Origin of the sequence: Pseudomonas sp. PIC25 (genome assembly GCF_002286785.1) — a bacterium.
Lineage (GTDB): Bacteria > Pseudomonadota > Gammaproteobacteria > Pseudomonadales > Pseudomonadaceae > Pseudomonas_M.
Map to the genome: position 1 here is coordinate 1 of NZ_MUJY01000168.1, position 55834 is coordinate 55834.

At 65.3% G+C, this 55834-nt stretch carries 52 protein-coding genes (1 of these 52 cut by a window edge); 30 read left to right on the forward strand and 22 right to left on the reverse strand.

Annotation, left to right across the window (positions count from 1 at the left end; genetic code table 11):
* Nucleotides 1-226: 226 nt before the first annotated feature.
* The 3 genes from BZL41_RS21085 to ggt form a co-directional block, all read right to left on the reverse strand.
* Entirely contained in the window at nt 227-1000 is a 774-nt protein-coding gene (locus BZL41_RS21085) for an outer membrane protein OmpK (RefSeq protein ID WP_095601083.1), read from the reverse strand.
* Nucleotides 1001-1091: 91 nt separating this feature from the next.
* A complete protein-coding gene (locus BZL41_RS21090; protein WP_095601084.1) occupies nt 1092-2564 on the reverse strand; it encodes a uracil-xanthine permease family protein in 1473 nt (490 codons plus the stop codon).
* Between the two features lie 249 nt (nt 2565-2813).
* Nucleotides 2814-4610, reverse strand: coding sequence for a gamma-glutamyltransferase (ggt, locus tag BZL41_RS21095; protein ID WP_095601085.1), 1797 nt, complete (start codon nt 4608-4610; stop codon nt 2814-2816).
* 179 nt (nt 4611-4789) lie between these two features.
* On the opposite strand from ggt, the gene BZL41_RS21100 reads away from it, so the two are divergent.
* Complete coding sequence (locus BZL41_RS21100) at nt 4790-5224, forward strand: DNA methylase (RefSeq protein ID WP_095601086.1); 435 nt, start codon at nt 4790-4792, stop codon at nt 5222-5224.
* A gap of 265 nt (nt 5225-5489) precedes the next feature.
* On the opposite strand, the gene BZL41_RS21105 is transcribed toward BZL41_RS21100, so the two are convergent.
* A complete protein-coding gene (locus BZL41_RS21105; protein ID WP_095601087.1) occupies nt 5490-8600 on the reverse strand; it encodes a transglycosylase domain-containing protein in 3111 nt (1036 codons plus the stop codon).
* A gap of 471 nt (nt 8601-9071) precedes the next feature.
* Here BZL41_RS21105 and BZL41_RS21110 point away from each other — a divergent pair, with 471 nt between their 5' ends.
* A complete protein-coding gene (locus BZL41_RS21110; protein ID WP_084334433.1) occupies nt 9072-9425 on the forward strand; it encodes a hypothetical protein in 354 nt (117 codons plus the stop codon).
* Between the two features lie 12 nt (nt 9426-9437).
* Here the strand turns inward: BZL41_RS21110 and BZL41_RS21115 are convergent, their stop codons facing one another.
* The gene (locus BZL41_RS21115; protein ID WP_095601088.1) at nt 9438-10595 is read right to left on the reverse strand and encodes an OpgC domain-containing protein; all 1158 of its coding nucleotides are present in this window, start codon (nt 10593-10595) and stop codon (nt 9438-9440) included.
* 109 nt (nt 10596-10704) lie between these two features.
* Between BZL41_RS21115 and BZL41_RS21120 the strand changes: the two genes are divergently transcribed.
* From BZL41_RS21120 to BZL41_RS21135, 4 genes are all read left to right on the forward strand, one after another.
* On the forward strand, nt 10705-11133 hold the full coding sequence (locus tag BZL41_RS21120; RefSeq protein ID WP_095601089.1) for a VOC family protein: 429 nt from the start codon (nt 10705-10707) through the stop codon (nt 11131-11133).
* Nucleotides 11130-11558, forward strand: coding sequence for a VOC family protein (locus tag BZL41_RS21125; RefSeq protein ID WP_095601090.1), 429 nt, complete (start codon nt 11130-11132; stop codon nt 11556-11558). Before BZL41_RS21120 ends, BZL41_RS21125 begins: the two co-directional genes overlap by 4 nt.
* Nucleotides 11559-11649: 91 nt before the next feature.
* Nucleotides 11650-12474 (forward strand): aldo/keto reductase, encoded by an 825-nt coding sequence (locus BZL41_RS21130; protein WP_095601091.1) that lies wholly within the window; start codon nt 11650-11652, stop codon nt 12472-12474.
* A 90-nt stretch (nt 12475-12564) separates the two neighbouring features.
* Nucleotides 12565-13548 carry an SDR family oxidoreductase gene (locus BZL41_RS21135; protein WP_095601092.1) on the forward strand — a complete coding sequence of 328 codons (984 nt, stop codon included), beginning with the start codon at nt 12565-12567 and terminating at the stop codon, nt 13546-13548.
* Between the two features lie 21 nt (nt 13549-13569).
* On the opposite strand, the gene BZL41_RS21140 is transcribed toward BZL41_RS21135, so the two are convergent.
* The 3 genes from BZL41_RS21140 to metR all read right to left on the reverse strand — a co-directional run bounded on the left by BZL41_RS21140 (nt 13570) and on the right by metR (nt 16926).
* Nucleotides 13570-14046, reverse strand: coding sequence for a hypothetical protein (locus BZL41_RS21140; RefSeq protein WP_095601093.1), 477 nt, complete (start codon nt 14044-14046; stop codon nt 13570-13572).
* The gene (locus tag BZL41_RS21145) at nt 14043-15914 is read right to left on the reverse strand and encodes a hypothetical protein (RefSeq protein WP_143518138.1); all 1872 of its coding nucleotides are present in this window, start codon (nt 15912-15914) and stop codon (nt 14043-14045) included. Before BZL41_RS21145 ends, BZL41_RS21140 begins: the two co-directional genes overlap by 4 nt.
* 91 nt (nt 15915-16005) lie before the next feature.
* Nucleotides 16006-16926, reverse strand: a complete 921-nt coding sequence (gene metR / locus BZL41_RS21150) for a transcriptional regulator MetR (RefSeq protein WP_095601095.1) — start codon at nt 16924-16926, stop codon at nt 16006-16008.
* 288 nt (nt 16927-17214) lie between these two features.
* Between metR and metE the strand changes: the two genes are divergently transcribed.
* Together metE and BZL41_RS21160 are read left to right on the forward strand one after the other, a co-directional pair.
* Nucleotides 17215-19515, forward strand: coding sequence for a 5-methyltetrahydropteroyltriglutamate--homocysteine S-methyltransferase (gene metE / locus BZL41_RS21155; protein WP_095601096.1), 2301 nt, complete (start codon nt 17215-17217; stop codon nt 19513-19515).
* Between the two features lie 149 nt (nt 19516-19664).
* Nucleotides 19665-20654: an alpha/beta fold hydrolase gene (locus BZL41_RS21160; protein WP_095601178.1), complete on the forward strand. Its 990-nt coding sequence runs from the start codon at nt 19665-19667 to the stop codon at nt 20652-20654.
* Nucleotides 20655-20719: 65 nt separating this feature from the next.
* On the opposite strand, the gene glpD is transcribed toward BZL41_RS21160, so the two are convergent.
* Nucleotides 20720-22249, reverse strand: coding sequence for a glycerol-3-phosphate dehydrogenase (gene glpD, locus BZL41_RS21165; RefSeq protein WP_095601097.1), 1530 nt, complete (start codon nt 22247-22249; stop codon nt 20720-20722).
* A 372-nt stretch (nt 22250-22621) separates the two neighbouring features.
* Nucleotides 22622-23380 carry a DeoR family transcriptional regulator gene (locus BZL41_RS21170; protein ID WP_095601098.1) on the reverse strand — a complete coding sequence of 253 codons (759 nt, stop codon included), beginning with the start codon at nt 23378-23380 and terminating at the stop codon, nt 22622-22624.
* Nucleotides 23381-23479: 99 nt separating this feature from the next.
* Between BZL41_RS21170 and ybaK the strand changes: the two genes are divergently transcribed.
* Together ybaK and glpK are read left to right on the forward strand one after the other, a co-directional pair.
* On the forward strand, nt 23480-23950 hold the full coding sequence (gene ybaK, locus BZL41_RS21175; RefSeq protein ID WP_095601099.1) for a Cys-tRNA(Pro) deacylase: 471 nt from the start codon (nt 23480-23482) through the stop codon (nt 23948-23950).
* Nucleotides 23951-23984: 34 nt separating this feature from the next.
* Nucleotides 23985-25472 (forward strand): glycerol kinase GlpK, encoded by a 1488-nt coding sequence (gene glpK / locus BZL41_RS21180; RefSeq protein WP_095601100.1) that lies wholly within the window; start codon nt 23985-23987, stop codon nt 25470-25472.
* A gap of 63 nt (nt 25473-25535) precedes the next feature.
* On the opposite strand, the gene BZL41_RS21185 is transcribed toward glpK, so the two are convergent.
* Nucleotides 25536-25853, reverse strand: a complete 318-nt coding sequence (locus BZL41_RS21185; protein ID WP_095601101.1) for an Mpo1-like protein — start codon at nt 25851-25853, stop codon at nt 25536-25538.
* Between the two features lie 134 nt (nt 25854-25987).
* Here BZL41_RS21185 and BZL41_RS21190 point away from each other — a divergent pair, with 134 nt between their 5' ends.
* Nucleotides 25988-26989 carry an AraC family transcriptional regulator gene (locus tag BZL41_RS21190; protein WP_095601102.1) on the forward strand — a complete coding sequence of 334 codons (1002 nt, stop codon included), beginning with the start codon at nt 25988-25990 and terminating at the stop codon, nt 26987-26989.
* Nucleotides 26990-27005: 16 nt separating this feature from the next.
* Here BZL41_RS21190 and BZL41_RS21195 read toward each other — a convergent pair whose 3' ends face one another.
* Entirely contained in the window at nt 27006-28457 is a 1452-nt protein-coding gene (locus BZL41_RS21195) for a TrkH family potassium uptake protein (RefSeq protein ID WP_095601103.1), read from the reverse strand.
* Nucleotides 28458-28604: 147 nt separating this feature from the next.
* Here BZL41_RS21195 and BZL41_RS21200 point away from each other — a divergent pair, with 147 nt between their 5' ends.
* On the forward strand, nt 28605-28976 hold the full coding sequence (locus BZL41_RS21200) for a YkgJ family cysteine cluster protein (RefSeq protein WP_095601104.1): 372 nt from the start codon (nt 28605-28607) through the stop codon (nt 28974-28976).
* 74 nt (nt 28977-29050) lie between these two features.
* A complete protein-coding gene (locus tag BZL41_RS21205) occupies nt 29051-29614 on the forward strand; it encodes an NAD(P)H nitroreductase (RefSeq protein ID WP_095601105.1) in 564 nt (187 codons plus the stop codon).
* A 52-nt stretch (nt 29615-29666) separates the two neighbouring features.
* Here the strand turns inward: BZL41_RS21205 and BZL41_RS21210 are convergent, their stop codons facing one another.
* The 6 genes from BZL41_RS21210 to BZL41_RS21235 form a co-directional block, all read right to left on the reverse strand.
* Nucleotides 29667-30995 (reverse strand): sensor histidine kinase KdpD, encoded by a 1329-nt coding sequence (locus BZL41_RS21210; protein WP_095601106.1) that lies wholly within the window; start codon nt 30993-30995, stop codon nt 29667-29669.
* 90 nt (nt 30996-31085) lie between these two features.
* Entirely contained in the window at nt 31086-31517 is a 432-nt protein-coding gene (locus BZL41_RS21215) for a Spy/CpxP family protein refolding chaperone (RefSeq protein WP_095601107.1), read from the reverse strand.
* Nucleotides 31518-31669: 152 nt separating this feature from the next.
* Nucleotides 31670-32347, reverse strand: coding sequence for a response regulator transcription factor (locus tag BZL41_RS21220; protein WP_095601108.1), 678 nt, complete (start codon nt 32345-32347; stop codon nt 31670-31672).
* A gap of 4 nt (nt 32348-32351) precedes the next feature.
* Complete coding sequence (locus BZL41_RS21225; protein WP_095601109.1) at nt 32352-32762, reverse strand: translation initiation factor 2; 411 nt, start codon at nt 32760-32762, stop codon at nt 32352-32354.
* Between the two features lie 41 nt (nt 32763-32803).
* On the reverse strand, nt 32804-33103 hold the full coding sequence (locus BZL41_RS21230; RefSeq protein ID WP_095601110.1) for a YciI family protein: 300 nt from the start codon (nt 33101-33103) through the stop codon (nt 32804-32806).
* Nucleotide 33104: 1 nt separating this feature from the next.
* Entirely contained in the window at nt 33105-33704 is a 600-nt protein-coding gene (locus BZL41_RS21235) for a septation protein A (protein WP_168191047.1), read from the reverse strand.
* 67 nt (nt 33705-33771) lie between these two features.
* Here BZL41_RS21235 and BZL41_RS21240 point away from each other — a divergent pair, with 67 nt between their 5' ends.
* The gene (locus tag BZL41_RS21240; protein ID WP_084334388.1) at nt 33772-34635 is read left to right on the forward strand and encodes a PHP domain-containing protein; all 864 of its coding nucleotides are present in this window, start codon (nt 33772-33774) and stop codon (nt 34633-34635) included.
* 13 nt (nt 34636-34648) lie between these two features.
* Nucleotides 34649-35278: an L-threonylcarbamoyladenylate synthase gene (locus tag BZL41_RS21245; protein ID WP_095601179.1), complete on the forward strand. Its 630-nt coding sequence runs from the start codon at nt 34649-34651 to the stop codon at nt 35276-35278.
* A 61-nt stretch (nt 35279-35339) separates the two neighbouring features.
* On the opposite strand, the gene BZL41_RS21250 is transcribed toward BZL41_RS21245, so the two are convergent.
* Complete coding sequence (locus BZL41_RS21250; protein ID WP_095601112.1) at nt 35340-35696, reverse strand: PA2779 family protein; 357 nt, start codon at nt 35694-35696, stop codon at nt 35340-35342.
* Between the two features lie 282 nt (nt 35697-35978).
* Here BZL41_RS21250 and BZL41_RS21255 point away from each other — a divergent pair, with 282 nt between their 5' ends.
* From BZL41_RS21255 to scpB, 3 genes are all read left to right on the forward strand, one after another.
* Complete coding sequence (locus BZL41_RS21255) at nt 35979-37193, forward strand: tryptophan--tRNA ligase (protein WP_095601113.1); 1215 nt, start codon at nt 35979-35981, stop codon at nt 37191-37193.
* A 359-nt stretch (nt 37194-37552) separates the two neighbouring features.
* Nucleotides 37553-38251: a ScpA family protein gene (locus tag BZL41_RS21260; protein WP_168191051.1), complete on the forward strand. Its 699-nt coding sequence runs from the start codon at nt 37553-37555 to the stop codon at nt 38249-38251.
* Nucleotides 38252-38296: 45 nt separating this feature from the next.
* Nucleotides 38297-39112 (forward strand): SMC-Scp complex subunit ScpB, encoded by an 816-nt coding sequence (gene scpB, locus BZL41_RS21265; RefSeq protein WP_095601114.1) that lies wholly within the window; start codon nt 38297-38299, stop codon nt 39110-39112.
* A 201-nt stretch (nt 39113-39313) separates the two neighbouring features.
* Here scpB and BZL41_RS21270 read toward each other — a convergent pair whose 3' ends face one another.
* Both BZL41_RS21270 and gap read right to left on the reverse strand, forming a co-directional pair.
* A complete protein-coding gene (locus BZL41_RS21270) occupies nt 39314-39796 on the reverse strand; it encodes a methylglyoxal synthase (protein WP_095601115.1) in 483 nt (160 codons plus the stop codon).
* A 22-nt stretch (nt 39797-39818) separates the two neighbouring features.
* A complete protein-coding gene (gene gap, locus BZL41_RS21275) occupies nt 39819-40823 on the reverse strand; it encodes a type I glyceraldehyde-3-phosphate dehydrogenase (RefSeq protein ID WP_095601116.1) in 1005 nt (334 codons plus the stop codon).
* A 133-nt stretch (nt 40824-40956) separates the two neighbouring features.
* Here gap and edd point away from each other — a divergent pair, with 133 nt between their 5' ends.
* From edd to BZL41_RS21325, 10 genes are all read left to right on the forward strand, one after another.
* The gene (edd, locus tag BZL41_RS21280) at nt 40957-42786 is read left to right on the forward strand and encodes a phosphogluconate dehydratase (protein WP_095601117.1); all 1830 of its coding nucleotides are present in this window, start codon (nt 40957-40959) and stop codon (nt 42784-42786) included.
* Nucleotides 42783-43760: a glucokinase gene (locus BZL41_RS21285; RefSeq protein ID WP_095601118.1), complete on the forward strand. Its 978-nt coding sequence runs from the start codon at nt 42783-42785 to the stop codon at nt 43758-43760. The genes edd and BZL41_RS21285 overlap by 4 nt, the downstream gene beginning before the upstream one ends.
* Before the next feature lie 188 nt (nt 43761-43948).
* Nucleotides 43949-44686 carry a response regulator gene (locus tag BZL41_RS21290; protein WP_095601119.1) on the forward strand — a complete coding sequence of 246 codons (738 nt, stop codon included), beginning with the start codon at nt 43949-43951 and terminating at the stop codon, nt 44684-44686.
* A gap of 50 nt (nt 44687-44736) precedes the next feature.
* Nucleotides 44737-46155, forward strand: a complete 1419-nt coding sequence (locus BZL41_RS21295) for an ATP-binding protein (protein ID WP_168191052.1) — start codon at nt 44737-44739, stop codon at nt 46153-46155.
* Nucleotides 46156-46368: 213 nt separating this feature from the next.
* Nucleotides 46369-47622 carry an ABC transporter substrate-binding protein gene (locus tag BZL41_RS21300; RefSeq protein WP_095601121.1) on the forward strand — a complete coding sequence of 418 codons (1254 nt, stop codon included), beginning with the start codon at nt 46369-46371 and terminating at the stop codon, nt 47620-47622.
* Nucleotides 47623-47774: 152 nt separating this feature from the next.
* Nucleotides 47775-48683 carry a carbohydrate ABC transporter permease gene (locus tag BZL41_RS21305; RefSeq protein ID WP_095601122.1) on the forward strand — a complete coding sequence of 303 codons (909 nt, stop codon included), beginning with the start codon at nt 47775-47777 and terminating at the stop codon, nt 48681-48683.
* Entirely contained in the window at nt 48676-49521 is an 846-nt protein-coding gene (locus BZL41_RS21310) for a carbohydrate ABC transporter permease (protein ID WP_095601123.1), read from the forward strand. Before BZL41_RS21305 ends, BZL41_RS21310 begins: the two co-directional genes overlap by 8 nt.
* Before the next feature lie 11 nt (nt 49522-49532).
* Nucleotides 49533-50681, forward strand: coding sequence for an ABC transporter ATP-binding protein (locus BZL41_RS21315; protein ID WP_095601124.1), 1149 nt, complete (start codon nt 49533-49535; stop codon nt 50679-50681).
* Between the two features lie 115 nt (nt 50682-50796).
* Nucleotides 50797-52020 (forward strand): carbohydrate porin, encoded by a 1224-nt coding sequence (locus tag BZL41_RS21320; protein WP_095601125.1) that lies wholly within the window; start codon nt 50797-50799, stop codon nt 52018-52020.
* Nucleotides 52021-52135: 115 nt separating this feature from the next.
* A complete protein-coding gene (locus tag BZL41_RS21325; RefSeq protein WP_095601126.1) occupies nt 52136-53032 on the forward strand; it encodes a D-hexose-6-phosphate mutarotase in 897 nt (298 codons plus the stop codon).
* Between the two features lie 34 nt (nt 53033-53066).
* On the opposite strand, the gene BZL41_RS21330 is transcribed toward BZL41_RS21325, so the two are convergent.
* Entirely contained in the window at nt 53067-53936 is an 870-nt protein-coding gene (locus BZL41_RS21330) for a MurR/RpiR family transcriptional regulator (RefSeq protein ID WP_095601127.1), read from the reverse strand.
* Nucleotides 53937-54113: 177 nt separating this feature from the next.
* Here BZL41_RS21330 and zwf point away from each other — a divergent pair, with 177 nt between their 5' ends.
* Both zwf and pgl read left to right on the forward strand, forming a co-directional pair.
* A complete protein-coding gene (gene zwf, locus BZL41_RS21335; protein ID WP_095601128.1) occupies nt 54114-55583 on the forward strand; it encodes a glucose-6-phosphate dehydrogenase in 1470 nt (489 codons plus the stop codon).
* A protein-coding gene (pgl, locus tag BZL41_RS21340; protein WP_095601129.1) for a 6-phosphogluconolactonase crosses the window boundary here: on the forward strand, nt 55570-55834 show its beginning. The gene runs 452 nt beyond the window's last position; the window shows 265 of its 717 coding nt (coding positions 1-265); the start codon lies at nt 55570-55572; the stop codon falls past the right edge of the window. The genes zwf and pgl overlap by 14 nt, the downstream gene beginning before the upstream one ends.

Below are 55834 nucleotides of genomic sequence, written 5' to 3' on the forward strand. Positions count from 1 at the left end.
ATGCGAGTGGCGAAGGTCGGTGTGGGCCATCGCGAATGAATTCGCTCCCACAGAAATGGCTCGGGGACGTGTAGGAGCCAGCTTGCTGGCGAAGCTTTTGTGCGGGTGGTTTGGGCGAATTCATTCGCCCGACGCGGCCAAGACGGAAAAGAAAAAGGGGATGGCGCTTTCACGCCATCCCCTGCCTTCGGGGCCTGTCCCTACCCGACAGGCGCCGAAAACCCGGTCAGAAGTGCACCTTCAGCAACAGGCTGGCGGTGTTCTGGTCGGTGTCGAAGTAGCGGCTGTCCTCGATGCCGTACTTGTTCTGCCAGTAGTCGTATTCGATCCCCACGTAGGCCTGCTTCGCGCCCCAGTTCAGGGCCTTGCCCAGGTCGTACTTGATCTGCGGGTTGAAGTGCAGGTTGGCGTGGTAGCTGTCGTCGTTGTCCACCACCCAGTCCATGAAGCCGTCGATGACCAAGTCCGAGCGGCCCATAGGGATGGTGTAGGACCATGCCGGGGTGATCTGCCAGACATCGTCGCCGTCGCGGTCGCCATCGGTGGTGCGGCGGTAGACGTTGAGCTTGAAGTAGTCGAAGCCGGGGATCGCCAGGTCGAAGCCCGGTCCGATTAGGTACGACTCGGTGTCGCCCTCGCCGAACTCGTAGGTCATCGCCAGCAGCACGTCCTTCACCGGGCCGAACTCCAGCTTGGCGTCGAAGATCTTGCCGAACGACAGGCGCGGGGAGAATTCGCCATAGTAGGTATTGTCGCCGTTCAGGGCGTCCTTCTCGCCGTTGTAGAAGATCTTGTCGAGGAAGAAGAAGGTGTCGCCGTACTTCCAGCCGTTGGCGTGCTCGAAGGTGAAGGTCTGCTGGATCTGTGGGTTGACGGTGAAGTCCTTGCCGTACAGGTAGGTCAGACTGTTGTCCTGCCAGTGCAGCAGGTCGCCGGCGTTGGCCTGGCCGGCGGCGACGAGGCCGCCGGCGAGCAGCAGGGAAGTGAGGGTGCGGTTCATCGAGTGCTCCTGTCTGTCTTGTTATGGATTGCTCGGGCGCAGCGTGCCGCCGCGCGGGGAGCGCGGAAGGGCACGTGGCGTTGGGATCGGGTCAGGCGTTCGGTTGGGGTCGCTTGCCTTCTTCGAGGCCGAGGCGCAGCAGCGCCTGTTCGGCATCGGAGTACTGCGGAGCGTCGGTACTGGCGCTTTCTTCGGCGGCCTGGGCGTCGTCGGTGGGCAGGAAGAGGTTGAGCAGGATGGCGCTGAAGGCGCCGATGGTGATGGGCGAGCCGAAGATGTTCTTGATCGCCTCGGGCATCTGCGACAGGACTTCCGGCACGCCCGCCACGCCCAGGCCGAGGCCGATGGAGATGGCGACGATCAGCATGTTGCGGCGCTGCAGGCCGGCTTCGGCGAGGATTTTCACCCCGGCCACGGCAACGGTACCGAACATGATCAGGGTGGCGCCGCCGAGCACCGGCTTGGGCATCAGTTGCAGCACCGCGCCGACGATGGGGAACAGGCCGAGCAGCACCAGGATCGCGGCGATGTAGTAGGCCACGTAGCGGCTGGCTACGCCGGTAAGCTGGATGACGCCGTTGTTCTGGCTGAAGGTGGTCATCGGTAGGCTGTTGAACAGCGCGGCCATCGCCGAGTTGCAGCCGTCGGCGAGCACGCCGGACTTGATCCGCCGCAGGTACAGCGGGCCGCTCACCGGCTGACGCGAGATCATCGAGTTGGCGGTGAGGTCGCCGGTGGTTTCCAGCGGCGTGATGAGGAAGATCACCGCGATTGGGATGAACGCGACAAGATCGAAGGAGAAGCCGAACTTGAACGGTTGCGGGATGCTCACCAGGGGCACCTCGGCGAGGCCGGCGAAGTCGATCTTGCCGAGCTGCCAGGCGATCAGCGAGCCCACCAGCAGGCCGATGATCACCGCCGAGAGACGCAGCACCTGCCATTGGAAGCGGTTGAACAGCACGATCACTACCAGCACCACGCCGGCCAGGGCCAGGTTGTCCAGGGCGCCGAGGTCGGGCGCGCCGTAGCCGCCGGCCATGTCGGTCATCGCCACCTTGATCAGCGACAGGCCCATCAGGCAGATGATGGTGCCGGTGACGACGGGGGTGATGACCTTGCGCAGCCTGGTGATGAACTGGCTGAATACGATCTCGATGAAGGCCGCGCAGAAGCACACGCCGAAGATGGTCGCGAGGATGTCTTCCGGGCTGCCGCCGCGGCCCTTGACGATGAAGCCGGCGCTGAGGATGACGCTGAGGAAGCCGAAGCTGGTGCCCTGCAGGCAGAGCAGGCCGGAGCCGATGGGGCCGATGCGCCGGGCCTGGACGAAGGTGCCGAGGCCGGAGACGAACAGCGCCATGCTCACCAGGTAGGGCACGTGCTCGCCGAGGCCGAGCACGCTGCCGACGATCAGGGTGGGGGTGATGATGGCGACGAAGCTGGCCAGCACGTGCTGGAGCGCGGCGAAGATCGCCGGGCCCACGGCGGGGCGGTCGTCGAGCTGGTAGATGAGTTCGTTGTTTGCGGTCGGCGCCTGGGCGCTCCGGTCTGCGGGTGCGGTCATGGGTTCAGCCTGCCAGTTGTTTTTGTTCGGTCATGGGCTTGCGAGCACGCTCGGCTCTCTGCGATCCGGAAAAAGCTGTCCGGTCGGTCAGAATGTGCCGACTATAACAACTTGTGAACTTTGTTTGAAACATTTTTCTTTTGGATTGTGTACAAAAATGACCGTGCAGTCGTTTGATCTGGCGGGGCTGCCAACGGAGGGCGAACGCCGGCGAGCGTGCCGGCGTCCGTGGGGGAAGGGAGCGGTCGTTCAGTCGCCCATCACTACGCCTTCACGCCGTGGATCGGCGCCACCGAACCAGCCTTGCGGGGTGCGCTGGATGGCTTGCAGGCCGCTGGTCATTTCCGTCTCGTTGACTTGATGGCCGCGGGCTTTCAGCGCTTCGACGGTGGCGGCGGGGAAACGCCCGGCTTCCAATAGGGTGGGGCCGTTGAGGCTGCCGAAGTTGGGCAGGTCGATAGCTTTCTGCGCATCCAGCCCCCAGCCGTAGAGGCCGAGCAGGGTCTTGGCGGTGAAGTGAATGATCGCCGCGCCGCCCGGCGAGCCGATGCTGGCGAGCAGCTTGCCGCTGTCGGCGTCGAATACCAGGGTCGGGTTCATGCTGGAGCGCGGCCGCTTGCCCGGCTCGACGCGGTTGGCCACCGGCTTGCCCTGGGCGTCGCGCGGTTCGAAGGCAAAGTCGGTCAGTTCATTGTTCAGCAGGTAGCCGCCCGGCAGGCCCGTGCCACCGTCATTGAGCAGGCGTGAGCCGAAGGCCTGCTCGATGGTGGTGGTCATGGCCAGGGCGTTACCTTGCGCATCGACGATGCTGATGTGGCTGGTGCCGTATTCCGGTTGCTCGGGCTGCGGCGCGAAGGCGATGGGCATCGGGCCGGGGACGCCGGGCTTGGCGGTGCCCATGCTGTTCGAGCCAATCAGGGCGGCGCGTTGTTTCAGGTAGGCGGGTGCCAGCAGGCTGTTCCAGTTGCGTCCCGGTGCCGGCACATAGTCCGGGTCGGCCAGGTATTGCGCGCGGTCGGCATAGGCCAGTCGCGAGGCCTCGCTGTAGCGGTGCAGGAAGTCGGCGCCCGGCAGGCCGTTGGCGAGGGGTTCCAGCGGACCCGACTGCTCCAGCAGGCCAAGGATCTGCATCGCCGTGATGTGGCCAGACGACGGCGGCGGGAAGCCGCAGACGCGATAGTGCTGTTGCCAGAGTGTGCAGATCGCGTCGCGCTGGCGCGGTTCATAGCCGGCCAGGTCGTTCAGGCTGATCCGCCCGGGGTTGGTCGGGTGCTGGCGTACTTGCTCGACCAACGCTTCGGCCACCTTGCCCTGATAGAAGGCATCGCTGCCCCGCTCGGCGATGGCGCGCAGCAACTGGGCCAGGGCCGGATTGCGCAGGCGATAGCCAACGGGCAGCGGCGAGCCGTCCGCTTGGTAGTAGAAGGCGGCGGCCTGCGGGTTCTGCCGCAAGGCCGGATCGGCAGCCAGCAGGGTGTGCAGGCGCGGGCTGACCGGGAAGCCTTCTTCGGCCAGCCGGATCGCCGGTTGGAACAGCTCGGCCCAGGGCCGCTTGCCGTATTGCCGGTGTGCCGCTTCGAGCATCTTCACCGCGCCGGGTACGCCCACCGAGCGCCCACCGACCACTGCCTGCATGAATTCCAGCGGCTTACCGTTGGCGTCGAGGAAGAGTTTTTCGTCGGCTTCGGCGGGTGCCGTTTCACGGCCGTCGAAGGCAGCGAGGCGCTGGCCATCCCAGTGCAGCAGGAAGGCGCCGCCGCCGATGCCGCTGGACTGCGGCTCGACCAGGGTCAGCACCATCTGCACGGCGATAGCTGCATCCAGGGCGCTGCCGCCGGCCTTGAGGACCTGGTAGCCGGCCTCGGTGGCCAGCGGGTTGGCCGCCGCCACGGCGAACCGCTTGGTGGCCCAGCCGGGTTTGGCGGTGTAGCCGCTGGAGGCTTCCGGGGCGGGCGGTGTGTGTTCGGAGAGGGTATCCGAGCTTTTGCAGGCGGTAAGGGCGAGGAAGAGAAGGCCGGAGGCCAGGGCTGCGCGTCCATCGAGCATTGGGCGATTTTCCTTTTGGCGGGTGGTTTTTTCGAGCATAGGCCCGGAGGCCGTTTCGTTGTTGTCCTGGCTAGACCTTGCTGGACGGGGGCGAGTTCATCCCATTATGGCCGGCCCGGCCGAACCTCCTTCGGTGGTGCCCGGTCGGAACCTGGAGACAGGCCCGCTCGGAGGTTCCCATGGCCCACGATATCAACGCCAGCGACCTGGGCATCGACGTTGCCAGCGGCGAGGAACGCGAGCTGTTCAAGTGGCTCCTCGCCAGCTTCCTCTTCGGCAAGCGCATCCAGCAGGAGATAGCCGCCGACGCCTACCGCGCCATCGTCGACAAACATGGCCGCGATACCCCGCGCAAGTTGGGCTCGTGCAGTTGGCAGCAGATCGTCGACATGCTCGGCGAGGGGCATTACGTGCGCTACGACGAATCCACCGCCGACCGCCTGCTCAAGCTCTGCGACAAGCTGGAGAAGGAATACGACGGCAAGGTCAGCCGCATCCACGAACTGAGCGCCGACCGCCGGGAGGTGCAGAAGCGCCTGGAAGCCTTCGAAGGCATCGGGCCGAAGACCGCGGAAATCTTCCTGCGCGAGGTAGGGAAAGTGTGGTTTCGCTGAGACGGGGGCATTGGTAAGGGTGGTTTGGCAGGGGCGGATTTATTCGTCCGACGTAGCCAAGCGGGCGAATGAATTAGCCCTATACGGAGCCGGGTAAGTCTGGGCGTAACCGGGGGGCGCATGGTCTCGGATTGCGCTGGTGCTTATCTGGGCTACGGGCGTGTTTTTCGTAGGAGCCAGCTCTGCTGGCGAAGCTTTTGAGTACGGTTTTTCGCGAGCAGAGCTCGCTCCTACAAGACGCAGAGCATTCATCGCCCATCGGCCCTCACTGCCAACGCGCCTGCACCGGGCCGAGTGGAGCTTGGCAGCGGGTGCCGAGGCCAGGTTCGAGGTAGGGGCTGAGGACCGGGGCCATGCCTTTGAGCACCTGTACCGGCAGGGCCGAGGTGAAGCGGAAGTTTTCCGCCGCCTGGCCCGGGACGAAGGCGGTCAGGGTGCCGAAGTGATCCTGGCCGATGAAGAACACGAAGGTGGCGGTACGGTTCATCGCCCGCGAGCTGAGGATGCGGCCGCCGGGGCCGACGCTTTCGATGCGGTTGTCGCCGGTGCCGGTCTTGCCGCCGACGCTCAGCGGCCGGCCGTCGGGCAGGGCGAAGCTGCCTTGCAGGCGCCGCGCGGTGCCGCCTTCCACCACGGTGGAGAGTACGTCGCGCAGGGCGGCGGCGACTTCCGAGGGGAGCACCCGCTTGCCGCGGTTGGGAACCTGGTTGAAATGGGTCTCGTACGGCGTGCCGGTGGCGAAATGGAGGTTGTCGATGCGCACCGTGGGCAGGCGGATGCCATCGTTCTGGATGATCCCCATCAGCTCGGCCAGGGCCGCCGGACGGTCGCCGGAGCTGCCGATGGCGGTGGCCAGGGACGGGACCAGGTGATCGAACGGATAGCCGACGCGCTGCCAGCGACGATGGATGTCGAGGAAGGCTTCGACCTCCAGCATGGTGCGGATGCGGACGTCCCGGGCGCTGCGGTGGCGGGTTTTGAACAGCCAGCCGTAGACCTCCTGGCGTTCGTCGCGGCTGGCTTCCACGGCGTCGCTGAATTCCGCCTTCGGGTTGTCGATGAGGTAGCCCAGCAGCCAGAGTTCGAGCGGGTGGACGCGGGCGATGTAACCCTGGTCCGGCAGGTTGTAGGCGCCCGGTCCATAGTTGCGGTACAGCTCCTCGATGCGCTTGTCGGTGAGGTTTTCCTGGGGCACCCGGCTGCGCAGGAAGGCGGCGAAGGTGGCCAGGTCGTCGCGCGGACGCAGGTAGCGATGCACGGCTGCGAGACGGACCGGGGTGGCGCGCAGGCCGTCGAGGAAGGTGTCGAGGCGTTCCTGTTCGGCCTTGCCCTTGTATTTGCGCCAGAAGCGCAGGAGGAACACGGTGCCTTCGCGGTCGGCGAAGCGCCGCAGGTATTCCTCGCGGCGCGGGTCCTTGTCGTTCTTCAAGAGTTCCGCGCTGTTGCCCGGCGCCTGGTAGGTGCTGTAGCGGACGATGTCGCGCATCAGGCGGATGAACGGCAGGTTGATCGACTCGCGCAGCGCTTCTTTGAGGGTCGGCAGGCGACCGTTGTCCTCCCGGCGGAAGTTGCCGAAGGTGTGCAGCCCGCCGCCGGTGAAGAAGCGTTCGCCGGGGTTGGCCGAGTAGCGCCGTTCCAGCGCCGCGTCGAGCATCGCCGGGAGGTTGTGGTCGGAACGGGTGGCGAGGTAGTCGAGGGCCCAGCGGGTGATCAGGTCCATGGGTTCGACTTCCACCGCGCGCAGGGCCTTCGGCGATTGGCCGGCGAAGCGATCGTGCAGCTCGGCGACGATTTCCAGGTAGGTGGTGAGCACGCGCAGCTTGGCGGTGGAGCCCAGTTCCAGCTTGCTGCCTTCGTTGATGTCGAAGGGCTGGTCGGTGCTGTCGGTCTGCACCCGGACCCGGTAGCTGTCCGGGGTGCGTTCGAACAGGGTGAAGCTGTAGCGCACGTCCTGGGTTTTCTCCGGCGACAGCAGGCGCTCGCCGAACAGGCCGATCTGTTCGGCGAAGGCGGGGTCGGCGAGCCGGCGCAGGTAGGCGCTGACCGCCTGCTGCAGCTCGCCCTGGAGGGTGCTGGTGGCGCTCAGGTCGAGACGGTCGAGATCGTACAGCGGCATGTTGAGCAGGCCGGACAGGCGGCTGCGGGCGACGCTGATGCCTTTGTTGGTCTCGTTGGCCTGCATCGGCGGCTGCATGGCCCAGTCCCGGTATTCGGCGCGCTGTGCCAGGGCGGCGTCGCGCAGGGCGGGCGGGATCACCCCGGCGTTGGCCAGCAGGCGGATGTGGCTGTCGGTGAGCGCCTCCATCTCGCTGCGCCCTTGGGCCAGGTAAAAGGAGGGGCGGCGCTGGGCGATCATCAGCGAGAGCACCTGGCGCAGCGCCAGGCCGCGCTCGGCGTTGCTGGCGTCCGGGGAGCGTACCGGATCGAGCAGGCGGTTGACCTGGTCGAAGTCGGCGCCGTACCAGATTCGCAAACCCTCGGCCAGGCCATGCACCTCGCCGTGGCCAGGGGCGGCGGAGAGCGGCACGCTGTTGAGGTAGTCGCGCACGATGGTCTGGCTGGCGGCCAGGGTTTCCGGACCCTGGCGATAGGCGCGCACGCTGGCGGAAAACATCTGGCGGAGCTTTTCCCCGGCGGAGTAGGTGAGGCCGTCCGGCGAGTGGCGGTACTTCTCCAGCTGGGTGGCGAGGGTGCTGCCGCCGGCCGACTGGTCCTGCACGTCGAGCAGCTTGCCGACCTGGGAGATTGCCGCCATGGCGAAGCGCGGCCAGTCAACCGCCGGGTTGGACAGGGGGCGTTCGGGGTCGAGCAACTGGCGGTTCTCGATGAACAGCAAGCTGTTGACGATCAGCGGCGGGATGGCGTGGAAGTCGTCGTAGCGCTGCTGCGGGTAGCGGAAGCGGTAGAGCGGCACGCCGCGGCAGTCGTCGATGGACAGGCCGCTCTGGTCCTTTTCCTGGTAGGGCGGGAAGAAACCGCGCTGGGTGTAGCTCATCAACGCCGGCGAAAAGTGCGCCTGGGACTGGATCTGGAAGCCGCGCTGCTGCAGGCGTTCGAGAAACATCGGCAGATAGGCGTAGCCGAGGCGCTTGTCGAAGGGGCCGTCGCGGGGGAACAGGATGGCGTCGCTGGGTCCCGCCTGCACGGCATAGTCCAGCGTCGCGGCATAGCGGCTGAAGCCTCGCGACTGGAAGTGGGAGGTTTGTATTTCGTAGGCGGCGACGATGGCGAGGGCGATCAGGAGCAGCAGGGCCAGGAGCCAGAGCACCAGGCGAAGCTTCGACAGGCGTTTTTGTGGTTTAGGCTGGCAAAGCGCGGGGACATCGCTTTCCGGAATCGCGGAGGGGGAGGTGTCGGATTGCCATATTACGCCCATGATCGCTCGCCCTGGCTGCTAGCTGCGCTGCGTGCGCTTGCTTGAAGCTTAGTCGCTGTTGGTCGTCCGGCTTGGTCTGGACAACCGCCGTGCGTCGGCGCCGCAGGGCTCTGGCGGGGCAAAGTCGGATTTCCGCAGGGGTGTATTCATTCGCCCAAGCCGCCGTGCCTTACCGCACATCCTGGAGCCGGTGGACTCCCGGATTGCGCTGGCGCTTATCCGGGCTACGGAGGCCGGGAGCCATCTCGCGAGATCGTAGAGGGATTCTGGATGTTCAGGTTTTATGCAAGGGGCGTTGGCATTCGGAGCCATCGGTTTTCCCTTTTCTCGAGGACCGTCTATGCCGTTGGACCACCGCGAGCGCCTGAAGTCCGGCCAGCGGGTCTGGATGAAGCGCCGCACAGGATAGCAGCCAACCTGCTTCACTGTTTGCTCAGGGCCTTTTCCACCATCACCTGAGGGAGCAATGCGATGAAGTTCACCCCCGGCCGCAACATGGCCATGAAAGTGCCTCCGCATCAGTGGCAACAGACCGTGGCGTTCTACCGCGATGTGCTGGGCCTGCCGGTACTGGCCGAGCAAGCCGATTCATTGGCGTTCGATTTCGGCGGTGACCGGCGCCTGTGGATCGACCGGGTGGCGAGCATGAGCCAGGCAGAGCTGTGGCTGGAAATCTGCAGCGACGACCCGGTTGCCGCCGCGCGCTGGCTGGAGGAGCGCGGCGTGGTGCGCTGCGATGCCATCGAGCCGCTGCCGGAGGGCTTCGAGGGGTTCTGGATCGCCAACCCGGCGGGCATCGTCCACCTGCTATCCCGCTCCGCCTGAGCGCAGCCGTGGTCAGGCGGGCTTGGCTTGCGCCATGGCCGGCACGCTCTTGCGGGTGGCGGCGAGCCGTTTGTTCAGTTCCAGCCAGGCTGCCAGCGCGGCCATCAGCGCCACGCCGGCCAGGCCACCGGCCACCTGCACCACCAGGCCATTGCCGAGCAGCGTGACCGCGGCATCGGTGAGCGGCGCGAGCAGGACGCCCAGGCAGAACACCTCCAGCGAGTAGCTGCCCATCCGGCACAGTTGCCGCGCCGGCCAGCGCTCGAGCCAGGCGCCGGTCGGCAGGATCACTGCGACGCAATAGGCCAGGGCCAGGAAGTGCAGCAGGCGCAGCGGGGACAGGTTGGTCTTGTCGATCGGGTAGATCCGCTCGGCCAGCCACTGCGGCATCAGCGCGTCATGCAGCGCCGGCCATCTCCAGGACAGCGCCAGCGCCGTACAGAGCACCAGGTACGTTGCGGCGGCGAGGAACAGCGGCTGTTGCCGCAGGCTTCGCGCTGGTAATGGCGTGGGCACCGACGCCTTGCGCTGAGCCTGTACCGCCGCCGCCCCGCCGAGCACGAAGAGCACTTGCCAGGCCAGCGGGTTGAAGAACCACTGGCCGTTCGGCTGCGAGCTGAAGTTCCAGCCGAACAGCGGCGCCAGCAGGTACAGCGCCAGCGACAGCCCCACCGGGTATTCCGGCCGGCGCAGCAGCCAGGGCAGGATCAACGGCAGCGCTGCGAGCAGCACGATGTACAGCGGCAGTGGGTCCATCAGGCTGGGCTTGAAGCGCAGCAGCAGTTCGTCGACCAGGGCTTGTTGCGGGTTGGCGAGGAAGTAGCCGAGGCCCATTTCCTCGACGAAGTCGCGGGTTTCGACGTGGCTGTTGGTGGTGAAGACGATGCCCATCAGCACCGCCAGCAAGAAGATGTGGGCGACGTAGAGTACCCAGGCGCGCCGCAGGATGCGCATGCAGGCGATCCAGTAGCCGTCGCGTCGGAGCAGCTTGCCGTAGGCCAGCACCGAGGCGTAGCCGGCGAGGAAGACGAAAATTTCCGCTGCATCGCTGAGCCCGACGTTGCGCACGGTCAGGTGACCGAGCAGATTCCCCGGGATGTGGTCCCAGAAGATGAAGATCAGCGCAATACCGCGAAAGAAGTCGATGCGGTGATCACGTCCGTTTTGCATGAGCTGTACCCCTGTCGAGGTGCGCCGGAGAAATGAGCGCGCGAAAAAGCGGACTCTGCTGGGTCTATTGACCGCGCGAAAGTCGGGTTAGTGCGAAGGAGCCGGAGCAATGGAGCTACTGATCAACATCGATGTGAACGATCTCCCGGACGCCATCCGTTTCTACGAGCAGGCCCTGGGTTTGCGATTGGGGCGTTTGCTGTTCGAGGGAAGCGTCGCGGAGTTGCTCGGCGCGGCGGCGCCAGTCTACCTGCTGGCCAAGGCCGACGGTACGGCGTGTTGCCCCGGGCAGCGACGCGATTATCGGCGGCACTGGACGCCGGTGCACCTGGATTTCGTCGTCGAGGACCTGGACGCCGCCGTCCACCGTGCGATCGAGGCTGGCGCCCGGCTCGAGGGCGAGGTGCTGTCGCAGCCGTACGGGCGTCTGGCGATATTCGCCGACCCGTTCGGCCATGGTTTCTGCCTCATCGAGTGGCGAGGCGAGGGCTACGCTGAGGTTTCCCGATCTGACAGGCTCGCCCAGGAGGAAACATGACCCGGCTTGCGAAGAACACCCGCAGCACGCTGATTCCCTGCCTGCGCTATCGCAATGCGCCGGCCGCCATCGACTGGTTGCAACGGGCCTTCGGCTTCGAAGCGTTGATGGTGGTGCCGGACGAGCGCGGCGGGATCGCCCATGCCCAGCTTGGATTCGGCAATGGCATGGTGATGCTGGGGTCGGTGGCCGACAGCGAATACGGCCGGCTGATGGCGCAGCCGGACGAGACCGGCGGGGCGGGGACCCAGAGCGTCTACGTGGTGGTCAACAGCGCCGATGCGCTCTATACCCAGGCGAAGGCGGCCGGCGCCGATGTCGTCATCGAGTTGAAGGACGAGGATTACGGCGGGCGCGGTTTCACCTGCCGCGACCCGGAAGGCCACGTGTGGAGCTTCGGTACCTATGATCCGTGGCAGGAATGAATACACAGCATAAGAATCTGTTTTTGTGGGGCCGCCGAGGCCTTGCATGGCTCTAGCTCACGAGATCGTAAACAGATTCTAAGGACACGACATGCAGACCATCGTTTTTCCGGACGGCGCAAAGGTCCCGGCCATTGGCCAGGGCACCTGGCGCATGGGCGAAGACCCCGCCGAGCGCCAGCGCGAAGTGGCGGCGCTGCGCCTGGGCCTCGAGCTGGGGCTGACCCTGATCGATACCGCCGAGATGTACGGCGAAGGTGGTGCTGAAGAAGTGGTCGGCGAGGCCATCCAGGGACGCCGCGAACGGGTGTTCCTGGTCAGCAAGGTCTACCCCCACAATGCCAGCCGCAGCGGTGTGGCGGCGGCCTGCGAGCGCAGCCTGCGGCGGCTCGGCTGCGATTACCTCGATCTCTACCTGTTGCACTGGCGCGGCCAGTATCCCCTGGCGGAAACCGTGGAAGCCTTCGAGCGGCTGCGCGAGCAGGGCAAGATTCGCCGTTGGGGCGTCTCCAATTTCGACCTGAACGACATGGAGGAGCTGGACAACGCCGCCTGTGCCACCAACCAAGTGCTCTACAACCCGGAGCAGAGGGGTATCGAGTTCGACTTGCTGCCCTGGTGCCAGGCACGGCGCATGCCGGTCATAGCCTACTGCCCGCTGGGTCAGGGCGGTGCATTGCTGAAGCATCCCGCCCTGCTGGAGGTGGCCCGGCGCCAAGGGGCCACGCCGGCCCAGGTAGCGCTGGCTTGGGCTCTGCGCCAGTCCGGCGTGCTGGCGATTCCCAAGGCGGTGGAGGTGGAGCACGTGCACCTCAATGCCGGTGCGGCGCAGCTCGCTCTTTCCGCCGAGGAGCTGGCGATCATCGACGCCGCCTTTCCGCCGCCAGCGCGCAAACGGTCCCTGGCGATGGTTTGATTGGTGACCGCACCGCTCGGCGGGGCGGGGGAATGATCCGAAGCATCCAGTGTCAGCCTTACTGATGGGTTTGATGCGGAGGGTGGGACCGTGACCCGTAACACACTGGAAGACGCCCTGGTCGTGATCACCGGGGCTTCGAGCGGTATCGGCCGGGCGGCGGCGCTGGCATTTGCCGAGCGGCACGCCCGCCTGGTGCTGGCGGCGCGCGACAAGGCGGCGCTGGATGAGGTGGTAGCCGAATGCGAGGCGCTCGGGGCGCGGGCGCTGGCGGTACCCACCGACGTCACCGATAGCGAGGCGGTACACCGGCTCGCCGACAGCGCGGCGTCCTTCGGCGACGGCCGCATCGATGTCTGGGTGAACAACGCCGGCATCGGTACCGTCGGCGCCTTCGATGAGACGCCTCTGGTGGCCCACGAACAGGTGGTGCAGACCGATCTGCTCGGCTATCTGCGCGGCGCCCACGCGGTGCTGCCGTACTTCAAGCAGCAGCGCGCCGGCGTGTTGATCAATACCCTGTCCCTCGGCAGTTGGGTGGCGCATCCCTATGCCGCTGCCTATGCGGCCGCCAAGTACGGCCTGCGCGGGTTCACCGAAGCGCTGCGCGGCGAGCTGACCCAATGGCCGCACATCCACATCTGCGATGTCTATCCGGCGGTGATGGATACCCCCGGATTTCGCGATGCCGGCAACTACACCGGCCACAACATCCAGCCGATCCCGCCGGTCTACGATCCGCGCCGCGTCGCCGAGGCCATGGTCAGCCTGGCGCAGCGACCGCGCCGCAGCGTGACGGTGGGCGCCAGCGCGCGGCTGATCCGCCTCGCCCATTTCCTGATGCCGCATTTCGAGTCGCTGATCGGCCGCGCCACCCACTTCGCCCTGGGGAAGGCGGACCGTTCGCCGGCATCGTCCGGCAACCTGTTCCATCCGCCGCTGGGCGAACGCCGGGTGGATGGTGGCTGGCGCAGCCCTCCGCACGGCCAACTCAACCTGCTATTGGCGGGCACCGCGGTGGCGGCGCTGCTCGGCTTCTATCTGGTGCGCCGGGCGACCAACGGGCGGCACTGAGGCATCGGCTGCGGCTCACCGCTACCAGTTCTGCAGCCTCAGATGGGTGTTGAGCTTGAACCGCTCACTGCCATCACCCGTCGCAGTGCCGGCTGGCGGCATTGACTGACCGATCACCGCCCGCACCTGGCCCGCAAAGACCCGCAGGGCCTTGAGAGTGTCGAGGATGTCTAGGGCGTGGTACTGCGCGAAGCGAAAGCGATGAAACACCCTGATCGCGCCGCTCTCCTTGTCGGCGGCCAGGCAGAATGCCGGGTTTGGCTGCCGGCCTTGCAATTCCAGCAGGGCCAGCGCGGTGTTCCGGCGCGGATCGTCGGTGAGCCTGTCGGCGCCGGTCACCAGTTCCGCCCAGCCTTCGCCGCGGTAGCAGAGGAAGATGGCCGGCTCATTGGCGAAGCTGAAGCGATAGGACGTGGCCTGGGTGTCGAAGGATTGAATACCCAGGCGCTCCATGATCTGGGTGACCAGGTTGACGAACTCCTGCTGCGGCTGGCTCATGCCGGACGGCCTCCCTGGCTGTGGGACGGCGCGGTGTGTTCTTGCTCCCGTGCAGGGCTGGCTGGTGCAGTCTCGAAGTCTTCGCTCCGATCCGACAAGTCCCCAGCGGAGGAGGACCACTCTTCATCGCCTTCTGGTTCGAGGGTCGCTGGCGCATCGAAAAACACCTCGGCTTCCTGGGGGGCGCCGTTGTGAGTCGACGATGCCTGTGCAAGCGGGTCATCGGTGATTTCGGTGAAGCGGCCGCTATCGACCACCCCTTGCTCGAGGTCTGCCTGCTCATTCGGCGCGCCTTTCAGGGCGTTGATCAGTTTGACCACCGCGCTGGCTAGCGCTTCGCCTCCGGGGCGGGGCAGTGTGAGGTTGCAGGCAGTGAGGAACACGGTGCCTGCGACCAGCCCCGCCGTGTTGTCGGTGAAATGTGTGACCTTGTTGAGAATGCCGAAGGGCAGCAATAGTGGGGACAGGCCGGAGTAACTGGCGAACTTGCTGGCCGCCTGCTGTGTATTTTCGTTGGGGTTCCTGGCCGTCTTGGCCAGTTCGAAAACGGTCAGGCCGGCATCCATCCCCAGGTCGACCAGGCCGGCGGGCTCATCGTAATAGGTGGCAGCGGAGCTCAGGCAAAGCGCTCCTGCAATGCCCACGAAGGCCATCTTTTGTGCAAGGTCGTCATTCTTGACGTGGGGCTGCGAGGTCCCCTCTTGGCCGGGGTTGAGAATCCCGTGCGCCGTTTTGGCGAGTCGCTCGGTGGCGGAGTCGATCTCGCTGAGTTGCAGGTTGAGGCTGTCGTTCAGCTCCTTGCCGGCTTCCTCGAACTGGTTCCGCCGCTGCTGGAACGCACTGTGCTGGGTATTGACGGCGTCCAGCAGGTCGTTGATGTCCAGGCTCAGCTCGGCAGTCAGCCGGGCCTGTTCCTGCGGTTGCGAAGCGGGCTTCTGGAAAAGGTTCTTGATCTTCTCGCCAATGGCCGCCAGGGGCTTCGTGACCAGATGAGGTGCAGACGACATCACGAACACGGACGCAGTGAACGTGGCCGCCATGGAGTGGAACAGGATGGGGTTGTGTTCCTCGAAAGCCTTGGCTTTTTCATTGAACGCGCTGACGGCATAGGGCAGGTTCGGCGGCAGGTAGGGCACATGCCGTTCCTGGATATGCAGGCCATGGGAGCGATGGTCGGCGGTACGGCTGAGCGCGATCCCCGTCAGCATGCAGAGGGTCTTGGTGTAGCCGGCCACCAGCAGCGCGAAGTACTGGTTGTCCTTGTTCTTGTGTGCGGTCAGGGTTGGCAGCAGCGCCAGACCGACGTTGGCCAGGCTGAACATCATGGTCGCCGCGGTGCGGTAGCCCATGGATTTGTCCTGGGCGACCCGGTCGATCTTGTGCATGAGCCCCTGGGTCACTGCGCTCATTTCCTTGCGCACGGATGCCGGGATGGCCGTATGCTGACAGGCATCGTGCAGGGCCTGCACGCTTTGCTTGAATGCCGGCAGGTGGGCAAGCTGCCGCTCGTTGCCCAGGTATTCGCGGTTGTTGAACTGACTTACGGCAGCGGCCAGGTCCGTCTTCTTGAACAGGAAAAGGAGCCGGTCCTTGAGACCCTTGGAAGCAGGTGCCGAGGGCGTCTGGCCGAGATTCATCGCCTCGATTTCCTGTTGCGAGGCGGGGGCCACATTTATGCTCGCATGAGGTGGCTGCCCCGAGTGGGACGGAGGCGTGCCGGCAACATGGCCCGGTGTCTGTCGTGAGGTGCCGACTTCCACCTGCTCGTCACCCAGGCGCCCCTGGTGGACATGGCTGGTCGATTCGGCGGACGTCTCGGGGCGAAGGATGGCGGTGGAAGCCGTAGTGAGCGAATGAATGGTGTTCATGGAGGAACGACTGAATGGATGGGCCTAGCCTTGTGTGTCTCACACAGGGCTTCGGTTCCCGGTGGCGATCCCCCGAATCGCCAGGCCAGGTTCAGCCCCGCGCTGCGCTGACGCCTTCGAGGGTGGCGAAGGAGGTGTCCTTGGCGGTGAGGAGGAAGTCGCGCATGAACGGCGCGTCCAGCATGTCGGCGCGGATCGCCGCGAATAGCGTGGCGTACAGCGATTTTTCGCCGAGCCGCTTGGCCGTCACGTAGCCCCGCGAGCTGTATTCGTGCAGCGCCCAGTTGGGCAGGCTGCAGACGCCGCGTCCGCTGGCCACCAGTTGCATCATCATCACTGTCAGTTCCGAGGTACGGACCTGCGCCGGCTCGACGTCGGCCGGGTCGAGGAAGCGGGTGAAAATGTCCAGGCGATCGCGTTCGATGGGGTAGGTGATCAGGGTTTCGCCGGCCAGGTCCTCGGGGGCGACGTAGGGCTTGCTGGCCAGCGGATGCTGGTTGGCCACCGCCAGTTGCATCTCGTAGGTGAACAGCGGCACGTAGGTGATGCCGCCCAGCTCCAGCGGGTCGGAAGTCACCACCAGGTCCAGGTCGCCCCGGGCCAGCGCCGGCAGCGGGGCGAAGGAGAAGCCCGAGGCGAGGTCGAGTTCCACTTCCGGCCAGGCATCGCGGAACTGGTCGATGGTCGGCATCAGCCACTGGAAGCAGCTGTGGCATTCGATGGCCATGTGCAGCCGTCCGGCGGTGCCGCCGGCGAGGCGGGCGAGGTCGCGCTCGGCGCTGCGCAGTTGCGGCAGCAGCGCGTCGGCCAGTTGCAGCAGGCGCAGGCCGGCGCTGGTGAAGCGCACCGGCTTGGTCTTGCGCACGAACAACGGCATGCCCAGGCGCTCTTCGAGTTCCTTGAACTGGTGGGACAGGGCCGATTGGGTCAGGTGCAGGCGCTCGGCCGCTTCCACCAGACTGTCGGATTCGCGCAGGGCATGAAGGGTTTTCAGGTGACGTATTTCCAGCATGCCGGGCTCCGGTTGGCCATGAAGAGCGAGACCCGCGCGGCGCGCAGCCTGCGCGTCCGAGTCATAAAAGAGGCTGCATGAGTGGCGCTCATTACCTGGCAAGTGTGGCGCAATGGCCACTGGCCTGTCGAGGCGTGCTGGCAAAGTGATGGACGATGAGTGCGGTGGAGGGGAGCAAGCGAGCTGTTCCATGAGAAAAATTTGATTTGAAAGAGAGAAACTTGAGTTTGTCTCATTCATTTGGTCTCTCGACAATGAGCGCCATTCACGAACACGGAGATCGAACTCATGGCTTTGGCGCACACCCTCGGATTCCCCCGCATCGGCCGCGACCGCGAGCTGAAGAAAGCCCTGGAAGCCTACTGGAAGGGCGAACTGGACGAAGCCGGCCTGCGCGAGACCGGCCGCGCCCTGCGCGCCGCGCATTGGCAGGTACAGCGTGACGCCGGTATCGAGCTGCTGCCGGTGGGTGACTTCGCCTGGTACGACCAGGTGCTCACCCACTCGCTGACCGTCGGCGTGATCCCCGAGCGCTTCCGCCCGGCCGATGGCAAGGCCACCCTGGAGACCCTGTTCGCCATGGCACGTGGCGTGTCCCGTTCCTGCTGCGGCGGCGGTGCCCAGGCGCAGGAAATGACCAAGTGGTTCGATACCAACTACCACTACCTGGTGCCGGAGTTCAGCCGCGATCAACGCTTCCAATTGAGCTGGGAGCAGCTCTTCGAAGAAGTGGCCGAAGCTCAGGCGCTGGGGCACAAGGTCAAGCCGGTGCTGCTCGGCCCGCTCACCTACCTCTGGCTCGGCAAGGCCAAGGGCGAGGCGTTCGACAAGCTGGAACTGCTCGACCGCCTGCTGCCGCTCTACGGCGAAATCCTCGGTCGGCTGGCGGCCCAGGGGGTGGAGTGGGTGCAGATCGACGAGCCGATCCTGGTGCTGGATCTGCCGCAAGCCTGGCGCAGCGCGTTCGAACGCGCCTACCACCTGCTGCAGTACGCGCCGCTGAAGAAACTGGTCGCCACCTACTTCGGCGGCCTGGGCGACAACCTCGGCCTGGCGGTGAGCCTGCCGGTGGATGGCCTGCACATCGATCTGGTACGCGGCCCGGAACAACTGACCGCGGTGGTCGACCGCCTGCCGTCGTACAAGGTGCTGTCCCTCGGTGTGGTGAACGGCCGCAACGTCTGGCGCTGCGATCTGGAGCAGGCGCTGCTACCGTTGCGCCTGGCCGCCGAGCGTTTCGCCGAACGGCTCTGGGTGGCGCCGTCCTGCTCGCTGCTGCACAGCCCGGTGGACCTCGCCCGGGAGGACCAGCTGGACGACGAGCTGCGCAGTTGGCTGGCTTTCGCCGTGCAGAAATGCGCCGAAGTGGCGCTGCTGGCCCGTGCGGTCGACGAGCCGGATGCCGTCGAAGTGCGTGCCGCCCTGGCCTACAACCGTGGCGTGCAGGACAGCCGACGGCAGTCGCCGCGCATCCACAAACCGAACGTACAGGCACGACTGGCGGCGGTAACGCCGGCCGACAGCCGTCGCGCGGCGCCGTTCGCCGAACGTATCGGTAAGCAGCGGGCGCATCTCGACCTGCCGGCGTTCCCCACCACCACCATCGGCTCCTTCCCGCAGACCGCGGCGATCCGCCAGGCGCGCCAGGCCTTCAAGCAGGGCACTCTGGACGAAGCGGGATACCGCGCCGCGATGCAGGCGGAAATCCGCGAGGCGGTGGCCTTCCAGGAGCGCATCGGTCTGGATGTGCTGGTACATGGCGAGGCCGAGCGCAACGACATGGTCGAGTACTTCGCCGAGCAACTGGACGGCTATGCCTTCACCCGCTTCGGCTGGGTGCAGAGCTACGGTTCGCGCTGCGTCAAACCGGCGGTTATCTACGGCGACATCAGCCGTCCGGCGCCGATGACCGTCGAATGGATACGCTATGCCCAGAGCCTGACCGACAAGCCGATGAAAGGCATGCTGACCGGTCCGGTGACCATGCTGATGTGGTCGTTCCCCCGCGACGACGTACCGCGCGACGTACAGGCGCGGCAACTGGCTCTGGCGATTCGCGACGAGGTGCAGGACCTGGAGGCCGCCGGGATACGCATCGTGCAAATCGACGAAGCGGCTTTCCGCGAGGGCCTGCCGTTGCGCCAGGCCGACTGGGGCCCGTACCTGGACTGGGCGGTGGACGCGTTCCGCCTGTGCAGCTCCGGCGTACGTGACGAGACGCAGGTCCACACCCATATGTGCTACAGCGAGTTCAACGACGTGATCGAGGCGATCGCCGCTATGGATGCGGATGTGATCACCATCGAGACCTCGCGCTCGCAGATGGAGCTGCTGGAGGCCTTCGAAGGATTCGCCTACCCCAACGAGATCGGGCCGGGTGTGTATGACATCCACTCGCCGCGTGTGCCGGACAGTGCGGAGATGGTCGCGCTGCTGGAAAAGGCCGCCGAACGCATCCCCGCCGAGCGCCTGTGGGTCAACCCGGATTGCGGCCTGAAGACCCGTGGCTGGGCGGAAACCGAAGCGGCATTGGCCAATATGGTGGCAGCGGCCCGTCAACTGCGGGTACGCAAGGTCGAGGCGGCCTGACGCTTGGAGCACATCGCAGGGGGGACCCCTCCTGCGAGCCTCCGTCTGGGTAATCTTCATTAAACTGTCATGCTTTTGTGGCAGCGCGAGCGAACGGAAGTCATCAGAATCGCGGTCAACTGGGGTTCTGCATTCTGGTGTTTTCGATGATGCGTGTGCTGCTGCTTCTGGCCGCGCTGCTGTGCGGCCTGCCGACCTTGGCGGCTTCTCGTTGCGATGTCCGTGTACCCACCGAAACGGTGAGCCTGGGCGACGTGCGCCTGGCCTACCAGAGCATCGGCCAGGCGACCGATCCGGCCCTGCTGCTGGTTATGGGCTTGGGCGGCCAATTGATCCATTGGCCCGACGAAGTGGTTGCGCGCCTGTGTGAGCAAGGCTTCCGGGTGATCCGTTTCGATAACCGCGACGTTGGCCTTTCCGCCTGGACGCACGGCGCGCCGACCATCAACCTGACCTACGAAGTGCTGCGCTATCGCCTGGGCTTCCCGGTCAGCGCGCCGTACCGCTTGAGCGACATGGCCGGCGATGCCCTGCACCTGATGGACCGCCTGGGTATCCAGCGCTTCCACGTCCTGGGCGCGAGCATGGGCGGGATGATCGCACAGCATATGGCCGATCAGGCACCGGAGCGCCTGCAAAGCCTGACCCTGATCATGACCAGTTCCGGCGCCCAAGGCCTGCCGGCACCGAGCCAGGCGCTGCTGCAACTCCTCGCCCGCCGCGAAGCGCCCAGCCGCGAAGTGGCCATCGAACAGCAGGCCGACCTGCTCGCCGCGCTCGGCAGCCCCGAGGTCAGCGACGACCGGGCTCTGTTGCTGCAACAGGCGGCCCAGGCCTATGACCGGGCGTTCAACCCCGAAGGCGTCCAACGCCAGTTGCTCGCCATCCTCGCCGAACCCAGCCGGGTCGAATTGCTGAACCGGCTGCGCGTGCCGACCCTGGTGGTGCACGGCACCGCCGACCCGCTATTGCCGGTCATGCACGGCGTCCACGTCGCCGCGCACATCAAGGGTGCCGAACTCAAACTGATCCCCGGCCTGGCCCACCGCTTCCAGGAAGCCTTCAAGGAGCCGTTGCTGGCGGCGGTGTTGCCGTATCTGAACGCGCATCGGCAGGCGGTGGGGTTGGCGCGGTTGTAGTTGAGGTGAGGAGTTATGAGTGAGGAGTGCAGTCCCTCACCCCTCACGCTTTACCCCTTACTCCTTCAAGCCGCATCCACCCGCGGATGGTCCGGGCGTTCGCGCAGGTACTGTTCCAGGCGCACCTGTTGCGATGGGGTGAGGAACAGGCCGAGCTTGGTGCGGCGCCAGAGGATGTCGTCGCTCTCCATTGCCCATTCTTCCTGGCACAGGTATTCCACTTCCCGTGCATAGAGCCCGCCGCCCAGGTGTTCGCCGAGGTCGGCGATGCCGTGGGCGCCTTCCAGCAGGCGCCAGGCGCGGCTGCCGTAGGTGCTGGCCCAGCGCAGGGCGAGGCTGTTGGGCAGCCAGCCGAACTGGTTGCACAGGGCGTCGGCCAGCACCGCCGGGCTTTCCAGTTGCTCGCCGCCGGGCAGCGGTGCGCTGGCTGTCCAGCTCGGTTTCATGTTCGGGAAGTACGGAGCGAGCTGGCCCATGGCGGACTCGGCCAGCTTGCGGTAGGTGGTCAGCTTGCCGCCGAACACCGACAGCAGCGGCGCTTCGCCAGGATGGGCGGACAGCGCCAGGGTGTAGTCGCGGGTGATCGCCGAGGGTTCGTCGGATTCGTCGTCGCACAGCGGGCGGACACCGGCGTAGGTGTGCAGGATGTCACCGCGGCCCAACTGCTTTTTGAAGTGGGCGTTGACCACCGACAGCAGGTAGTCGATTTCTTCGTCGCTGATCTTCACCTCGCCCGGATCGCCCTGGTATTCCCGGTCGGTGGTGCCGATCAGGGTGAAGCGATCCAGGTAGGGAATGGCGAAGACGATGCGGCGGTCTTCGTTCTGCAGGATGAAGGCGTGATCGGCGTCGAACAGCTTGGGCACGATGATGTGGCTGCCCTGGATCAGGCGGATGCCATACGGCGACTGCTGCTTGAGGTCGTCCTTGATGAAACGCGCCACCCAGGGGCCGGCGGCGTTCACCAGTGCCTTGGCGTGGATCGAGAAGAGGGTGCCGTCGGCGCGTTCCAGATGCACGTGCCACAGGCCCTTGCTGCGGCGCGCGCGGATGCAGCGGGTGCGGGTGTGTACGTGAGCGCCCTTGTCGCGGGCGGCCATGGCGTTCAGTACCACCAGGCGGGCGTCATCGACCCAGCAGTCGGAATATTCGAAACCGCGGGTAATTTCGGCTTTCAGCGGGCTGCCGGCGCCAAAGCGCAGGGAGCGGGAGCCGGGCAGTTTCTCGCGTTTGCCCAAGTGATCGTAGAGAAACAGGCCGGCGCGGATCATCCAGGCCGGGCGCAGATGCGGGCGATGCGGCAGTACGAAACGCAGCGGCTTGACGATGTGCGGCGCCTTGGCCAGCAGCACTTCGCGTTCGGCGAGGGCTTCGCGCACCAGGCGGAATTCGTAGTGTTCGAGATAGCGCAGCCCACCGTGGATCAGCTTGCTGCTGGCGGAGGAGGTGTGTCGGGCCAGGTCGTCCTTTTCGCAGAGGAACACCGACAGGCCGCGCCCCGCAGCGTCGGCGGCGATACCCGCACCATTGATGCCGCCGCCGATGACGGCGAGATCGTAGACTTCGGAAAGGGGCGGGGTCTGCTTTTGAGTCATGAGCGCGGCACCTTTTAGTCGAAAGTGAACTTTCGAATGTTCATTTTCGAAAAATGCTAGTCGAATGCGCGTAGCTTGACCAGCCCGGAGTGCGGTTTCGCGCCGAACGGCCGTTCAGAGATGGGGTTCCGGTAGGAGCGAATTCATTCGCGATTGGGAGCCCAGCGGCACTCTGTTATCGCGAATGAATTCCCTCCCACAGGATGCAGGCAGGCTCGGATTCGTAGCCCGGATAAGCGAAGCGCAATCCGGGATCGCGTTGTCCCGGATTGCGCCAAGGCTTATCCGGGCTGCAGGGGCGGTGTGAAACTGGATCTTCTAAGGAAAATGAATTCGCCCCTACAGCGTGGGTCCGGTCTTAGAAGAGGTCTATCACACCACGTCGAGGTGAACCTTGTGCTCGGCCAGCAGACGGGTGAGCGGGGCGGGTGGGGCGTGGTCGGTGAAGACATGGTCTACCAAGGTGATGGACCCCAGACGTACCACGGCGTTGCGGCCGAACTTGCTGGAGTCGGCGGCGAGGAAAACCTGCCGGGCGTTCTCGATGATCGCTTGGGAGACGCGCACTTCCTGATAGTCGAAGTCCAGCAGGCTGCCGTCTTCGTCGATACCGCTGATGCCCACCAGGGCGTAGTCCACCTTGAACTGATGGATGAAGTCCACCGCCGCCTGCCCGACGATGCCGCCGTCGCTGCGTACCGTACCGCCAGCCACCAGCACCTCGAAATCCTCCTTGGCGCTGAGCTGGGCGGCCACGTGCAGGTTGTTGGTGATCACCTTCAGGCCCTTGTGGTTGAGCAGGGCGCGGGCGATCGCTTCGGTGGTGGTGCCGATGTTGATGAACAGCGACGCCTGGTTGGGGATCACCGCGGCGATGGCTTCGGCGATGCGCTGCTTTTCGTCGCGCATCTGTCCGGCGCGCATGCCGTAGGCGGTGTTCTGGATGCTCGAGGCTTCGCTCGCCGCGCCGCCATGGGTGCGGCGCAACAGACCCAGTTCGGCCAGTTGGTTGATGTCGCGACGAATGGTCTGGGGAGTGACGGCGAAGGCTTGGGCCAGTTCATCGATGCTGACGTAACCGCGTTCGCGGGCCAGTTCGAGAATATTCTGTTGGCGGGGCGCTAGGCTCATAGAGGCTCCTTGGAGTGGCCGCATTATAGCGAGGAGCTGTCGCCTGGCGACTTTTCGGCTAAGGTACGCGGATTCGCCGTCGGATTTTCACATTCGAACATGACTCCAGCCATCGATCTTCTGAAGAAAGCCCGCGCGGAGCACCGCGTGCATAGCTATACCCATGATCCCAAGGCCGCCTCCTACGGCCTGGAAGCCGCCGAGAAGCTCGGCCTCGACCCGGCCCGGGTGTTCAAGACGCTGCTCGCCGCGACCGAAAAGGGCGAGCTGCTGGTGGCGGTGGTGCCGGTGGCCGGCACGCTCGATCTCAAGGCGCTGGCCCAGGCCGCCGGGGCGAAGAAGGCCGATATGGCCGATCCGAACGCCGCGCAGCGCGCCACCGGTTATCTGGTGGGCGGTATCAGCCCGCTGGGCCAGAAGAAGCGCCTGCGTACCTTCATCGACGAAACCGCCCGGCAGCACCCCACCGTCTTCGTCAGCGCCGGCCGGCGCGGGCTGGAGGTGGAGTTGTCCGCCGAGCTGCTGGCACAGCATACCCAGGCCCGGTTCGCCGCCATCGGGCGCGACTGAGGCTCTCTCTTCCTAGAACAATAAGGACGCTCCCATGGCTCAGCATCTACTCGCCATCGACCAAGGCACCACCAGTAGCCGCGCCATTGTCTTCAGTGCCGAAGGCAGGCCCGTGGCCCGGGCTCAGCAGGAATTCCGCCAGTATTTCCCGAACGACGGCTGGGTCGAGCACGACGGCGAGGAAATCTGGCAATCGACCCTGGATGTCTGCCGCGAGGCGCTGCGCCAGAGCGGGCTGGAAGCCGGGGACATCGCCGCCATCGGCATCACCAATCAGCGCGAGACGACCCTGGTGTGGGACGCACGGACCGGCGAACCGATCCATAACGCCATCGTCTGGCAGGACCGCCGCACCGCCGACTATTGTGCCAAGCTGAAGGCCGAGGGCCACGAGCCGATGGTCAGCGAGCGCAGCGGCCTGCTGATCGACCCGTATTTTTCCGCCACCAAGCTGCGTTGGATCTTGGAGAGTGTGCCGGGCGCACGTGAGCGTGCCGAGCGGGGCGAACTGCGCTTCGGCACCGTCGACAGCTTCTTGCTGTGGCGCCTGACCGGCGGCACGTCGCACAAGACCGACGCCGCCAACGCCTCGCGGACCCTGTTGTTCAACATCCACACCCAGCAATGGGACGAAGAACTGCTGGCACTGTTCGATATCCCCGCCAGCCTGTTGCCGGAGGTGCTCGACTGCGCCGCCGACTTCGGTACCTGCGTGCCCGACCTGCTCGGTGCACCGATTCCGGTGCTGGGCATGGCCGGTGACCAACAGGCCGCGCTGGTCGGTCAGGCGTGCTTCCAGCCGGGCATGGTGAAGAGCACCTACGGCACCGGTTGCTTCATGATCCAGAACACCGGCGACACGCCGGTCACCTCGAAGAACCGCCTGCTGACCACGGTGGGCTACCGCCTGAACGGCAAGGTCACCTACGCGGTGGAGGGCAGCATTTTCGTCGCCGGCGCGGCGGTGCAGTGGCTGCGCGACGGCATCAAATTGATCAGCCATGCCCACGAGACCGAGGCGCTGGCGGTGCAGACCGGCGATGCCTGCGGCGTCTATTTAGTGCCGGCATTCACCGGGTTGGGTGCGCCCTACTGGGATCCGAAAGCGCGCGGCGCCATCTTCGGCCTGACCCGCGACACGGGGATCAAGGAAATCGTCACCGCCGGGCTGCAATCGGTCTGCTACCAGACCCGCGACCTGCTCGAGGCCATGCGCCAGGACGGCGCCGCGGCACCCAGCGCATTGCGGGTGGACGGCGGCATGGTGGTGAACAACTGGGTGATGCAGTTCCTCGCCGATATCCTCGGCGTGCCGGTAGAGCGCCCGGAAGTCACCGAGACGACCGCCCTTGGCGTGGCCTACCTGGCCGGTTTGCAGGCGGGAATCTACCGCGACCTGGAGGAGATTGCCGGCCATTGGCATCGCGAACAGCGCTTCGAGCCGAAGATGGCCGACGAGCAGCGAGCCAAGCTCTATCTGGGCTGGCTGAATGCTGTGCAGCGGGTGCGTAGCGAGGGCTAAGCGTAACGGCATTTGTGGGAGCGAATTCATTCGCGAAGAATGAGCGCCCCCACAAAAGATGGATTAGAAGCGGATGCGGCCGGTGAAGGCGTCCTTGAGCATCACCCAGTCGCCCATGAAGCTGTACAGCGGATACTTGAAGGTGGCGGGGCGGTTCTTCTCGAAGACGAAATGGCCGACCCAGGCGAAGCCATAGCCGGCGAACGGGATGGCCAACAGCCACAGCCACTGTTGGGTGCCAATGGCATAGGCGAGGATGGCCAGCACCAGCAGGCTGCCCACGTAGTGCAGGCGGCGGCAGACAGGGTGGCTGTGCTCCTGCAAGTAGTACGGATAGAAGTCGGCAAAGCGGGTGTAGCGATCGGTGGTTTCGTGGCTCATGGCGTACCTCCTGTCATTGTGGGACGGAGTGTAGGGCGACTGTCTTCCGAAGCCAGTGACATTAGGTGCCAGTTTAGTATCCTTCCCCGCCAGGCCGCGCTCCGTTCGCGCGGAGGACAGAACAAGAAGACGCCATGAGCGAACGTACCACCTCCTCGAGCTGGGCCCTGGGCATCGTCCAGGCGCTGGAAATGGGCGGTGTCGATTGCCGACGCCTGTTCACCGAACTGGACCTCGACTATGCCGCGCTGGAAGATTCCGATGCCCGCTTCCCGCAGGATGGCATGACCCGTCTGTGGCGCCGGGCGGTGGAACTGTCCGGCAACCCGGCGATCGGCCTGAACATGGCCAAGGTGGTGCGACCGGCGTCGTTTCATGTGGTTGGCTACGCCTTGATGTCCAGCCGTACCCTGAAGGAGGGGTTCGCCCGGCTGGTGCGCTACCAGCGGATCATTGCCGAAGGCGCCGACCTGAGCTTCCGTCCGCTTCCCGATGCCTACGCGCTGGTGCTGGCGATCCATGGCGACCGCCTGCCGCCGGCCCGGCAGAGCGCCGAGGCCTCGCTGGCCTATGCGCTGGCCTTCTGCCGCTGGCTCACCGGGCGCCCGATCAGACCGTTGCAGATCGATTTCCAGGGCGGTCCCCCGGAGGATCTACAGCCCTACCAGCAGGTTTTCCAGGCGCCGCTGCGTTTCAACGCGGAACACTACGCACTGCTGTTCGAGCGGGCCGACATGGAAACGCCGCTGCCGACCGCCAACGAGTCGCTGGCGCAGTTGCACGACCGTTTCGCCGGAGAATACCTGGCGCGCTTCTCGGAAAGCCGGGTGACGCATCAGGCGCGGCAGGTGCTCTGCCGCCTGCTACCCCAGGGCGAGCCCAAGCGCGAAGCGGTGGCGCAGACGTTGCATCTATCCCAGAGAACCTTGCAGCGGCGCTTGCAGGAGGAGGGGACGAGCTTCCAGCAATTGCTCGACGACACCCGTCGCGAACTGGCCGGGCAGTATCTGGCCCAGCCGAACCTGACGCTGCTGGAGATCGCTTACCTGCTGGGCTTTGCCGACCCGAGCAACTTCTTCCGCGCCTTCCGCCGTTGGTTCGACGTCACGCCGGGGGAATACCGGGCCCGGCTGTGAGGTGGGAGTCGAAAGATCAGTGGCGCCAGAACGCCGGGGTCATCAGGACCAGCACGGTGATGATTTCCAGGCGGCCGAGCAGCATGCCGGCGGACAGCAGCCATTTGGCGGCATCCGGCAGGCTGGAGAAGTTGCCGGCCGGGCCGACGATCGGGCCGAGGCCGGGGCCCACGTTGCACACCGCGGTGGCGGCTGAGGTCAGGGCGGTCATCATGTCCAGGCCGAGCAGCGCCAGCGCCAGCGCCAGGGCTCCGATGGTGATGGTGAAGAAGAACGAGAAGGTCAGGATCGAGCGGACGATTTCTTCGTCGAGATTGTGCCCGTTGTACTGCTGCTTGATCACCGCCCGCGGGTGCACCAGTTGCTGGAGGTTGGCACGCAGCAGGGCATAGGCGACCTGGAAGCGGAAAATCTTCAAGCCGCCGGATGTGGAGCCGGAGCAGCCGCCGACGAAGGTCAGGTAGAAGAACGCCATGATCGCGAAATCGCCCCAGAGCGTGTAGTCGCCCAAGGCATAGCCGGTGGTGGTGACCACCGAGACCACGTTCAGCGAGACGATGCGCAAGGCATCGAGGAACACGTAGTCCGAGTGCGTCCACAGCCAGATGGCGAAGAGCAGGCAGGTGAGGCCGAGCATGGCCATGAAGCCACGCACCTGCTGATCCTTCACCAGCGCATAGCGGTTGCCGCGCAGGGTGGAGACCATGAGGATGAACGGCAAGCCCCCAAGCAGCATGAAGACGATGGCGACCCAGTGCGCAGCCGGGCTGAAGTTGGCCATGGAGCTGTCGGAGGTGGAATAGCCGCCGGTGGAGATAGTGGTCATCGCGTGGTTGATCGCTTCGAACGGCGTCATGCCACTGAGCCAAAAGAACAAGGTGCAGAGCAGCGTGAGCCCCACATAGACGAACAGGATCGACTTGGCCACCACGTGGGAGCGCGGCAGTGCCTTTTCCGACCAGTCCGAGGATTCGGTTTGGAACAGCCGCATCCCGCCGACGCGCAGCAGCGGCAGGACCGCCACCGCCATGCCGATGAAGCCGATACCGCCCAGCCATTGCAGCATCGAGCGCCACATCAGCAGGCCGGGCGAGGCGTGGTCGAGGCCGCTCAGCACGGTCGAGCCGGTGGTGGTGATGCCGGACATGGTCTCGAAAAAGGCGTCGGTGTAGCTGATGTGGTGGATCAGCACCATCGGCAGGGCGGCGAACATGCAGACCACCAGCCAACTGGCGGTGGTCAGCATGTACATGTCGCGCGGGCGTAGTTGGATGTGTTCCGGGCGGCCCGGAATCACCAGGGCGAGGCCGCCGATGAAGGTGGCCAGGCTGGACCAGAGGAAGGCGTTGAGGTCGTCGGTGCGCTCGAACAGCAGCAGGGTCAGCATGGGAATGACCATGCTGATGGCCAGGGTGATGAGGAAGATGCCGAGAATAAAACCGATGATGCGCAGCGTCGGCAGAGCCATGTGTCGGTCTCGAAGATAAAGGGCGCCATTTTACCCGTGCAGGTAAGGCTGTAAACCTGCGACGGGGTGGGCTTCACAAGTCCACGGCGATGCTTAGAATAGCCCTCCGGTGCCGGCCCATGCCGGTTTTCGAGTACCTCCCCGATCATGTCCACCGATAATCCCTGCTTGACGTGCGGCGCCTGCTGCGCGCACTTCCGTGTGTCTTTCTTCTGGGGCGAGTGTTGTTCCTCGGGAGGCCAGGTTCCCGATGACCTGGTGGTTCAAGTGAGTCCCTACCATGTGGCGATGCGCGGCACGGAGAGCAAGCCGGCGCGTTGCGTCGGGTTGCTCGGCGACGTGGGGGGCGGCGTCCGCTGTACGCTCTATGAACAGCGCTCCAGCACCTGCCGGGAATTCGAGGCGTCGTGGGTCGACGGGGCGCACAACCCCAACTGCGATGCGGCTCGCGCTGCCCATGGCCTGCCGCCCTTGACGCCGCCGCTGCAGCCGGACATGGCGCCAGAACGGGTGGCCTGATTGGCTTCGTCTGAGGACATTCTTGTCGCCAGGCCCTAGACTCCCTTTTTTCTTCAGATTTCCGGAGGTGGCCGATGGAGGCTCTCGATGTTCTGCTCAAGCGTGTTTCCGTGGCTCGGCTGGCCGAGCCCGCGCCAACGGCGGAACAGCGTGAACTCTTGTTCCGCGCGGCCATGCGTGCGCCTGATCATGGTCAGTTGCGGCCCTGGCGTTTCCTGACCATCGAGGGCGATACCCGCGAACGCCTCGGCGAGCTGTTCGCCCGGGTGGTGACGGAGCGGGACGGCGATGGGGTCAAGCCGGAGGCCCTGAACAAGGCCCGCCAGATGCCGTTGCGCGCGCCCCTGGTAGTGGCTGTGGTCGCCCATCTCCAGGCGCATCCGAAAGTCCCCGAACTGGAACAGATGCTGGCGGTTGGCTGTGCGGCCCATGGCATGCTGCTGGCGGCCCATGCACTGGGTATCGGTGCCATGTGGCGTACCGGCGAGCTGGCATATGACCCGCGCGTGGCGTCGGGCCTTGGGCTGGATGCCAACGAGCGGGTGCTCGGCTTCCTGTATCTCGGTACGCCGGTAGGGGATTTGCGCACTCCGCCGGAGCTGGATGCATCGGCGTTCGTGAGCGCCTGGAACGGCTGATTCGGTGCGGGCTTTACCGGTGGGGAATGAATTCGCTCCTGCGGGTGAGGCGTTATTCCCCCTGGACGGGAAGCGAAGGTATCTCCAGTGTCGCGATGAATCCGCCGTCGGGATGATTGGTCAGGTGCAGGCTGCCGCCGTGTCGTTCGGCGGCGCGGCGGGCGATGGCCAGGCCCAGTCCGTGTCCGGGTGCTGTTTGTCCCGGTGCTCGGAAGAAGGGCTCGCCGAGCTGTTGCAGGTGCTCTTCCGCCACTCCCGGTCCATGGTCGCGAACGCTCAATCGGACGTTACCATCCTCTCTCCAGGCTCGTAATTCGATGGGCTGCCCGGCCGGATTGAAGCGCAGGGCGTTGCGCAAGAGGTTATCCAGGGCGCGCTCCAGCATATCCGGCCAACCCTGCAGGTTGAGGCCGCTTTCCACATCGATACGAATATCCTGCTCCGGTGCGCTGAGCTGGGCATCCGCCTTCAGGCTGCCGAGCAGGGCGGCGATATCGATCGGGTGGGCGGCGCCGGGATCGGCATCCAGGCGGGCCAGGGCGAGGATTTCGGCGATCAGTGCCTCGAGGCGGTCGCATTCCTGGGTCAGGCGCGGCCAGAGCTGTTCCCGCTCGTCCGCTGCGGCGCGTTCGGCCAGCGCCAGTGCGATGCGCAGGCGCGCCAGAGGCGAGCGCAGCTCGTGGGAGACGTCGCGCAGCAACTGGCGCTGGCTGCCGATCAGGCTTTGCAGGCGTGCGCCCATGCGGTTGAAGTCGCGGGCCAGGACGCCGAACTCGTCGCGACGATTCGCCAGGCGCGCCAGCGTGTGTTGCTGGTAGGCGGTCTGGCCGAGGTCGTGCACCGCGCCACGCAGCCGGTTCAGCGGGCGGGTGATGGACAGTGTCAGGAACAGACTGAACAGCGCCAGCACCACCAGGGCGATCCCAAGGGCGCTGACTGGCCAGAGCAGGCTGCCTCGGTGCCAGGCGTCCAGCTCGGGATGGGGAATGCGGTAGATGAACAGGTAGGTTTCGCCGCTGGTCGGGCTGCGGTATTCCGCGGTCAGGCGACGCCAGGGCAGGCGGCGGTCATTGTTGCGGGCTTCGAAGGCGGCGGCGCGTGGCGGGAAGGTGCCGCGAACCACCGGCTGGCCATTCTCACCGAGCACTTGGACGTCGATCCGGTAGCGGAACTTGCGTTGTTCGAGGAAGCCCTGTGCGGCCCATTCGCCTTCGCTTTCGTAAAGGCGCGTCCAGTCTTCGGCGATGTCTTTCAGGCCGGGATGGCGGCTGAGAATCCAGGCGTCCTGATTTAGTGCATGGCCAAGCAGGATGGACAGCCCGGCGACCAGGGCGATGGCCAGCCAGAAGCTGGCGAAGATGCGCCAGAACAGTGAACGCACGGAAGCTCCTCGAAGGGAAAAGCCCATCGGGCCGAGGCCGGATGGGCATGGTCGAACGATTGCCGCCCGCAGCGGCGGGCGGCCATGAGTTTACTGCGCTTTCTTGGCGTCGCGTTCGGCTTTCCAGGCTTCGAACTCGGTGCGTTCCGCGCGGCGTGCTTCCATTTCTTTCAGGGATTCGTCGAAGGCCTTCTGTTGCTCGGGCTTGAGCAGGGCGCGCATGGCGTCCTGGTTCTTCTTCCTGGCGACGGCGATTTCATCTTCCATGGCCTTCTTGTCGGCGGCCGGCAGCTTGTCCAGGTAGCGCTGGGTGATGTCATGGCGGCTCTTCATCTGCTCGCCCATGAGTTTGCGGAATTCGCGGTGCTGTTCCTTGGTCAGGTCCAGGTCCTTGAACATCATGGCCGCGCCTTTGCCGTGGCCTCCCGGCATACCGTCGCGGCAGGGGCCGCCTTCGGGCATCGCCAGTGCGATGGCCGGCAGGCTGGCGGCGAACAGAAGGGCGATGAGTGTCTTGCGCATGGGTATCTCCTTGTCTCGATTCCGGCCGGTTGCCGGATGAGCCCAGTCTAGGGACTGCAAGGTCAAGAGCGGTCAGACAAGGGTAAAGGCTTGGTAAAGGCCATGTGAGCGAAAGCCGCGAGCCAGAGCGTCGCGGCTTTCCGACGAAGCGGTCAGACGCTGTAGTAGTAGCCCCGGCTGCGCAGCGCGAGGATGCGCGGGCGACCATCCGGGTGCGGGCCGAGCTTTTTGCGCAGGTTGCTGACATGCATGTCGAGGCTGCGGTCATAGAGGGTCAGCTTGCGGCCGAGCGCCAGTTGCGCCAGCTCCTGTTTGTCCACCGGTTCGCCGGGATGACGCAACAGGGCTTCGAGCAGGCGGCTTTCGGACAGCGTCAGGCTCACTTCGTGGTCGCCGACGGTGGCGACGCCGCGGGCCGGGCTGTACGTCAGGTCGCCCAGCGCCTGCTGGCTGGGTGTGGCGGCGGGCAGGCTGCGGCGCAGCACGGCACGCAGACGGGCGGTCAGCTCGCGTGGGTCGCAGGGCTTGGCCAGGTAGTCGTCGGCACCCAGTTCGAGGCCGAGGATGCGGTCGAGCGGTTCGCCGCGCGCGGACAGCATCAGCACCGGCAGGTCCGGGTAATCGCTGCGCAGTTGCTTGAGCAGGCTCAGGCCGCTGCCATCCGGCAGCATCACGTCGAGCACGACGGCGGAGGGTGTGCGCTCGGCCAGCGCGGCGCGGGCGCTGCTTCCGTCATGGCAGGCACGGACCTGGAAGCCTTCCTGGCTCAGCCAGCTCACCAGCAGCTCGCAAAGCTCCTGGTCATCGTCGATCAGCAGCAGTTCGCTCATAAGGTCAGTTGATCCATTCACGACGGGAACGGCGACGGCCTCGCAGCAGGGCGCCGAGAATCACGCCACCGAGGGCGATACCGCTGCCGATGACGAGCCAGCGCTGCCGTTCGTCGAGCAAGGGGGGCGGTTGCTGGGCCTGGGCTTCTTTCAGTTGCAGGCGCAAACGCTGGTTTTCCTGGCGCAGGCGGGCGAGCTGGCTGCTTTCGCGTTCGCTGATAGTCGCTTCGAGTTCCTGGCGCAGACGCTCGCTTTCGGCCAGGCGCTGTTCGAGTTCGTCGACCAGCGCCTCCGCTGCGGTGGCGGCGGCCAAGGGTGGATTGCTGGCAGCCGGTGCGGGTGGGGTTTCCTCCGCCCAGAGCAACGGGCTGCCAAGCAGTAGAACGAACGAGATTGACAGAGAAGCGTGGCGCATCGGACGGAGCTCCTTATGCCGTGCGGCGGACCGGCTTCCTGTTAAGGAAAGACCTGCTTGAAGGGTTTCACCAGCACATTGGCATAGACGCCGGCTGCCCGGTAGGGATCGGCGTCGGCCCAGTCCTTGGCCGCCTGGAGGGAATCGAACTCGGCGACGATCAGGCTGCCGGTGAAACCGGCGGCGCCCGGGTCGTTGCTGTCCACGGCCGGGTGCGGGCCGGCGAGAACCAGGCGGCCTTCGCTTTTCATTTGCTCCAGGCGCGCGAGATGGGCCGGGCGGGCCGCGAGGCGGTTGTCGAGGGAGTTTTCCACGTCGGTGGCGATGATGGCGTAGAGCATGTCATTCCTTTGTTTCGGCTGTCGGTTTGGGATCGACGTCATGGGCGTGGCGGGCCAGGAAAATGCCCTGGCCGACGAGGAACAGGACGGTCATGCCCAGGCTGCCGAACACCTTGAAGTCGACCCAGATGCTGGGAAAGGTAAAGGCAACGAACAGATTGGCAAAGCCGCAGATCAAAAAGAAAACGACCCAGGCCAGGTTCAGGCGGGTCCAAATATGTGCTGGGAGACCGATCGCATGGCCCATGGCGCGCTGGATCAGCGGTTTGTCGCCGATGAAGTGGCTGGCGGCGAAGGCCAGGGCGAACAGCCAGTTGACCACCGGGGCTTTCCACTTGAGGAAGGTTTCGCTGTGGAAGGCCAGGGTCAGTCCACCGAACAGCAGGCAGGCGACCAAGGTGAGCCATTGGCCCTTTTCCAGCTTGCGCTGCAATACCAGGAGCGTGCCGTAGACCACCACGGAGGCGGCGATCAGGACGGCGGTGGCGCTGAAAATGCCGCCGAGGGTGAAAGCCTGGCCGGCGAACTCTACGGCGCGGGGTTCGAGTTTGTAGACGATGAAGAAGAGGATCAGCGGGATGAAATCGATGAATTGTTTCACAACGGCAGCCAGAAGCGGGATGTAGCGGCATAATAACAAACATCATCCCCCGCGAAAGCCGACCACCATGCAAGTCGATCTGCACTGCCACAGCACCGCTTCAGACGGCGCCCTCGCGCCCGCCGAGGTGGTGGCGCGCGCCCATGCACGGGGCGTCCGCCTGTTGGCGCTGACCGATCACGACACCCTGGAGGGCATCGCCGAGGCGCGTGCCGCTGCGGTGAAGCTGGGTATGCAACTGGTGAACGGCATCGAACTTTCCAGTACCTGGGGTGGAGCGACCATCCACGTGCTCGGCTACGCTTTCTCCGAGGAGGCGCCGGTCTTGCGCCGGGCCATCGCGGACCTTCACGACGGCCGCTGGCAACGCGCCGAGGAAATCGGCCGGCGTCTGGCCGCCAAGGGCATGCCGGGGGCGCTGGAAGGCGCGCGGGCGGTGCAGCAGGAGTTGGGCGACAGCGGTAACGCGCCGGCCCGGCCGCACTTCGCCGAGTTCCTGGTGCGGGCCGGTCACGTGACGGATCGCGCCGAGGCGTTTCGCAAGTGGCTGGGTGCGGGGAAGCTGGGCGACGTCAAGCAGCACTGGCCGACCTTGGAGCAGGCGGTCGGTACCCTGGTGGATGCCGGCGCCTGGATCAGCCTGGCGCATCCCTGGCAGTACGATTTCACCCGCAGCAAGCGGCGCAGGCTGGTCGGCGACTTCATTCGTGCCGGCGGGCATGCGCTGGAAGTGGTGAATGGCATGCAACCGGCGGAACAGGTCGGTGGCCTGGCCATACTGGTTCGCGAGTTCGGCCTGCTGGCGACTGTCGGCAGTGATTTCCATGCGCCGGGCGACTGGTCCGAGCTGGGCATGTACCGCCCGTTGCCGGATGACCTGCCGCCCCTCTGGGAGCGCTTCGATCATGTACGCGCTGCAGCTGCCCTCTGAACAGGAAGGTTCCGTGAGTCAATTTTTCCAGGTCCACCCGGAGAACCCCCAGGCACGCCTGATCAAGCAGGCGGTGGAAATCATCAGGGCCGGCGGGGTGGTCATCTATCCCACGGACTCCTGCTACGCTCTCGGCTGCCATATCGGCGACAAGGCTGCGGTCGAGCGCATCCGCCGGTTGCGCCGGCTGGACGAGAAGCACAATTTCACCCTGGTCTGCCGCGACCTGTCGGAGCTGGGGCTGTTCGCCAAGGTGGACACCAGGGCCTTCCGTCTGCTCAAGGCGCATACGCCGGGGCCCTACACTTTTATCCTCAACGCCACCCGCGAGGTGCCGCGCATGCTGTTGCATCCCAAGCGGCGGACCATCGGCCTGCGCGTACCGGGCGAGCCGATCGCTCAGGCACTGCTGGCGGAGCTGGGCGAGCCGCTGATGAGTGTCAGCCTGATCATGCCGGGCGAAGAGCTGCCGATGAGCGATCCCTATGAAATGCGCCAGTTGCTCGAGCATCAGGTCGACCTGATCATCGATGGTGGCTACGGCGGGGTGGCGGCGTCGACGGTGGTCAACCTGGCGGACGGCGAGCCGGAAGTCTTGCGCACGGGGTGCGGCGATCCTGCGCCTTTCCTGGAAGAGGCCTGAGCGACCGGAGGGGAAATCGACCGCCGCCGCCCGTGGGCGGCGGCGTTGCGGGAGCGGTCCGCTATATCAATATTGCGACCAGGATGGCGACCAGCAGGATGATGATGAAGTCCGTTCCGCTGAGCGCGCCACCGGCGGGCAGGGCATCGATCCGCTTGGCCAGCGTGGCGGCTTCCTCGGCGGTCAGGGCATCGACCCGGTTGCGGGCGACGTTGGCCGGTACGTCCATGTCCTGCAGTTTTTTCTCCACGTCGGCGCGACCGAGGAATTCCTTCACTTTTTCACGATCGGCCTGGGCATCCTGCGTCGCGATCACTTCGTCGGTGGAGATCATCGCGGCTTGCGCCGGGGCGGGCAGCAGGACGGCAAGGCAAGCCAGCGCCAGGACTGCGCCGAAGGTCATGAGAAGGTTTTTCATGGGGTGCTCCCGGGTCCGAGAGGGGACCGATTGGACTGTGCATTCCAGACCGTGCGGGCTCCGTGCGGAGTGGCCGGCGCGCGGTGACGGCTCTGCGCCGGGCTTCCCGGACGGGGCCCCGGTCGGTTCCGAGGACTGCCGTGACCTTGAGCAACTACCGAGACGGCAACTCCCTCTCGTTGGACCCGGCGGGCGCTCCGTCGGTTCCTGTCCGGGGTTTGTCGCCGGGACCCCGCCGGCCGTTATACTTCGCCCCCTGTCCGTCAGCCGAAGGAAACCGGTTTGAGCTTTGTCGACTCGCAACGTCGCGTACTGTCCGGGATGCGCCCCAGTGGCCGCCTGCACCTGGGGCATTACCACGGCGTGCTGAAGAACTGGGTCAGGTTGCAGCATGAGTACGAGTGCTTTTTCTGCATCGTCGACTGGCATGCGCTGACCACCGACTACGACGACGTGGGCCTCATCGCCGATCACGTCATGGACATGGCGGTGGACTGGCTGGCCGCAGGCGTCAGCCCGAGTTCGGCGACCCTGTTCATCCAGTCCCAAGTGCCGGAACATGCCGAGCTGCACCTGCTGCTGTCGATGATCTGTCCGCTGAGCTGGCTGGAGCGGGTGCCGTCCTACAAGGAGCAGCAGGAGAACCTGCAGCACAAGGACTTGGGCACCTACGGTTTTCTCGGCTACCCCTTGCTCCAGGCCGCCGATATCCTGCTTTACCGTGCCGGCCTGGTGCCGGTGGGTGCGGACCAGTTGCCCCATGTCGAATTCGCCCGCGAAGTGGCGCGGCGCTTCAATCATCTCTACGGGCGCGAAGCCAATTTCGAGGAGAAGGCCGAAGCGGCGATCCTCAAGCTGGGCAAGAAGACCGCCAAGCTCTACACCAGCCTGCGCAAGGCCTATCAGGAACAGGGCGACAGCGAGGCCCTGGAAACCGCCCAGGCGCTGCTCAAGGAGCAGCAGGCGATTACCTTGAGCGACAAGGAGCGGCTGTTCGGCTACTTGGAGGGGGGCGGCAAGGTTCTGCTGCCGGAGCCGCGCCCGCTGCTCGGTGAAGCACCGAAGGTGCCCGGCCTGGATGGCAGCAAGATGTCCAAGTCGCATGGCAATGTGATCCTTCTGCGCGACACGCCGGAAGAGATCGAGGAAAAGATCCGGCGCATGCCCACCGATACCGCGCGGGTACACCGCAGCGATCCGGGCGAGCCGAGCCGCTGCCCGGTGTGGCAATGGCATGAGGCCTATTCCGACCAGGCGACCTGTGATTGGGTGCAGCAGGGCTGCCGCAGCGCGGGCATCGGCTGCCTCGAATGCAAGGCGCCGTTGATCCAGGCGGTGCAGGAGGAGCTTCAGCCGCTGCGTTTCCGTGCTCTCGACTACGAAGGCAACCCGGACCTGGTGCGCGGCATCCTGGCCGAAGGCGCCGAGCGGGCCCGGGACGCGGCGCGGGAAACGCTGGCTGAGGTGCGTTATGCCATGGGGCTGCATTACCGTTGAGAACCTGCCTACGCTCTGTTGAGCGTAGGCCCTGCTGCGTTAACAACGGGCTGGATCGCCAGCCCGGTCGGAATGCTCATGTACAGCCGTATAGTCGAATGCGACCCCGGCCGCTTCCTCGCCTATTTTTGCTTTGCATGGCTCTAGCTCGCGAGATCGTAAACAGGTTCCGGGCCGGCGCGGCCGGACGCCACGGAGCGGGCTGAAACGCTTCCAGTCAGAGAGGTCACATGCAGGACGAATCCACCGCCGCGGCACCCGCCGGGCAGCATCCCGAGCAGCAGGAACTGCCGTTCGCCCTGGTCTACGGGCAGGCGGTCACCGAGCTGCCGCTGGACCTATACATCCCGCCGGATGCCCTGGAGGTATTCCTCGAAGCCTTCGAGGGCCCGCTTGACCTGCTGCTGTACCTGATCCGCAAGCAGAACATCGACATCCTCGACATTCCGGTGGCGGAGATCACCCGTCAGTACATGGGTTATGTCGAACTGATGAAGTCGGTGCGCCTGGAGCTGGCGGCGGAGTACCTGGTGATGGCCGCCATGCTCGCCGAGATCAAGTCGCGTATGTTGCTGCCGCGTTCCGCCGAGGCCGAGGAAGAAGAGGAAGACCCGCGTGCCGAGCTGATCCGCCGCTTGCAGGAATACGAACGCTTCAAGGCTGCGGCGGAGGGGATCGACCAGTTGCCGCGGGTCGGCCGCGATCTGACCGTACCGCGCCTCGATGCGCCGGAAGCGCGGGCGCGCAAGCTGTTGCCGGAGGTCAGCCTGGAGGAACTGCTGCTCTCCATGGCCGAGGTGCTGCGCCGTGCCGACATGTTCGAAAGCCACCAGGTGACGCGCGAGGCGCTGTCCACCCGCGAGCGCATGAGCGAGGTGCTGGAGCGCTTGAAGGGCGGCGGCTTCGTGCCGTTCGTCCAGTTGTTCCGTGTCGAGGAGGGGCGGCTGGGGGTGGTGGTGACCTTCATGGCGGTGCTCGAACTGATCAAGGAGTCCCTGGTGGAACTGGTGCAGAATGAGCCCTTCGCCCCCATCCATGTGCGGACGCGCACGGAATGACACCGCGCTCTTCGCGAACGAAACGATGATCAGGTAGCCGACACCGTGAACCTTTCCGATCCCCAAGACCTCGCCGGGCTGCTCGAAGCCTTTCTCCTGGCGTCCGGCAAACCCCTATCGCTGGAACGCCTGGGCGAGCTGTTCGAAGAGGCCGAACGGCCCGAGCCGGCGCAGCTCAAGGAAGCCCTGGAGGTGTTGCGGCAGTCCTGCGCGGGGCGCGCCTTCGAGTTGAAGGAAGTCGCCTCCGGCTATCGCCTGCAGGTACGTGAGCGCTTCGCGCCCTGGGTTGGCCGGCTCTGGGAAGAGCGCCCGCAGCGCTATTCCCGCGCGATGCTGGAAACCCTGGCGCTGGTCGCCTACCGCCAGCCGATCACGCGTGGGGAAATCGAGGATATTCGCGGAGTGGCGGTCAACAGCCAGATCGTCAAGACCTTGCAGGAGCGCGAGTGGATTCGCGTGGTGGGTTATCGAGACGTGCCGGGCCGCCCGGCAATGTTCGCCACCACCAAGGCCTTCCTCGATCATTTCAACCTGAAAAGCCTCGACGAGTTGCCACCCCTGGCCGCCTTGCGCGAGCTGGAACCCGAGCCGGCCTTGGCCCTGGATGACGACGCTCCGGTGCCGCCGGGTTTGCAGGCCCGCGCCGATCTGGCCGGGGAAGAGGGAGAGGGCGTGCCGGCCGAACCGCGCGAGGAAACCAGCTTCCGTTCGCTGCTGGCCGAGCTGGACTCCATGGAGCAGGGCCTGAAGATCGACTTCGAGGACATGCCCGTTGCCCATGAAGAGTCCGAGGAGGTGGGCGAGACGGGAGGCGAAGACGTCGCCGAAGCCGCATCCGACGAGCCCGACGAGCGGACCTGAAGGGCCTTCACAGAAATCCGGGACAACGGATTCCCGATTGCGCTGCGCTTATCCTGGCTAAGGTGGATATCGATGCACGCACTGTAGGAGCGAGCTCTGCTCGCGAATGGGCCTGCACAGAAGCTTCGCCAGCAGAGCTGGCTCCTACGGGAACTATCGGGCCTGTAGGAGCGAATTCATTCGCCCAGCGGGGGAGCGTCCCTACGGCATGCCCTGGGGAGCGCCGCGCCCCGCCAAGTAACTGGCGTAGTCCGGAATCCGGCATTCGTGCTCCTGCTCCAGCAAGGCGCTGCTGAGCAGGTAGTCGGCGCTGCTCTCGTTGCAGGCCACGGGAATGTTCCAGACCGCGGCGACGCGCAGCAGGGCCTTGATGTCGGGGTCGTGGGGTTGCGGTTCGAACGGGTCCCAGAAGAACACCAGGATATCCACCCTTCGCTCGGCGATGCGCGCGCCGATCTGCTGGTCGCCGCCGAGCGGGCCACTGATCATACTTTCCACCGGCAGGCCGAGTTCTTCGCGCAGTAGCATGCCGGTGGTTCCGGTGGCGACCAGGTCGTGATGAGCCAGGCGTTCGCGTTGGCGTATGGCCCAGTCCAGGAGGAAGCCCTTGCAATGGTCGTGGGCGACCAGGGCGATGCGCTTACGTGCCGGCAAGGTGGCGGTGGTGAAAGCGATGCGGCTCATGCGTTCCTCCCGATCATGTCGCTCATTCCGGCGCCTGGCAAAGGGCCAGACAACTGTCGAGCATGCGGTTGGAGAAGCCCCACTCGTTGTCGTACCAAGCCATCACCTTGAGCAGCTTGCCGCTGACCTTGGTGTGGTTGGCGTCGAAGATCGACGACAGCGGGTTGTGGTTGAAGTCGCAGGATACCAGGGGCAGGCTGTTGTAACCGAGCACGGCGGACTGCTCGCTGGCGGCCTTCATCAGGGCGTTGATTTCGCTGGCGCTGGTTTCGCGCTGGAGTTCCACGGTCAGGTCGACCAGCGAGACGTTGATCACCGGCACCCGCACGGCCATGCCGGTCAGCTTGCCGGCCAGTTCCGGCAGCACCAGGCCCACGGCTTCGGCGGCGCCGGTCTTGGTCGGAATCATGGATTGGGTGGCGGAGCGCGCGCGGTACGGGTCGCTGTGATAGACGTCGGAGAGGTTCTGGTCGTTGGTGTAGGCATGGATGGTGGTCATCAGGCCATGCTCGATACCCAGTTCGCGGTGCAGTACCTGGGCCACCGGCGCCAGGCAGTTGGTGGTGCAGGAGGCGTTGGAGACGATCTGATGGCTCTGGCGCAGTCCGTCATGGTTGACGCCATAGACCACGGTGTAGTCGGCGCCCTTGGCCGGCGCGGAAATGATCACTTTGCGGGCGCCGGCGGTCAGATGGGCGGCAGCCTTGTCGCGGTCGGTGAACAGGCCGGTGCATTCGAACACCACGTCCACGCCAAGGGCGCGCCAGGGCAGTTCGGCCGGGTTGCGGATGGCGCTGACGGCGATGCGGTCGCCGTTGACGATCAGGTTTTCCTGGTCGGCTTCGACGACACCGTCAAATGCGCCATGCACACTGTCATAACGGAACAGGTGGGCATTGATCGCGGTATCGCCCAGGTCGTTGATGGCTACGACCTGCAGGTGCTGCCGGTAAGCGCCGCTGTACAGGGCGCGAAGGACGTTGCGGCCGATGCGGCCGAAACCGTTGATGGCGATGCGTAGGGTCATGGGTGAGGTCCTGTGAGGTCGTTTTGTTGTTGGAATTACAAGATTATTCCCGTGAGTCTAGAAATCAAGCCTTTTAGATGGCAGAATTTTTGTAATAAACGCATACATTAATTCGTGAGCCAGGAGTCGTGACATGCATCCTCGTGTGCTTGAGGTAACCGAACGGCTGATCGAGCGCAGCCGACCCACCCGCGAGCGCTATCTGGCGTTGATGGACGCCGCGGCCAGCGAGGGGCCGCAGCGCGGCAAGCTGCAGTGTGCCAACTTCGCCCACGGCGTGGCCGGCTGCACCTCGGCTACCGACAAACAACGCCTGCGGCTGATGGACCAGGCCAACGTGGCCATCGTCTCGGCCTACAACGACATGCTCTCGGCCCATCAGCCCTACGAGCATTTCCCGGAAATCATCAAGCAGGCGCTGCGCGACATCGGCTCGGTGGGCCAGTTTGCCGGGGGCGTGCCGGCAATGTGCGATGGCGTGACCCAGGGCGAGGTGGGGATGGAAATGAGCCTGGCCAGCCGCGAAGTGATCGCCATGGCTACGGCGATCGCGCTGTCCCACAACATGTTCGACGCCGCGCTGTGCCTGGGCATCTGCGACAAGATCGTGCCCGGCCTGCTGATCGGTGCGCTGCGTTTCGGCCACCTGCCCACCGTGTTCGTACCCGGCGGGCCGATGCCGTCGGGCATCTCCAACAAGGAGAAAGCCGAGGTTCGCCAGTTGTTCGCCGAAGGCAAGGCGACCCGCGAGCAGTTGCTGGAATCGGAGATGAAGTCCTACCACAGCCCGGGTACCTGCACCTTTTATGGCACCGCCAACACCAACCAGATGGTGGTGGAGATCATGGGCTTGCACCTGCCGGGCTCGTCCTTCGTCAATCCCTATACCCCGCTGCGCGACGAGCTGACCCGCGAGGCCGCCCGCCAAGTCACGCGCATGACCAAGCAGAGTGGCTCGTTCATGCCGCTGTGCCGGATCATCGATGAGAAGGCAATCATCAATTCGGTGGTCGCGGTGCACGCCACCGGCGGTTCCACCAACCACACCCTGCACATTCCGGCCATCGCCCAGGCTGCCGGCATCCAGCTCACCTGGCAGGACATGGCGGACCTCTCCGAAGTGGTGCCGTCGCTGGCGAAGGTCTACCCCAACGGCAAGGACGACGTGAACCACTTCCATGCCGCTGGCGGCGTCGGTTTCCTGGTGCGCACACTGCTCGAAGCCGGGCTGCTCCATGAAGACGTCAATACCGTGGTCGGCCATGGTCTCAGTCGCTATACCCGCGAACCTTTCCTCGAGGAGGGCAAGTTGGCCTGGCGCGAGGGCGCGGCGCAGAGCCTGGACGACAGCATCCTGCGGCCGGTATCCAATCCGTTCTCGCCGGAAGGCGGCTTGCGGGTGATGGAGGGCAATCTCGGTCGCGGTGTGACCAAGGTCTCGGCGGTGGCGCCCGAGCATCGGGTGGTCGAGGCGCCGGCGCGGGTCTTCCATGACCAGGCGGAGCTGGCCGCCGCCTTCAAGGCCGGCGAGCTGGAGCGGGACTTCATCGCCGTGGTGCGTTTCCAGGGGCCCAGGGCCAACGGCATGCCGGAACTGCACAAGCTCACGCCGTTCCTCGGGGTGCTGCAGGATCGCGGCTTCAAGGTGGCGCTGGTCACCGACGGACGCATGTCCGGCGCGTCCGGCAAGGTGCCGGCGGCCATTCATGTCTGCCCCGAGGCGATCGATGGCGGCCCGCTGGCCAAGGTGCGCGATGGTGACCTGATTCGCGTCGATGGGCTGAAGGGTACCCTCGACGTGCTGGTCGATCCGGCCGAGTGGGCCGCGCGGGACGCGGTGGCGCCGCCGGAAGACAAGGGTATCGGCTGCGGTCGCGAGCTGTTCGCCTTCATGCGCGGTGCGTTCAGTACGGCGGAGCGGGGCGCCAGCGCCTTCACTTCCAGCCTGGAGGCACTCCAGTGAAGCTCGGGCTGGTTGGAGATATCGGCGGCACCAACGCGCGCTTCGCCTTATGGCGCGATGAGCGGCTGGAGGCTGTGCGGGTCCTGGCGACGGCGGATTTCCCGACGCCGGAGCAGGCGATCCGGGCCTACCTCGACGAGATCGGCCAGGCCGTCGCCGAGGTGGATGCGGTCTGCCTGGCCTGCGCGGGGCCGGTGCGGGGCGATGAGTTCCGCTTCACCAACAACCACTGGCGCTTGAACCGGCCGGATTTCTGCCGCCAACTGGGCCTCAGCGAGCTGCTGCTGATCAACGATTTCTCGGCCATGGCCCTGGGCATGACCCGGGTCCTGCCGGAAGAGTTGGTGGAGGTCTGTCCGGGCAGCATCGACCCTGAGCGTCCGCGCCTGGTGATCGGGCCGGGCACCGGCCTCGGTGTCGGCACCCTGTTGCCGCTCGGCGGCGATCTCTGGCGTGCGTTGCCCGGCGAAGGCGGCCATGTCGACCTGCCGGTCGGCAGCCTGCGTGAGGCCGAGCTGTGGCGGCACCTGCATGGCATCCAGGGACACGTCAGCGCGGAGAACATTCTCAGCGGCAGCGGCCTGTTGACGCTCTACCGCGCCAGTTGCGTCCTCGACGGACGCGAGGCGGAGCTGGCGACGCCTGCCGAAGTGACCGACGCGGCGCTGGCCGGCGATGCCTTCGCCGTGCAGGTGCTGGAGCAGTTCTGCTGTTGGCTCGGCCGCGTGGCCGGCAACAACGTGCTGACCCTCGGTGCGCGGGGGGGCGTCTATATTGCCGGAGGCATGGTGCCGCGCTTCGCCGATTTCTTCCTGGCCAGCGGCTTCGTCCGTTGCTTCCGGGAGAAGGGCTTCATGAGCCGGTATTTCGACGATATCCCGGTCTGGCTGGTGCGGGCCGAATACCCGGGCCTGCTGGGCGCCGGCGTGGCGTTGCAGCAGGCGAGAGAGGGGCGGCAGGCCGGGCTCGCCTAAAAGGGTTGCGACGCGTCGGCCCTGTTTTCGTGGGGCTGTCGACGTCTTGCCTGGCCTGGCTCGCGAGCCTTCCAGCAGACTCTGAATTGGCTCCAGGGTGAACGGGTTCGCCCTGCTGCCATTTGCTGCCGCTCGAAGGGCGCTTGCGCGCTAAGCTACGCGCGTTGTCATAACAACAAGGTGTGGACGTGAGCCAAACCGGAAAATCCATTCTCCTGGTCGACGACGACGAGGAAATTCGCGAACTGCTGCAAACCTACCTGAGCCGTGCCGGCTTCCAGGTGCGTACCGTCGGCGACGGTGCCGGCTTCCGCCAGGCCATCCAGGACGAAGTGGCCGATCTGGTGATTCTCGATGTGATGCTGCCCGACGAAGACGGCTTCAGCCTCTGCCGCTGGGTGCGGGAGCACCAGCGCCTGGCGCAGATGCCGGTGATCATGCTGACCGCCAGCTCCGACGAGGCCGACCGGGTAATCGGTCTGGAGCTGGGGGCCGACGACTACCTGGGCAAGCCGTTCAGTCCGCGCGAGCTGCTGGCGCGGATCAAGGCGCTGTTGCGCCGTGCTCACTTCACCCAGGATCGACCCGCCGGCGATGTGCTGGCGTTCGACGAGTGGCGGCTGGACCTGATCAGCCACCGGCTGTTCCACGTGGATGGCGAGGAGGTGTTCCTCTCCGGCGCCGATTTCGCCCTGCTCAAGTTGTTCCTCGACCATCCCATGCAGATTCTCGACCGCGACACCATCGGCAATGCCACCCGGGGCCGCGAGGTGATGCCGCTGGAGCGCATCGTCGACATGGCGGTCAGTCGCCTGCGCCAGCGCCTGCGCGACACCGGCAAGGCGCCGCGGCTGATCCGCACCGTGCGTGGTGCCGGCTATCTGCTGGCGGCGCAGGTGGTGCCATGCGATGGGCAGCGGTCGTGAGCGTCGAAGAGAACACGGGGGAAACCACCCGGCGACGCTGGCGTCTGCCGGTGCCGCGCTCGCTGCTTGGGCGCATGCTGTTCCTGACCCTGCTGGTGGTGCTGCTGGCCCAGGCATTGTCCAGCCTGATTTGGGTTTCCCAGTTGCGCGCCAGCCAGATGGAAGGCCTGCTCACCAGTGCGCGTAGCCTGGCGCATTCCATGGCCGCCAGCGTCAGCTACTTCCGTTCCCTGCCGTTGGGCTACCGGCCGCTGGTGTTGGATCAGTTGCGCAGCATGGGCGGCACGCGCTTCTTCGTCTCGCTCAACCAGCGGCCGCTGAACATGCAGGTCCTGCCGGATACGCCGCGCAAGCGGGCGGTGCTGCGGGCGGTGGAGGAGGTGCTGCGGCAGCGCCTGGGCAAATCGGTGGATCTGTCGGTGCAGTTCGTCAGCCCGGACGACCTGCGCATCTTCAACGGCGAAATCAGCCTGGACGAACTGCCGCGTTCCTGGGCCCATTACGCCCTGAGCCTGGAGCCGCTGAACCCGCCGGTGCTGGTCACGCAGATCCAGATCGCGCCGGACGAGTGGCTCTATCTCGCTTCGCTGATGCCGGCGCCTTACGTCAGCCTGGAGCAGGAAGGGCTGCCGGCGCAGCAGATCGGCTTCATCGTGATGACCAGTACCTTCCTGTTACTGTTCATCGGCCTCCTGGTGCATTGGCAGAGCCGGCCGCTCAAGCGCCTGGCGCGGGCGGCGCGGGAGATGTCCCTGGGCAGCGAGGTGGAGCCACTGCCGGAGCATGGCGGCAGCGAGGTGGTGGAGGTCAGCCGCGCCTTCAACAGCATGCGCGAGCGCATCGGCCGCTACCTGAACGAGCGCAGCCAATTGTTCAGCGCCATTTCCCACGACTTGCGCACCCCGATCACCCGCCTGCGCCTGCGTGTCGAGTTGCTGGAAGACGAGGCCATGCAGGCCAAGTTCGGTCGCGACCTGGACGAACTGGAGCTGCTGGTGAAAGGCGCGCTGCAATGCGTCAAGGACACCGACATCCACGAGAACATCGAGCCGGTGGACCTCAACCTGCTGCTCGATACCGTCACCGAACCCTATCTCGCCCCCACCGGCAACGGCCGGGTGACACTGGAGGGCAGGGCGGTGGCGCCTTATCCGGGCAAGCCGCTGGCGCTGAAGCGCTGCATCGGTAACCTCCTGGACAACGCGCTCAAGTACGGCGAAAAGGCCCACTTGCATATCGAAGACGATGGCCGGGTGTTCACCCTGCACGTTGACGACGAGGGGCCCGGCGTACCCGAGCAGCGCCTGGAAAAGGTCTTCGAGCCGCACTTTCGCCTGGCCGGCAATCAGCAGGGCTACGGACTGGGCCTTGGCATCGCCCGCAACATCGCCCATGCCCATGGAGGGGAAGTCACCTTGCGGAACCTGCGCGAAGGCGGGCTACGGGTCACCTTGGTTTTGCCACGGTGACCCGTAGCGGCGAGCCTCAAGCTGCAAGCGCGTTCGGCATAACGACCGCTCTGTCTTGCTGCTTGAAGCTTGTCGCTTGCAGCTCTGGTTTTGTAACAAGGTCGTGACCATCTCCTATCCCTTCGTTACCCGACGGCTTGCAGGCCGTGCCTAGAATCCATGCAACGCAAGCTCCGACTTGCCTTGCATAAAAACAAGAAAGGAATATCTCGAATGAAAGCGATCACTCGTCTCGCCGCTGCTGTTTCCCTTGCCTCCCTGATTCCGTTCGCCGCTCATGCCGGTGAAGTCGAAGTGCTTCACTGGTGGACCTCCGGTGGCGAAAAGCGCGCCGCCGATACCCTCAAGCAACTGGTCGAAGAACAGGGTCACACCTGGAAGGATTTCGCCGTGGCCGGTGGCGGTGGCGAAGCCGCCATGACCGTGCTGAAAACCCGTGCCGTATCCGGCAACCCGCCCGCCGCCGCGCAGATCAAGGGGCCGGACATCCAGGAATGGGGCGAGCTGGGCCTACTCACCGACCTCGACGATGTCGCCAAGGAAAACAAGTGGGACGAGATCCTGCCCAAGCAGATCGCCGGCATCATGAAGTACGACGGCGCCTACGTGGCCGTGCCGGTCAACGTGCACCGCGTCAACTGGTTGTGGATCAATCCCGAGGTGTTTGCCAAGGCCGGTGCTACCCCGCCGAAGACCCTCGATGAATTCTTCGCTGCCGCCGACAAGCTCAAGGCGGCCGGCTTCGTGCCCATCGCCCATGGCGGCCAGCCGTGGCAGGACGGCACCGTGTTTGAGGACATCGTGATCAGCGTCCTCGGCCCGGAGGGCTATCGCAAAGCCTTCGTCGATCTCGACAAGGACACCCTCACCGGCGACAAGATGGTCCAGGCCTTCGCCACTCTGAAGAAGCTGCGCGACTATATCGACGCCGATGCCGCCGGGCGCGACTGGAACACCGCCACCGCCATGGTGATCAACGGCAAGGCCGGCATGCAGATCATGGGCGACTGGGCCAAGAGCGAATGGACCGCCGCCAACAAGGTCGCCGGCAAGGACTACCAGTGCCTGCCGTTCCCCGGCACCCAGGGCAGCTTCGCCTTCAACGTCGACTCCCTGGCCATGTTCAAGCTGAGCAAGGAAGAGGACCGCAAGGCCCAGGAAGACTTGGCGCGGACCGTGCTCGGCTCCAAGTTCCAGCAGTTCTTCAACCAGAACAAGGGCTCCATCCCGGTGCGTCTGGATGAAGACATGAACGCCTTCGACAGTTGTGCCCAGCAGTCCATGGCCGACTTCAAGGAGGCCGCCCAGGGCCCGGGCCTCCAGCCCAGTCTGGCCCACGGCATGGCCGCCTCCAGCTACGTGCAGGGTGCGGTGTTCGACGTGGTGACCAACTTCTTCAACGACCCGGCCGCCGATCCGAAGAAAGCGGCGCAGCAACTGGCCGCAGCGATTCAAGCGGTCCAGTAAGGGCGAGGGGTCGCCTGGGTAGGCGGCCCCGGTTTTTCCCGGCGTTCCCGATTCTGCGGGTGCCTTGCAGGCGCCACGGCGCCCTGCACCCGCAAGAACCTCTTCCCTGTGGGGGAGAGGGGCGATATCCACCCACTTCGGAGCTGTTTTCCATGAGCTCAACCGCTGTCTTCGCCAAGGCCTCGCCGCTGGACGCGTTGCAAAACTGGCTACCCAAGCTGGTACTGGCACCGAGCATGCTGATCGTGTTGGTCGGCTTCTACGGCTACATCTTCTGGACCTTCCTGCTGTCCTTCACCAACTCGCGCTTCATGCCCAGCTACAAGTGGGTGGGCTTCCAGCAGTACCTGCGCCTGTGGGACAACGACCGCTGGTGGGTAGCGAGCAAGAACCTGCTGGTGTTCGGCGGCCTGTTCATCGCCATCAGCCTGGTGATCGGCGTGGTCCTGGCCGTGCTGCTCGACCAGCGTATCCGCCGCGAAGGCTTCATCCGCACCGTCTACTTGTATCCCATGGCCCTGTCGATGATCGTCACCGGCACTGCCTGGAAGTGGCTGCTCAATCCCGGCCTTGGCCTGGACAAACTCCTGCGCGACTGGGGCTGGGAAGGTTTCCGTTTCGACTGGCTGGTGGACCCGGACCGGGTCGTCTACTGCCTGGTGATCGCCGCCGTCTGGCAATCCTCCGGCTTCGTCATGGCGCTGTTTCTCGCCGGCTTGCGTGGGGTCGACCCGTCGATCATCCGCGCCGCCCAGGTGGACGGGGCGAGCCTGCCGAGCATCTATCTGCGCATCGTTCTGCCGAGCCTGCGCCCGGTGTTCTTCAGCGCCCTGATGATCCTCGCCCACATCGCCATCAAGAGCTTCGACCTGGTGGCGGCAATGACCGCCGGCGGCCCTGGCTATGCCTCCGACCTGCCGGCGATGTTCATGTACGCCCACACCTTCACCCGCGGCCAGATGGGCCTCGGCGCGGCGAGCGCGATGCTCATGCTTGGCGCGGTGCTGGCCATCATCGTGCCCTACCTGTATTCGGAATTGAGGAACAAGCGCCATGACTAGTGTGGTCGGGCACAAGCCCTTCAGCCCCAGCCGACTGGCGATCCATGCGACCCTGCTGCTGGCCTGCGCGGTCTATCTGGTGCCGCTGGTGGTCATGCTGCTGACCAGCTTCAAGACCCCGGACGACATCCGCGGCGGCAATCTGCTGTCCTGGCCGGACGTATTCACTCTCATTGGTTGGGCCAAGGCCTGGGACAGCGTCGGCGGCTTCTTCTGGAACTCGGTGAAGATCACCGTGCCGGCGGTGGTGATTTCCACGCTGCTCGGTGCGCTGAACGGCTACGTGTTGTCGATGTGGCGCTTCCGCGGCTCTCAGTTGTTCTTCGGCCTGCTGCTGTTCGGCTGCTTCCTGCCGTTCCAGGTGATCCTGCTGCCGGCGTCCTTCACCCTCGGCAAGCTGGGGTTGGCCAACACCACGACGGGGCTGGTGCTGGTCCACGTGGTTTATGGCCTGGCCTTCACCACCCTGTTCTTCCGCAACTTCTACGTCAGCATCCCGGATGCCCTGGTGCGTGCCGCGCGGCTCGACGGGGCGGGCTTCTTCACCATCTTCGGGCGCATCCTGCTGCCGATGTCGGTGCCGACCATCATGGTCTGCCTGATCTGGCAGTTCACCCAGATCTGGAACGACTTCCTCTTCGGTGTGGTGTTCGCCAGCGGCGACTCCCAGCCGATCACCGTGGCGCTGAACAACCTGGTGAACACCAGCACCGGCGCCAAGGAATACAACGTCGACATGGCCGCCGCGATGATCGCCGGCCTCCCCACGCTGGTGGTCTATGTGCTGGCCGGCAAGTACTTCCTGCGCGGTCTGACGGCCGGCGCGGTCAAAGGTTGAGGTAAAACACGATGGCATCCCTCGAACTGCGCAACGTCCACAAACGCTACGGCTCTGGCCTGCCCGACACGCTGAAGCACATCGACCTGAAGATCGAGTCCGGCGAATTCCTGATCCTGGTCGGCCCGTCCGGCTGCGGCAAATCCACCCTGATGAACTGCATCGCCGGTCTGGAAGACATCACCGGCGGCGAGATTCTCGTCGAAGGCTCGGACATCAGCGGTATGAGCCCGAAGGATCGGGACATCGCCATGGTGTTCCAGTCCTACGCGCTGTACCCGACCATGAACGTGCGCGACAACATCGCCTTCGGCCTGAAGATGCGCAAGGTGCCGCAGGAGAAGATCGACGAGGAAGTGGCGCGGGTCGCCAAGCTGCTGCAGATCGAGCATCTGCTGACCCGCAAGCCCTCGCAGCTCTCCGGCGGCCAGCAACAGCGTGTGGCCATGGGCCGGGCGCTGGCGCGGCGGCCGAAGATCTACCTGTTCGACGAGCCGCTGTCGAACCTCGACGCCAAGCTGCGCGTGGAGATGCGCACCGAAATCAAGCTGATGCACCAGCGCCTGAAAACCACCACGGTCTACGTGACCCATGACCAGATCGAGGCCATGACCCTGGGCGACAAAGTGGCGGTGATGAAGGACGGCATCGTCCAGCAGTTCGGCACTCCGCAGCAAATCTACAACGACCCCGCCAACCTGTTCGTCGCCAGCTTCATCGGCTCGCCGCCGATGAACTTCATCCCGCTGCGCGTGCAGCGCCAGGGCGGGCAGTGGCTGGCGATCCTCGACAGTGGGCAGGCGCGTTGTGAGCTGCCGCTGACGGTGGCCGATGACGCTGCGCTGGAAGGACGCGACGTGATTCTCGGCGTGCGTCCGGAGCAGATCGTGGTGGGCAAGGGCGACGCCGGCCTGCCTGCCGTGCGCGCCGAGGTCGACGTGATCGAACCCACCGGCCCGGACACCCTGGTGTTCGTTTCCCTCAACGACACCAAGGTCTGCTGCCGGGTGGCGCCGGACCTCGCCCCTCAGGTGGGGGAGAGCCTGACACTGCAGTTCGACCCGGCGAAGGTGTTGCTGTTCGACGCGCAAAGCGGCGAGCGCCTGGGCGCCCAGCCCGCCGAACGTCCGCGCAATGTGGCCCAGTTCAAAGGACGGTGAAAGACGCCGCCAGCGGCGAACGACCTCCGGCTCGCGCAGTCAGAGCCGGAGGAAGGCCGCTGGCGGCAGGCAGTACCGATGGCTGTAAAAACAATAACAACAGTGGGAGTGAGCAATGAAAACAAGAAGAAGACTCGGCCTGGCACTGACGCTGGGTTCGCTGGCCCTGCCGGGCGCTGCCATGGCCCTGGATTTCAGCGGCTATTTGCGCAGCGGGGCGGGCGGTTCGACCGAAGGCGGGACGCAGTCCTGCTTCCAGTTGCCCGGTGCGCAATCCAAATACCGCCTCGGTAACGAGTGCGAGCAGTACATCGAGCTGGACCTGCGCCAGGACCTGTTCACCCTGGACGACGGTTCGGTCCTCAGCATTGAGGGCATGGCCCAGCTGTACAACCAGTACGGCCATACACCCAAGTTCACCGGCGACTATGGTTTCGCCCGGATGAATCAGATGTACGCCGAGTGGAGCAAGGTGCCGGCGCTCAACGGCGGCTCCCTGTGGGCCGGGCGGCGTTTCTACAAGCGGAACGACATCCATATCTCCGACTTCTACTACTGGAACCAGAGTGCCACCGGTGCCGGCATCGAGGACTACGAGCTGGGTGGGTTGAAATACAGCTACGCCTTCTCGCGCAAGGACAGCGTGTTCCAGGAGGCCTATATCAACCGCCATGACTTCAACGTCGGCGGCTTCGACACCAATCCGGGCGGCGAGCTGGAGTTCGGCGTCAGCTACATCGACAAACCGGACAGCACCAACGCTCACAGCGGTTGGGCGGTGACCGCGCAGCACAAGCAGGACGGTTTCCTCGGTGGCGGCAATACCTTCGCCGTGCAGTACGGGCGTGGGCCCGGTACCGGCCTGGGCTATACCGGCGACGTGACCCTGGATAACAGCGCCAAGAGCTGGCGTGTCGTGGAGTTCTTCGACTGGCAGGCCACGCCGCGCTTCGGTGGGCAGTTCCAGGTGGTCTATCAGAAGGACACCCGCGACGACGGCGCCGACCAGGACTGGCTGTCCATCGGCGTGCGGCCGTCCTATGCGATCACCGAGCAGTTCAAGCTGGTCACCGAACTCGGCCATGACCAGGTGGACGCCACCGACGGCACCCGCAAGCTGACCAAGTTCACCATCGCGCCGACCTGGTCGCCGTCTGGTCCCGGCTTCTGGGAGCGCCCGGAAATCCGCCTGTATTACACCTATGCGAGCTGGAACAAGGCCGCGCAGGTGGCGGCGAGCCAGATGGACCCGGGTTCGGCGTTATCCGATACCGGCACCTTCGGTACCGCGCGGCACGGTTCCAACTTTGGCGTGCAGGTCGAGTATTGGTGGAAGTGACTAGCTCCGGGCCTGCCGTCCGTCCGACGGTGGGCTCGGGTGTGCCGTTGCAGGGGTTGTCGGCGTCCGTGGTCTATAGCTGGTTTGGCGTTTCTTTCATGCGGGCCTGGATTTGATGCACCCTGTTTCTCCTTCGCTGGCCGGGCCGGATCGGTCCGGCCAGCCCTCTGAACATCCGTTCACCGGCCTGTTCCCCTTGCCGCGCGGGCAGCGTTTCGCCTGGGCGCGCCTGCACGGGCGTGAGCTGCTGGTGCTCGATCATCCGCGCTGCCAGGCGGTGTTCAGCCGCCAGGGCGGTCAACTGCTGCATTTCCAGCCGCGTGGCGAGCGGCCGATGCTCTGGTGCGCGTCGCGCTGGCCCCAGGTGGGCGCCATCCGTGGCGGTGTCCCGGTGTGCTGGCCCTGGTTCGGTCGTCATCCGACCCAGAACGGTTGGCCGGCCCACGGCTGGGCACGGCTGGAAGAATGGAAGCTGTTGCGCAACGAGGCCGACGAGCAGGGCCTTTATGTCAGTTGGGAGCTGGAGCTGTGCGACTGGCGCGTGCGCTTGGATGCCGAGCTGGGCGATGCCCTGCAACTGCGTCTGCAAACCTCCCATGAGGACAGCGAGCCCTGTCTGCTCAGCCAGGCTTTGCACGCTTATTGGCGCATCGGCGATGTCGCCGGGGCCAGCCTGGGTGGTTTGCAGGGCAGGAAGGGGCTGGATCTGTCGACGCGGCAGGACTCCAGCCAGCACGGCGAAATGCGTATCGGCGATGGGTGTGACCTGTTGTTCCAGCCGGGCGGTGCGCTGCGGTTGTACGACGGCATCTGGCAACGGCGCCTGCGCCTCGATACCGGCGGCAGTCCCGAGACGCTGGTGTGGCACCCCGGCAGCCGGCCGCTGCGCGATGTGAGCTGGAGCGAGGCCTTGGGCTTCCTCTGTGTCGAGGCGGCTGGTGGTATCCAGGACAGCCTCTGCCTGAAACCCGGCGAGGTCGCTTCGCTGAGTCTGAAGGCGTCGTTGGAGTAGGCAGGCAGTAAACAGGTAGTTTTTCAACGACCTGTTAGCCGATGTCTTCGTCCGCCTGGTACCGCGTCGGCACCAAGCTCTCCTTGACCTTGCGCAGGTGCGGCTGGAAGTCCACCCCGCGGCGCAGGGTCACGCCCGTGGCGAGCACGTCGAGCACGGTGAGCTGGATGATTCGCGAGGTCATCGGCATGTAGATGTCGGTGTCTTCCGGCAGCGGGATATCCAGGCTCAAGGTGCAGACCTTGGCCAGTGGCGAGCCGGCGGCGGTGAGGCCGAGCACCGAGGCGCCGTTCTCCCGGGCCAGCTTGGCGACGTCCACCAGTTCGCGGGTGCGCCCGGTGTAGGAAATGATCACGAACAGATCGCCGGTATGCGCCACCGAGGCGAGCATGCGCTGCATCAGCACGTCGGCATGGGCGGACACGGCGAGGTTGAAGCGGAAGAACTTGTGCTGCGCGTCCAGCGCCACCGGGGCCGAGGCGCCGAGGCCGAAGAAGTGAATCTGCCGGGCCTGGATCAGCAGGTCCACGGCGCGGCTGATCACCTGCGGGTCAAGGGATTGGCAGGCGCTGTCCAGGGACGCGATGGTGCTGCCGAAGATTTTCCGGGTGTACGCCTCGGGGCTGTCGTCGGCCTCCACCGCGCGGCTGACATAGGCGGCACCGCTGGCGAGGCTCTGCGCCAATTGCATCTTCAGTTCGGGATAGCCGCTGACGTTGAAGGAGCGGCAGAAGCGGTTGACCGTCGGCTCGCTGACCTTCGCCGCCTGGGCGAGGGCGGCGATGCTGAAGCGCGTCGCTTGCTGCGGATCGCGCAGGATAGCCTCGGCCACCTTGCGTTCGGCCTTGTTCAATTCCTCGAGACGATTTTGGATCTGCTCCAGGAGATTTCTTACGCGCTCCATGTCTCTTCCTTTACCGGGGGCTCAATTCGGTGGCCTATCCTACTGGTGGCACCGGGTTCGCACCAACCGGATGTTATTTTTTTAACGAAATGTTGTTTTTATTACTACTTTTAGGGCTTAATTCGCCCTGAGTTTTGGCGTAATTTCCCATTTACATTGTTAGTAGAAACCAAATTTATGCCAGCGATTACGGTTGACCCCTGTACCTTTGCCTTGTTCGGCGCGCTTGGCGATCTGGCGCTGCGCAAGCTTTTCCCCGCGCTCTACCAGTTGGATCGCGCCGGCCTGCTGCATGCCGACACGCGTATCCTGGCCCTGGCCCGCGATGTCGGCGACGAGCGCAAGCACTTGGCGTTCATCGACGAGCACCTGCGCCGTCACGTGCCGAACAAGGAAATCGATGAAACGGTCATGCAGCGCTTCCAGGCGCGCCTGAGCTACCTGACCATGGATTTCCGCGATGCCGCGGCCTACGTCACGCTGGCCGAGCGGGTCGCCGATGCGGAGACGCTGATCGCGTACTTCGCCACGCCGGCGTCGGTCTACGGGCCGATCTGCGAGAACCTCGCCGCCGCCGGGCTCGCCGAGCGCGCCCGGGTGGTGCTGGAGAAACCCATCGGTCACGACCTGGAGTCGTCGCGCGTGGTCAACGATGCGGTGGCACAGTACTTCCCGGAGAGCCGCATCTACCGGATCGATCACTACCTGGGCAAGGAGACGGTACAGAACCTGATCGCCCTGCGCTTCGCCAACAGCCTGTTCGAGACCCAGTGGAACCAGCACCACATCTCCCACGTCGAGATCACCGTGGCGGAGAAGGTCGGCATCGAGGGCCGCTGGGGCTACTTCGACCAGGCCGGGCAGCTGCGCGACATGATCCAGAACCACCTGCTGCAGCTGCTCTGCCTGATCGCCATGGACCCGCCCAGCGATCTGTCCGCCGACAGCATCCGCGACGAGAAGGTCAAGGTGCTCAAGGCCCTGGCGCCGATCACCGCCGACAAGCTCAGCCAGCGGGTGGTGCGCGGCCAGTACACCTCCGGCAGCAGCGACGGTAAGCCGGTGCCCGGCTACCTGGAGGAAGAGAACTCCAATGCCGAAAGCGACACCGAGACCTTCGTCGCCCTGCGTGCCGATATCTGCAACTGGCGCTGGTCCGGCGTGCCGTTCTATCTGCGTACCGGCAAGCGCATGCCGCAGAAGCTGTCGCAGATCGTCATTCATTTCAAAGAGCCGCCGTTCTACATCTTCGCGCCGGAACAACGGGCGCTGATCAGCAACCGGCTGATCATCCGCCTGCAACCGGACGAGGGCATGTCGCTGCAGGTGATGACCAAGGACCAGGGCCTGGACAAGGGCATGCACCTGCGCAGCGGTCCGCTGCAACTGAATTTTTCCGAAACCTACAAGAGCGCTCGCATCCCCGATGCCTATGAGCGGCTCCTGCTGGAGCTGATGCAAGGCAACCAGTACCTGTTCGTGCGCAAGGACGAGGTGGAATACGCCTGGCGCTGGTGCGACCAGTTGATCGACGGCTGGAAGCGCCTCGGCGATTCGCCGAAGCCCTACGCGGCGGGTACCTGGGGACCGGTGGCATCGATCGCGCTCATTACCCGCGATGGGAGGTCCTGGTATGGCGATTTATAAAGTGGATCTGCCGGCCGGCGTGGTGGCCCACAGCCTGGCCGACGCAACGCAACACGCCAGCGCGATGGCCCAGGCCGTGGCCGAGGCATTGCGTGCAGCCATCGACAGCCATGGTCGTGCGACCCTGGTGGTCTCCGGCGGCCGTAGCACGGCGGCGTTCTTCGAGGCGCTGTCCGGGCAGCAACTGGACTGGTCACGCGTCCTGATCAGCCTCGCCGATGAGCGCTGGGTGCCCGTGGAGCACCCGGAAA

Bases quoted from the DNA above. Each gene is read 5' to 3' on its own strand.
- BZL41_RS21085 (WP_095601083.1), bottom strand. From the start codon at position 1,000: ATGAACCGCACCCTCACTTCCCTGCTGCTCGCCGGCGGCCTCGTCGCC.
- BZL41_RS21090 (WP_095601084.1), bottom strand. From the start codon at position 2,564: ATGACCGCACCCGCAGACCGGAGCGCCCAGGCGCCGACCGCAAACAAC.
- ggt (WP_095601085.1), bottom strand. From the start codon at position 4,610: ATGCTCGATGGACGCGCAGCCCTGGCCTCCGGCCTTCTCTTCCTCGCC.
- BZL41_RS21100 (WP_095601086.1), top strand. From the start codon at position 4,790: ATGGCCCACGATATCAACGCCAGCGACCTGGGCATCGACGTTGCCAGC.
- BZL41_RS21105 (WP_095601087.1), bottom strand. From the start codon at position 8,600: ATGGGCGTAATATGGCAATCCGACACCTCCCCCTCCGCGATTCCGGAA.
- BZL41_RS21110 (WP_084334433.1), top strand. From the start codon at position 9,072: ATGAAGTTCACCCCCGGCCGCAACATGGCCATGAAAGTGCCTCCGCAT.
- BZL41_RS21115 (WP_095601088.1), bottom strand. From the start codon at position 10,595: ATGCAAAACGGACGTGATCACCGCATCGACTTCTTTCGCGGTATTGCG.
- BZL41_RS21120 (WP_095601089.1), top strand. From the start codon at position 10,705: ATGGAGCTACTGATCAACATCGATGTGAACGATCTCCCGGACGCCATC.
- BZL41_RS21125 (WP_095601090.1), top strand. From the start codon at position 11,130: ATGACCCGGCTTGCGAAGAACACCCGCAGCACGCTGATTCCCTGCCTG.
- BZL41_RS21130 (WP_095601091.1), top strand. From the start codon at position 11,650: ATGCAGACCATCGTTTTTCCGGACGGCGCAAAGGTCCCGGCCATTGGC.
- BZL41_RS21140 (WP_095601093.1), bottom strand. From the start codon at position 14,046: ATGAGCCAGCCGCAGCAGGAGTTCGTCAACCTGGTCACCCAGATCATG.
- BZL41_RS21145 (WP_143518138.1), bottom strand. From the start codon at position 15,914: ATGAACACCATTCATTCGCTCACTACGGCTTCCACCGCCATCCTTCGC.
- metR (WP_095601095.1), bottom strand. From the start codon at position 16,926: ATGCTGGAAATACGTCACCTGAAAACCCTTCATGCCCTGCGCGAATCC.
- metE (WP_095601096.1), top strand. From the start codon at position 17,215: ATGGCTTTGGCGCACACCCTCGGATTCCCCCGCATCGGCCGCGACCGC.
- BZL41_RS21160 (WP_095601178.1), top strand. From the start codon at position 19,665: ATGCGTGTGCTGCTGCTTCTGGCCGCGCTGCTGTGCGGCCTGCCGACC.
- glpD (WP_095601097.1), bottom strand. From the start codon at position 22,249: ATGACTCAAAAGCAGACCCCGCCCCTTTCCGAAGTCTACGATCTCGCC.
- BZL41_RS21170 (WP_095601098.1), bottom strand. From the start codon at position 23,380: ATGAGCCTAGCGCCCCGCCAACAGAATATTCTCGAACTGGCCCGCGAA.
- ybaK (WP_095601099.1), top strand. From the start codon at position 23,480: ATGACTCCAGCCATCGATCTTCTGAAGAAAGCCCGCGCGGAGCACCGC.
- glpK (WP_095601100.1), top strand. From the start codon at position 23,985: ATGGCTCAGCATCTACTCGCCATCGACCAAGGCACCACCAGTAGCCGC.
- BZL41_RS21185 (WP_095601101.1), bottom strand. From the start codon at position 25,853: ATGAGCCACGAAACCACCGATCGCTACACCCGCTTTGCCGACTTCTAT.
- BZL41_RS21190 (WP_095601102.1), top strand. From the start codon at position 25,988: ATGAGCGAACGTACCACCTCCTCGAGCTGGGCCCTGGGCATCGTCCAG.
- BZL41_RS21195 (WP_095601103.1), bottom strand. From the start codon at position 28,457: ATGGCTCTGCCGACGCTGCGCATCATCGGTTTTATTCTCGGCATCTTC.
- BZL41_RS21200 (WP_095601104.1), top strand. From the start codon at position 28,605: ATGTCCACCGATAATCCCTGCTTGACGTGCGGCGCCTGCTGCGCGCAC.
- BZL41_RS21205 (WP_095601105.1), top strand. From the start codon at position 29,051: ATGGAGGCTCTCGATGTTCTGCTCAAGCGTGTTTCCGTGGCTCGGCTG.
- BZL41_RS21215 (WP_095601107.1), bottom strand. From the start codon at position 31,517: ATGCGCAAGACACTCATCGCCCTTCTGTTCGCCGCCAGCCTGCCGGCC.
- BZL41_RS21220 (WP_095601108.1), bottom strand. From the start codon at position 32,347: ATGAGCGAACTGCTGCTGATCGACGATGACCAGGAGCTTTGCGAGCTG.
- BZL41_RS21225 (WP_095601109.1), bottom strand. From the start codon at position 32,762: ATGCGCCACGCTTCTCTGTCAATCTCGTTCGTTCTACTGCTTGGCAGC.
- BZL41_RS21230 (WP_095601110.1), bottom strand. From the start codon at position 33,103: ATGCTCTACGCCATCATCGCCACCGACGTGGAAAACTCCCTCGACAAC.
- BZL41_RS21240 (WP_084334388.1), top strand. From the start codon at position 33,772: ATGCAAGTCGATCTGCACTGCCACAGCACCGCTTCAGACGGCGCCCTC.
- BZL41_RS21250 (WP_095601112.1), bottom strand. From the start codon at position 35,696: ATGAAAAACCTTCTCATGACCTTCGGCGCAGTCCTGGCGCTGGCTTGC.
- BZL41_RS21270 (WP_095601115.1), bottom strand. From the start codon at position 39,796: ATGAGCCGCATCGCTTTCACCACCGCCACCTTGCCGGCACGTAAGCGC.
- gap (WP_095601116.1), bottom strand. From the start codon at position 40,823: ATGACCCTACGCATCGCCATCAACGGTTTCGGCCGCATCGGCCGCAAC.
- edd (WP_095601117.1), top strand. From the start codon at position 40,957: ATGCATCCTCGTGTGCTTGAGGTAACCGAACGGCTGATCGAGCGCAGC.
- BZL41_RS21300 (WP_095601121.1), top strand. From the start codon at position 46,369: ATGAAAGCGATCACTCGTCTCGCCGCTGCTGTTTCCCTTGCCTCCCTG.
- BZL41_RS21305 (WP_095601122.1), top strand. From the start codon at position 47,775: ATGAGCTCAACCGCTGTCTTCGCCAAGGCCTCGCCGCTGGACGCGTTG.
- BZL41_RS21310 (WP_095601123.1), top strand. From the start codon at position 48,676: ATGACTAGTGTGGTCGGGCACAAGCCCTTCAGCCCCAGCCGACTGGCG.
- BZL41_RS21315 (WP_095601124.1), top strand. From the start codon at position 49,533: ATGGCATCCCTCGAACTGCGCAACGTCCACAAACGCTACGGCTCTGGC.
- BZL41_RS21320 (WP_095601125.1), top strand. From the start codon at position 50,797: ATGAAAACAAGAAGAAGACTCGGCCTGGCACTGACGCTGGGTTCGCTG.
- BZL41_RS21325 (WP_095601126.1), top strand. From the start codon at position 52,136: ATGCACCCTGTTTCTCCTTCGCTGGCCGGGCCGGATCGGTCCGGCCAG.
- BZL41_RS21330 (WP_095601127.1), bottom strand. From the start codon at position 53,936: ATGGAGCGCGTAAGAAATCTCCTGGAGCAGATCCAAAATCGTCTCGAG.
- zwf (WP_095601128.1), top strand. From the start codon at position 54,114: ATGCCAGCGATTACGGTTGACCCCTGTACCTTTGCCTTGTTCGGCGCG.